Annotated in this window: 45 protein-coding genes, 3 tRNA genes and 2 riboswitches (2 of these 50 only partly in view); of the genes, 32 read left to right on the top strand and 16 right to left on the bottom strand. The window is 74.1% G+C overall.

Going from position 1 to position 57,671, the window contains the following annotated elements; translation table 11 throughout:
- The 5 genes from Q0840_RS08940 to Q0840_RS08920 all read left to right on the top strand — a co-directional run.
- Positions 1–89, top strand: partial view of a DUF3566 domain-containing protein gene (locus tag Q0840_RS08940; protein ID WP_298458917.1) — the final stretch only. Its footprint begins 859 nt before the window's first position; 89 of the gene's 948 nt are visible here — the last part of the coding sequence; the start codon falls outside the window, past its left edge; its stop codon occupies positions 87–89.
- An 83-nt stretch (positions 90–172) separates the two neighbouring features.
- Positions 173–246: transfer RNA gene (locus Q0840_RS08935), tRNA-Ile, on the top strand.
- 28 nt (positions 247–274) lie between these two features.
- On the top strand, positions 275–394 hold the full coding sequence (locus Q0840_RS08930) for a DLW-39 family protein (protein WP_298458914.1): 120 nt from the start codon (positions 275–277) through the stop codon (positions 392–394).
- A gap of 56 nt (positions 395–450) precedes the next feature.
- Positions 451–526 (top strand) — tRNA-Ala (locus Q0840_RS08925).
- An 84-nt stretch (positions 527–610) separates the two neighbouring features.
- Positions 611–1,279: a methyltransferase gene (locus Q0840_RS08920; RefSeq protein ID WP_298458912.1), complete on the top strand. Its 669-nt coding sequence runs from the start codon at positions 611–613 to the stop codon at positions 1,277–1,279.
- A 74-nt stretch (positions 1,280–1,353) separates the two neighbouring features.
- On the opposite strand, the gene Q0840_RS08915 is transcribed toward Q0840_RS08920, so the two are convergent.
- Positions 1,354–2,436, bottom strand: a complete 1,083-nt coding sequence (locus tag Q0840_RS08915; RefSeq protein WP_298458911.1) for a hypothetical protein — start codon at positions 2,434–2,436, stop codon at positions 1,354–1,356.
- 194 nt (positions 2,437–2,630) lie between these two features.
- Here Q0840_RS08915 and Q0840_RS08910 point away from each other — a divergent pair, with 194 nt between their 5' ends.
- From Q0840_RS08910 to Q0840_RS08900, 3 genes are all read left to right on the top strand, one after another.
- Positions 2,631–3,170, top strand: coding sequence for a peptidylprolyl isomerase (locus Q0840_RS08910; protein ID WP_298458910.1), 540 nt, complete (start codon positions 2,631–2,633; stop codon positions 3,168–3,170).
- Between the two features lie 222 nt (positions 3,171–3,392).
- Positions 3,393–4,064 (top strand): rhomboid family intramembrane serine protease, encoded by a 672-nt coding sequence (locus tag Q0840_RS08905; protein WP_367183092.1) that lies wholly within the window; start codon positions 3,393–3,395, stop codon positions 4,062–4,064.
- Positions 4,065–4,406: 342 nt separating this feature from the next.
- Positions 4,407–7,208: a family 43 glycosylhydrolase gene (locus tag Q0840_RS08900; RefSeq protein ID WP_298458906.1), complete on the top strand. Its 2,802-nt coding sequence runs from the start codon at positions 4,407–4,409 to the stop codon at positions 7,206–7,208.
- Between the two features lie 197 nt (positions 7,209–7,405).
- Here the strand turns inward: Q0840_RS08900 and Q0840_RS08895 are convergent, their stop codons facing one another.
- Positions 7,406–7,654, bottom strand: a complete 249-nt coding sequence (locus Q0840_RS08895) for a cell division protein CrgA (protein WP_298458903.1) — start codon at positions 7,652–7,654, stop codon at positions 7,406–7,408.
- Positions 7,655–7,746: 92 nt separating this feature from the next.
- On the opposite strand from Q0840_RS08895, the gene Q0840_RS08890 reads away from it, so the two are divergent.
- From Q0840_RS08890 to Q0840_RS08875, 4 genes are read left to right on the top strand one after another with little or no spacing between them, the layout of a single operon-like run.
- A complete protein-coding gene (locus tag Q0840_RS08890; RefSeq protein WP_298458900.1) occupies positions 7,747–8,661 on the top strand; it encodes a DUF881 domain-containing protein in 915 nt (304 codons plus the stop codon).
- A complete protein-coding gene (locus tag Q0840_RS08885; protein WP_298458898.1) occupies positions 8,658–9,470 on the top strand; it encodes a class E sortase in 813 nt (270 codons plus the stop codon). The genes Q0840_RS08890 and Q0840_RS08885 overlap by 4 nt, the downstream gene beginning before the upstream one ends.
- Positions 9,467–9,634, top strand: coding sequence for a hypothetical protein (locus Q0840_RS08880; protein WP_298459096.1), 168 nt, complete (start codon positions 9,467–9,469; stop codon positions 9,632–9,634). Before Q0840_RS08885 ends, Q0840_RS08880 begins: the two co-directional genes overlap by 4 nt.
- Positions 9,631–10,257, top strand: a complete 627-nt coding sequence (locus Q0840_RS08875; RefSeq protein ID WP_298458897.1) for an aminodeoxychorismate/anthranilate synthase component II — start codon at positions 9,631–9,633, stop codon at positions 10,255–10,257. The genes Q0840_RS08880 and Q0840_RS08875 overlap by 4 nt, the downstream gene beginning before the upstream one ends.
- Positions 10,258–10,350: 93 nt before the next feature.
- Here the strand turns inward: Q0840_RS08875 and pknB are convergent, their stop codons facing one another.
- The 7 genes from pknB to Q0840_RS08840 are packed head-to-tail and all read right to left on the bottom strand — an operon-like array spanning position 10,351 to position 19,692.
- The gene (gene pknB, locus Q0840_RS08870) at positions 10,351–12,483 is read right to left on the bottom strand and encodes a Stk1 family PASTA domain-containing Ser/Thr kinase (protein ID WP_298458896.1); all 2,133 of its coding nucleotides are present in this window, start codon (positions 12,481–12,483) and stop codon (positions 10,351–10,353) included.
- A complete protein-coding gene (locus Q0840_RS08865) occupies positions 12,483–14,207 on the bottom strand; it encodes a serine/threonine-protein kinase (protein ID WP_298458894.1) in 1,725 nt (574 codons plus the stop codon). Before Q0840_RS08865 ends, pknB begins: the two co-directional genes overlap by 1 nt.
- Complete coding sequence (locus Q0840_RS08860) at positions 14,204–15,655, bottom strand: penicillin-binding protein 2 (protein WP_298458892.1); 1,452 nt, start codon at positions 15,653–15,655, stop codon at positions 14,204–14,206. Before Q0840_RS08860 ends, Q0840_RS08865 begins: the two co-directional genes overlap by 4 nt.
- A complete protein-coding gene (locus Q0840_RS08855; protein WP_298458889.1) occupies positions 15,652–17,142 on the bottom strand; it encodes an FtsW/RodA/SpoVE family cell cycle protein in 1,491 nt (496 codons plus the stop codon). The genes Q0840_RS08860 and Q0840_RS08855 overlap by 4 nt, the downstream gene beginning before the upstream one ends.
- Complete coding sequence (locus Q0840_RS08850; RefSeq protein WP_298458887.1) at positions 17,142–18,479, bottom strand: PP2C family serine/threonine-protein phosphatase; 1,338 nt, start codon at positions 18,477–18,479, stop codon at positions 17,142–17,144. The genes Q0840_RS08855 and Q0840_RS08850 overlap by 1 nt, the downstream gene beginning before the upstream one ends.
- A 13-nt stretch (positions 18,480–18,492) precedes the next feature.
- On the bottom strand, positions 18,493–18,972 hold the full coding sequence (locus Q0840_RS08845) for an FHA domain-containing protein (RefSeq protein ID WP_298458884.1): 480 nt from the start codon (positions 18,970–18,972) through the stop codon (positions 18,493–18,495).
- A 9-nt stretch (positions 18,973–18,981) separates the two neighbouring features.
- Entirely contained in the window at positions 18,982–19,692 is a 711-nt protein-coding gene (locus Q0840_RS08840) for a DUF3662 and FHA domain-containing protein (protein ID WP_298458882.1), read from the bottom strand.
- 284 nt (positions 19,693–19,976) lie between these two features.
- Here Q0840_RS08840 and Q0840_RS08835 point away from each other — a divergent pair.
- Positions 19,977–20,059 (top strand) — tRNA-Leu (locus tag Q0840_RS08835).
- A 161-nt stretch (positions 20,060–20,220) separates the two neighbouring features.
- A complete protein-coding gene (locus Q0840_RS08830; RefSeq protein WP_298458880.1) occupies positions 20,221–20,577 on the top strand; it encodes a hypothetical protein in 357 nt (118 codons plus the stop codon).
- 79 nt (positions 20,578–20,656) lie between these two features.
- On the opposite strand, the gene Q0840_RS08825 is transcribed toward Q0840_RS08830, so the two are convergent.
- The gene (locus Q0840_RS08825; protein ID WP_298458877.1) at positions 20,657–21,319 is read right to left on the bottom strand and encodes an NADPH-dependent F420 reductase; all 663 of its coding nucleotides are present in this window, start codon (positions 21,317–21,319) and stop codon (positions 20,657–20,659) included.
- A 166-nt stretch (positions 21,320–21,485) separates the two neighbouring features.
- Here Q0840_RS08825 and Q0840_RS08820 point away from each other — a divergent pair, with 166 nt between their 5' ends.
- Positions 21,486–22,088 (top strand): flavodoxin family protein, encoded by a 603-nt coding sequence (locus Q0840_RS08820; protein WP_298458875.1) that lies wholly within the window; start codon positions 21,486–21,488, stop codon positions 22,086–22,088.
- Between the two features lie 76 nt (positions 22,089–22,164).
- On the opposite strand, the gene Q0840_RS08815 is transcribed toward Q0840_RS08820, so the two are convergent.
- A complete protein-coding gene (locus Q0840_RS08815; protein WP_298458873.1) occupies positions 22,165–23,298 on the bottom strand; it encodes a ScyD/ScyE family protein in 1,134 nt (377 codons plus the stop codon).
- A 580-nt stretch (positions 23,299–23,878) separates the two neighbouring features.
- On the opposite strand from Q0840_RS08815, the gene map reads away from it, so the two are divergent.
- Both map and Q0840_RS08805 read left to right on the top strand, forming a co-directional pair.
- A complete protein-coding gene (map, locus tag Q0840_RS08810; RefSeq protein WP_298458869.1) occupies positions 23,879–24,733 on the top strand; it encodes a type I methionyl aminopeptidase in 855 nt (284 codons plus the stop codon).
- A 65-nt stretch (positions 24,734–24,798) separates the two neighbouring features.
- Positions 24,799–25,311 (top strand): low molecular weight protein-tyrosine-phosphatase, encoded by a 513-nt coding sequence (locus tag Q0840_RS08805; RefSeq protein WP_298459080.1) that lies wholly within the window; start codon positions 24,799–24,801, stop codon positions 25,309–25,311.
- A 43-nt stretch (positions 25,312–25,354) separates the two neighbouring features.
- On the opposite strand, the gene corA is transcribed toward Q0840_RS08805, so the two are convergent.
- Positions 25,355–26,347 carry a magnesium/cobalt transporter CorA gene (gene corA / locus Q0840_RS08800; RefSeq protein WP_298458867.1) on the bottom strand — a complete coding sequence of 331 codons (993 nt, stop codon included), beginning with the start codon at positions 26,345–26,347 and terminating at the stop codon, positions 25,355–25,357.
- Between the two features lie 75 nt (positions 26,348–26,422).
- Here corA and Q0840_RS08795 point away from each other — a divergent pair, with 75 nt between their 5' ends.
- From Q0840_RS08795 to Q0840_RS08765, 7 genes are all read left to right on the top strand, one after another.
- Complete coding sequence (locus Q0840_RS08795; protein ID WP_298458864.1) at positions 26,423–27,586, top strand: pyridoxal phosphate-dependent aminotransferase; 1,164 nt, start codon at positions 26,423–26,425, stop codon at positions 27,584–27,586.
- A 109-nt stretch (positions 27,587–27,695) separates the two neighbouring features.
- Entirely contained in the window at positions 27,696–29,570 is a 1,875-nt protein-coding gene (locus tag Q0840_RS08790) for a bifunctional 2-polyprenyl-6-hydroxyphenol methylase/3-demethylubiquinol 3-O-methyltransferase UbiG (protein ID WP_298458861.1), read from the top strand.
- A gap of 52 nt (positions 29,571–29,622) precedes the next feature.
- Positions 29,623–29,733, top strand: a riboswitch (glycine riboswitch).
- A gap of 199 nt (positions 29,734–29,932) precedes the next feature.
- Positions 29,933–32,872 carry an aminomethyl-transferring glycine dehydrogenase gene (gene gcvP, locus Q0840_RS08785; protein ID WP_298458859.1) on the top strand — a complete coding sequence of 980 codons (2,940 nt, stop codon included), beginning with the start codon at positions 29,933–29,935 and terminating at the stop codon, positions 32,870–32,872.
- A complete protein-coding gene (gcvT, locus tag Q0840_RS08780; RefSeq protein WP_298458856.1) occupies positions 32,869–34,128 on the top strand; it encodes a glycine cleavage system aminomethyltransferase GcvT in 1,260 nt (419 codons plus the stop codon). The genes gcvP and gcvT overlap by 4 nt, the downstream gene beginning before the upstream one ends.
- On the top strand, positions 34,125–34,499 hold the full coding sequence (gcvH, locus tag Q0840_RS08775; protein WP_298458853.1) for a glycine cleavage system protein GcvH: 375 nt from the start codon (positions 34,125–34,127) through the stop codon (positions 34,497–34,499). The genes gcvT and gcvH overlap by 4 nt, the downstream gene beginning before the upstream one ends.
- A gap of 259 nt (positions 34,500–34,758) precedes the next feature.
- Positions 34,759–35,001, top strand: a complete 243-nt coding sequence (locus tag Q0840_RS08770) for a LuxR C-terminal-related transcriptional regulator (RefSeq protein ID WP_298458851.1) — start codon at positions 34,759–34,761, stop codon at positions 34,999–35,001.
- Positions 35,002–35,339: 338 nt separating this feature from the next.
- Positions 35,340–36,284 carry a YeiH family protein gene (locus Q0840_RS08765; RefSeq protein ID WP_298458849.1) on the top strand — a complete coding sequence of 315 codons (945 nt, stop codon included), beginning with the start codon at positions 35,340–35,342 and terminating at the stop codon, positions 36,282–36,284.
- Between the two features lie 131 nt (positions 36,285–36,415).
- On the opposite strand, the gene Q0840_RS08760 is transcribed toward Q0840_RS08765, so the two are convergent.
- On the bottom strand, positions 36,416–37,297 hold the full coding sequence (locus Q0840_RS08760) for a hypothetical protein (protein ID WP_298458846.1): 882 nt from the start codon (positions 37,295–37,297) through the stop codon (positions 36,416–36,418).
- 453 nt (positions 37,298–37,750) lie between these two features.
- On the opposite strand from Q0840_RS08760, the gene Q0840_RS08755 reads away from it, so the two are divergent.
- Together Q0840_RS08755 and Q0840_RS08750 are read left to right on the top strand one after the other, a co-directional pair.
- Positions 37,751–38,200: a (deoxy)nucleoside triphosphate pyrophosphohydrolase gene (locus Q0840_RS08755; RefSeq protein ID WP_298458845.1), complete on the top strand. Its 450-nt coding sequence runs from the start codon at positions 37,751–37,753 to the stop codon at positions 38,198–38,200.
- Between the two features lie 169 nt (positions 38,201–38,369).
- On the top strand, positions 38,370–38,864 hold the full coding sequence (locus Q0840_RS08750; protein WP_298458844.1) for an Hsp20/alpha crystallin family protein: 495 nt from the start codon (positions 38,370–38,372) through the stop codon (positions 38,862–38,864).
- 138 nt (positions 38,865–39,002) lie between these two features.
- Here the strand turns inward: Q0840_RS08750 and metE are convergent, their stop codons facing one another.
- Both metE and Q0840_RS08740 read right to left on the bottom strand, forming a co-directional pair.
- Positions 39,003–41,375: a 5-methyltetrahydropteroyltriglutamate--homocysteine S-methyltransferase gene (gene metE / locus Q0840_RS08745; RefSeq protein ID WP_298459078.1), complete on the bottom strand. Its 2,373-nt coding sequence runs from the start codon at positions 41,373–41,375 to the stop codon at positions 39,003–39,005.
- Positions 41,376–41,377: 2 nt separating this feature from the next.
- The gene (locus tag Q0840_RS08740) at positions 41,378–42,403 is read right to left on the bottom strand and encodes a methylenetetrahydrofolate reductase (RefSeq protein WP_298458843.1); all 1,026 of its coding nucleotides are present in this window, start codon (positions 42,401–42,403) and stop codon (positions 41,378–41,380) included.
- Positions 42,404–42,407: 4 nt separating this feature from the next.
- Positions 42,408–42,502: riboswitch (SAM riboswitch) on the bottom strand.
- A gap of 147 nt (positions 42,503–42,649) precedes the next feature.
- On the opposite strand from Q0840_RS08740, the gene Q0840_RS08735 reads away from it, so the two are divergent.
- Positions 42,650–48,034, top strand: coding sequence for an OmpL47-type beta-barrel domain-containing protein (locus Q0840_RS08735; protein ID WP_298458840.1), 5,385 nt, complete (start codon positions 42,650–42,652; stop codon positions 48,032–48,034).
- A 109-nt stretch (positions 48,035–48,143) separates the two neighbouring features.
- Complete coding sequence (locus tag Q0840_RS08730) at positions 48,144–52,037, top strand: family 43 glycosylhydrolase (protein ID WP_298458837.1); 3,894 nt, start codon at positions 48,144–48,146, stop codon at positions 52,035–52,037.
- 141 nt (positions 52,038–52,178) lie between these two features.
- On the opposite strand, the gene Q0840_RS08725 is transcribed toward Q0840_RS08730, so the two are convergent.
- Positions 52,179–53,213 carry a LacI family DNA-binding transcriptional regulator gene (locus Q0840_RS08725; protein WP_298458835.1) on the bottom strand — a complete coding sequence of 345 codons (1,035 nt, stop codon included), beginning with the start codon at positions 53,211–53,213 and terminating at the stop codon, positions 52,179–52,181.
- A 326-nt stretch (positions 53,214–53,539) separates the two neighbouring features.
- Here Q0840_RS08725 and Q0840_RS08720 point away from each other — a divergent pair, with 326 nt between their 5' ends.
- From Q0840_RS08720 to Q0840_RS08705, 4 genes are all read left to right on the top strand, one after another.
- Positions 53,540–54,874, top strand: coding sequence for an ABC transporter substrate-binding protein (locus Q0840_RS08720; protein ID WP_298458832.1), 1,335 nt, complete (start codon positions 53,540–53,542; stop codon positions 54,872–54,874).
- Between the two features lie 78 nt (positions 54,875–54,952).
- On the top strand, positions 54,953–55,909 hold the full coding sequence (locus Q0840_RS08715; protein ID WP_298458830.1) for a carbohydrate ABC transporter permease: 957 nt from the start codon (positions 54,953–54,955) through the stop codon (positions 55,907–55,909).
- 100 nt (positions 55,910–56,009) lie between these two features.
- The gene (locus Q0840_RS08710) at positions 56,010–56,816 is read left to right on the top strand and encodes a carbohydrate ABC transporter permease (protein WP_298459077.1); all 807 of its coding nucleotides are present in this window, start codon (positions 56,010–56,012) and stop codon (positions 56,814–56,816) included.
- A 4-nt stretch (positions 56,817–56,820) separates the two neighbouring features.
- Positions 56,821–57,671 carry the start of a glycoside hydrolase family 127 protein gene (locus tag Q0840_RS08705; protein ID WP_298458827.1) on the top strand. The gene runs 1,189 nt beyond the window's last position, so the window shows 851 of its 2,040 coding nt (coding positions 1–851); it begins with the start codon at positions 56,821–56,823; the stop codon falls past the right edge of the window.

The following is a 57,671-nucleotide window of genomic DNA, read 5'->3' as shown; positions in this document are numbered from 1 at the left end:
TCACCGCGCTGTCCACGATCGGCGCCTTCCTCTACAACATCACCGCCGCGCTGGTCGGCGGGGTCAACGTCACGCTGACCGACGACTGACGGCGCCGGTGGCGCCGGATTGGGACCTGTGGCCACGCTGCGGTAGTCTCGTCCGGCGCCCGGGGTGACCGGGTGTCGAGTGCGGGCCTATAGCTCAGGCGGTTAGAGCGCTTCCCTGATAAGGAAGAGGTCACAGGTTCAAGTCCTGTTAGGCCCACTCCAGTGCGGACGAGCCCGGGGGACCGATGAAGAAGCTGCTGCTCCTCCTGCTCGTGACCGCCGCCGGGTACGGCATCTGGCGGCGCGTCGAGGAGGACCGCCAGGACCGCGACCTCTGGGCCGAGATCACCGACACGGTCGACTAGCACCCGACCCACAGCCGACCAGCACAGCAGCACCGACGCCGCCCGCGGCGTCACCCGGGGCCATGGCGCAATTGGTAGCGCACCTGCTTTGCAAGCAGGGGGTTAGGGGTTCGAGTCCCCTTGGCTCCACCACCGGGTCGCCGACCTCCGCCACCTGCGGGGGCGACCATGTCACCGGGTCCGTCCGCGGATCCCACCGCCGACGGGATGACGCGGATGTCGATCGAGACCATGGAGTTCGGACCGCTGGTCGTGGGCTTCACCGACGGCGTGCTGCGACCGCGTCCGTGGACGGTGCTGCAGGCCTCCTGGGCGGCCGAGCTGTCGGCCGGGCTGCCGCCGGGGCGCATCCTCGAGCTGTGCGCGGGGGCGGGCCACATCGGGCAGGCGGCGTCGTCCCTGACCGGGCGCGCACTCGTGCAGGTCGACGTGGATCCCCATGCCTGCGGCGTCGCGCGCCGGAACGCCGGCCGGAACGGTCTCGCGGCACGCGTGGACGTGCGGTGCGGCGACCTCGAGGTCGCCGTCGGCGGCGACGACCGGTTCGCCATGGTCCTGGCGGACCCGCCGTACCTGCCCCGCGACGAGGTCGGGGACTTCCCCGAGGACCCGGTCGGCGCCATCGACGGTGGTGCGGACGGGCTCGACCTGCTGCGACGGTGCCTCGTCGTCGCCGGCGCCCACGTGGCCGACGGCGGCGCGGTGCTGCTGCAGACCCGTGGCCGCGACCAGGTCCACGGCCTCCTCGCGGACCTCGACGCCGCCGGGCTGAGGCTGGTGGACGTGCGGGCTCACGACGGTCGCCGCGCGGTCGCCCTGCTGCGTCCGCTGGTCCGGCGCGCTCCCGACGCCGCGGACCGTGCCCGCTCGGCGGACGAGGACTGAGACCCCGGTACGACGAAGGGCCCCGACCGTTCGGTCGGGGCCCTTCGCGTTCGTCGGTGGGGCGGTGCCCGTCGTCAGGACTCGGTGGTCTGCCCCGAGCCCCACTGGCCGGCGGAGTTCTTCGCGCCGTCGCTCGGCGGCTCCTCCTCGGTCTCCGACCGCACCGTCTCGGTGGACGCGCTGAGGGTGTCACCGGTGTCCGCGCCGAACTCCGGGGAGACGGTGACCGGCGTGCCCGTCTCGCTCGTGGACGAGTCGGACTCCGAGTCGCCACCCGCACGGCGACGCGAGGCGAGCTTCGTGGCCGCCTCCTTGGCCTCGTTGACCTTCTCGCCGAGCTCCGGCAGGGCCCCGGTGACCCGCTCGGTGGCCTTCTTGGTGGCCTCCCGCGTCCGGGACAGGGCCGCGTCGACGCCTCCCGACGTCGACTGCTGGTCGTTGCTGGAGCCGGGTGCGGCGGTCGCGGGCTCCCACGGGTCCGCCCACGGGTCGGTCGCCGCGCGGCTGCGTCGCCAGGCGGCGAGACCGGCCCCGGCGGCGGTGAGCAGCGTGAGCACCCAGAACACCCTGCGACCGCGGTGCTTGGGGCGGGCGGCTGCCGCCGCGGCTGCGGCTGCGGCTGCGGCCGCCTCGCGGGCCTTCGCAGCACCGGTGGCGCGGTCAGCCGCGTCGTTGACGAGGGCGACCACCCGCGGCAGGAACTCGTCCACGATCTTCTCGTGCGCGAGGTCGATGGCCGGCGACGCCTTGCCCGCGGCCTTCTCGACCTGCGGTGCGGCCGCGCGCACGCTCTCGCGCCACGCGGACTCCAGCCGCGGCGTCGCCCAGGCGACGGCCGACTCCACGTGCGGGGTCCCCCAGGTGCGGGCCTGGTCGGCGGCGGTGCGCGCGTGGCTGGCCGCCTCGTTCGCGGCGGCTCGAGCGGCGACTGCGGCCGCCCGGGCCTGCTCGGTCAGCTGGGCCGCGGAGAGCCCGGCCAGCCCGGTGGCCCCGGCGAGGGCGGCGCCGGCCTTGACGGCGTGCGACTTCAGGCTCGCGGCCTCGGCGGCCCCGACCGCGGCGGCCGAGGCCTCCTCGGCAGCGGCCGCGGCCGCGGCTGCCTCGGCAGCCTCCTTGACCGCGGACGAGCTGGCAGAACGACGGATGATGCGATGCATGTCCACTCCCTGGTTCGACGGCAGTGCAGTCGTGGGTGCCCACTCTGCCACCCAGCGCCGTGCCGTGCCGCTGGTCCCGCGGGTCGGGGCCGGGCCGGTGCGGGGCGTCCCCGGGTCGCCCTGGCGGGCCGGGAGCCGCTGGTCGGGTCGCCGTCGGGCAGGAGGTCCGGAGCGCCCCGTGGGAGACTGACGCCATGATCGCGACACTTCACACCTCCGCCGGCGACATCCGTCTCGAGCTCTTCCCGAACCACGCGCCGAAGACGGTCGCCAACTTCACCGGGCTCGCCACGGGCTCGAAGACCTGGACCGATCCGCGCACCGGCGCCGAGCGCAACGAGCCGCTGTACGACGGCGTGCTCTTCCACCGCGTCATCGACGGCTTCATGATCCAGACCGGTGACCCGCTGGGCACCGGCACGGGCGGCCCCGGCTACACCTTCGACGACGAGATCCACCCCGAGCTGGGCTTCACCGAGCCGTATTTGCTCGCGATGGCGAACGCCGGACAGCGCCGTGACCCGGTCACCGGCAAGCCCGGTGGCACCAACGGCTCCCAGTTCTTCATCTCCGTGGCACCCACGACGTGGCTGACCGGCAAGCACACGATCTTCGGCCGGGTCGCCGACGAGTCCAGCCGGGCCGTGGTCGACCAGATCGCGACCGCCCAGACGCGTCCCGGTGACCGTCCCGTCGAGGACATCACCATCACGTCGGTGACGATCGACGACTGACCCGCCCTCCGCGCGCCGCCGCCTCCGCCACCCATGACCGCTCCCCTGCCTGACGGCACCACGCCCGCCGACAGCCCCCCGGTCTGCCCCCGACACCCCGACCGGGTGTCGTACGTGCGGTGCCAGCGGTGCGGGCGGCCGGCCTGCCCCGAGTGCCAGCGGCCGGCCGCCGTCGGTGTCCAGTGCGTCGACTGCGTCCGGGAGGCCGCCCGCTCCGCCCCGGTGACCCGCAGCGCGCTGGGTGGCCGCGTACGCGACGGGCGCCCGGTGGTGACGCTGACGATCGTCGCGCTGTGCGTGGTCAGCTACGTGCTGCAGCGGGTGGACCCGTCGTGGACCGCACGGTGGATCTTCGCGCCGTACCTGGGGCTCGCCGAGCCGTGGCGCTTCGTGACCGCGGCGTTCCTGCACTCCCCGAGCTCGCTCCTGCACATCGCGTTCAACATGTACGCCCTGTGGATCGTCGGGCCCTACCTCGAGGCGACCCTGGGCCGGGCCAGGTTCGTCGCGCTGTACCTGCTGGCGGCGATCGGGGGTCAGGTCGGCGTCACGCTGCTCGCCGCCCCCGTGCCGGACGGCGGGTGGGTGACCGGGGTCGTCGGGGCGTCCGGTGCGGTGTTCGGCCTCTTCGGTGCCGTGCTGGTCGTGCTACGCCGGCTCGGCGGTGATGCCCGGCAGATCCTGGTGTTCCTCGCGATCAACGCCGTGCTCGGCTTCGTGCTGCCCGGCATCGCGTGGCAGGCGCACTTGGGCGGGCTGCTCACCGGGCTCGCGCTCGGCGCCGCCTTCGCGCACGCCCCGCGTGAGCGCCGCGCGGTGTGGGGCGTCGCCGCGACCGTCGGTGTGGCGGTGCTGCTCGTGGTGCTCACCGTCGCCAAGTACGCCTCGGTCTAGGCGCAGAGGCCTGGCCGGGGCCGTCGTCCCCAGGGTTGCTCACAGGTGTGGAATTACACCCGTGTGGTTATCCACAGCACCGTCCACGGGTGTGCATGGGCACGCCCAGTCGCCGGGGCGGCTGCGCGCGTCGACGACCGGCGCGGCACGGAGCCGGCCGACGCGCCGGGCCGGGCCGGGCCGGCCTCCCCAGCAGTCAGCGTGGCCACCGCGGGGTCATCACACGCTTGACACCGATCGGGGCATCGACCTACGGTTCCGGCGTACATCGTTGTACAGCCGAGGCGCCACAGGCGCCGGCCCGACAGTGCCGTCGAATGCCGTCGAACCCTGGGAGACCCCATGCCCCGCCCATCCCTGCCCGGTCGAGGTCTGGCCAGCCTGGCCGTCCTCGCCCTCGGGCTCACCCTCACGGGCAGCCCCGCCATGGCGGACACCGACCCGCTCCCCGTCGAGCCGGGTCAGCTCGCGCTGACCGGCGATCTCAGCGTCCACGACCCGACGATGGTCTACGACCCCACGTCGGGGCTCTACGTCGTGGCGTCGACGCACAACTCGATCCGCACGGCCCCGACCATGAACGGCCCGTGGACCGACGTCGGGAGCGTCGCGCGCGCGGACTGGACCACCAGCGTGCCGAACTCCACGACCCTGTGGGCGCCCGACCTGGAGCGCATCGGCGACACGTTCTACTACTACTACTCGCAGTCGAGCTTCGGGTCGCTGAACTCGGCGATCGGCGTGAAGACGACCACGACACCGGCCGACCCCAGCAGCTACGTCGACCTCGGCCGCCCGGTGGTGGGGTCCGGGATCCTCGGTCCGGACGACCCCGCCCTCGAGATCAACGCGATCGACCCCGAGCTCGTCCAGGACGCCGACGGCACGTGGTGGATGGCCTGGGGCTCGTTCCGGGACGGCATCGCCATCCAGCAGCTGGGTCCGGACCTGGTGAGCCTGGTCGGCGAGCCGACGCTGCTGGCGTCGCGGCTCGCCGACGACAACCCGATCGAGGGCGCCTCCGTCTTCCACCGCGACGGCTACTACTACCTCATCGCGAGCTGGGACCGGTGCTGCGCCGGGGCCGCGTCGACCTACAAGGTGGTGGTGGGCCGCTCCACGAGCGTCACCGGCCCCTACGTCGACCAGAACGGCGTCCGGATGGACGAAGGCGGCGGGACCGTCATCCTCGACACCCGTGAGTCCGGGCCCGGAGTGACCCCCGCCGGCCTCTACCGGGCCCCCGGTCATCCCGACGTCTACACCGAGGACGGCGTCGACTACCTCGTGTACCACGCCTACCTGCCGGCCAACACGCTCGGGATCCGGCCGATGGAGTGGCGGGACGGCTGGCCGTCGTTCACCGAGTCGGGTGAGGGCAGCTACGACCTGACCGACGGCAGCTACGTCCGCCTGCGGAGCGAGGCCAAGAGCTTCACACCGCCCGAGATCGAGCGGGTCGCCGGTCCCACGCCCGCCTTCGGCGGCGCGGTGCAGCTCAACGGAGGCAGCCCCGTCGCGTACGTCGACATGCCCGACGGCATCGTGAGCGAGATCGACGGCGACTTCACCATCTCGATGTGGGTCAAGCGCGGCACCACGCGCGGCAACGACTGGGCCCGGCTGTTCGACTTCGGCGACAGCACCGACAACTTCATGTTCCTGACGCCGGCCTCGGCGGCGACGCCGCGAGGGCTGCGCCTGGACATCGCCACCCCGACCCAGGGCGGCGCCACGGTCCCCGGCACGGGTGACAGCGTCCAGATCCCGACCGAGTGGACCCACGTCGCGGTGTCCGCGTCCGGGTCGACCGCCACCCTGTGGGTCGACGGCCGGCCCGTCGCCACGAACCCCGACGTCACCCTGCGCCCGGCCGACCTGGGGTTCACCCAGAACAACTGGATCGGCCGCTCGCAGTTCAGCGCCGACCCGGGGCTGGACGCGGCGGTGGACGACTTCAACATCTTCAGCCGGGCGCTGACCCCCACCGAGATGCTGGCGCTGACGACCGCCCCCGGCGGCGGGAGCGAGATCGGCGGCGGCGACGTCGCCTGGTACCGGTTCGACGAGGCGCAGGGCGGCACCCAGGTCACCGACTCCTCGCCCGCGGGCAACACCGCCACCGCCGTGGTGCCGGTGACCAGCGAGGACGAGCTGCAGAACCCGGTGCCGGGCGACCAGTGCCTGACCGCGGGGGCGGACGGCGTCGTGCAGACGACCTGCGTCGACGGCGAGGACTCCCAGACGTGGCGGCTGGACCACGCCGACGGTGGCCTGTACCGCCTGGTCGGCCAGGCGGCCGGGGGCGAGCAGTGCCTGGCGCTGGCCGACGACTCCGGTGACGTCGGCACCGCGGTGACGCTCGCGCCGTGCGGGTCCGACGTGCTCGCGGTGTGGTCGATCGAGGACACGGGCCACGGCTTCCTGCGGCTGTCCAACCCGGCGACGGACCTCGCCGTCGAGATCGCCAACGAGGACGGCGTGATCGGCAGCGACGTGGTGGGCGCCGTCCGCGCGATCCGTCCGATCGCCAACATGGACCCGCCCCAGCAGTGGCTGCTCGAGCACGTCGCGGCACCGGACCCGGTGGCGCCGCAGTTCGTCGACGTCCAGCCGGGCCACGTCTTCTACGACGACATCCGCTGGCTGGCGCAGACCGGCCTGAGCAACGGCACCGTGGTCGGCGGTCAGGTGTTCTACCACCCGACCACGGCCATGTCCCGGCAGGCGATGGCGGCCTTCATGTACCGGTACGCCGGGACGGACTGGACGCCGGAGCCGGGCACCCCGTCGTTCACCGACGTGGGCCCGGACCACCCCTTCTACGTCGAGATCGAGTGGATGAAGGCGCAGGGGCTCGCGGACGGCTACGAGGACGGGAGCTTCGGCGCGACCCGACCGGTGTCGCGCCAGGCGATGGCGGCGTTCCTGCACCGTGCCGCCGGGGAGCCCGCCGCCGACGGCGCACCGACGTTCACCGACGTGGGTCCGGGCCACCCGTTCGCCACGGCGATCGCGTGGCTCCAGGGCGCCGGGGTGTCCGAGGGCTACCGGGACGGCACCTTCGCGCCGGAGCGCTCGATCAGCCGGCAGGCGATGGCGGCGTTCCTGCACCGGTTCGACGCCCTGGACCTCGCCGGCTGAGCCGACGGGGAGGTGACGCGTGACCGGGAGGCGTGAGCCTCCCGGTCACGCGCGCGTCCGGCCTGCGGCAGGCGCGTCCGGCGGACTGCCGTCGCCGCCGGTCGTCGCGGCCGATCGGCGCGCCGAGCGGGGAACACGCGTCGAGGGCGCGGGGTTGAGTCGGTGACGCAGGGGCTGGGCGGGACCGGTGGCGGGCGTCAGTGCCAGCGGGTGGTGAGCGCGAAGCCGGCGATGATCAGGGCGAAGCCGATCGCGAGGTTCCACTGGCCGATCCCGGGGATCGGGTACTCGGCGCCCAGGAGGTAGGTGGCGACGATCCACAGCAGGCCCAGGACCATCAGGCCGAGCATCACGGGGACGAGCCACCGGGGGTTGACCTTGGGACCGTCGGCCTTGGCGGGCGGGGGCACGTACGCGGGCTTCTTCCGCGACCTCGACTCAGGCACGTCGGCTTGCTCCTTGTCCAGCGGGGTCGGGCGTCGTCATCGAGGCGCGCCTCGTCAACTAGCGTAGTGCCGACGACATCCAGGGGGAGCACGTGAAGCATCCGGACCACCGTGCGAGCGCGCACGCCCGGACGCACGCCGTCCGGGGCACGGCGTCGGTCGGCCTCGTGCTGGTGCTGGCGGGCCTGATGTTCACGGCGAACGCCCGCCTGGCCGCCTCCGAGGAGTCCCGCCACCCGCAGGACCTCGGCGAGCTCGCCGCGCAGGAGTCCGAGCGCGTGGAGTCGCTGGCCCAGCAGGTCGACGGGCTGCGCGCGGACGTCGAGCGGCTGACGGACGAGCAGACCCAGACGATCGCCACCGGTGACCCCGAGCACGCCGCGCTCGTCGCGATCGCGGCGGGCCGCACGCCGGTCACCGGTCCGGGTCTGACCGTGCAGCTCACCGATGCGCCGGCAGGCGCGTTGCGTGGGCCCGACACCTCCCCGGACGACCTCGTGGTGCACCAGCAGGACCTGCAGGCCGTCATCAACGCGCTGTGGGCGGGCGGCGCCGAGGCGATGGCCCTCGAGGACCAGCGGGTCACCGCCCTGACGGCGTTCCGCTGCGTCGGCAACGTGCTCTCGCTCGGCGGCCGGGTGTACTCCCCGCCCTACGAGGTGCACGCCGTGGGCGACCCGGACGCGTTGCGCCGGGCGCTCGCCGCCAGCCCGGAGATCCAGACCTACCTCGACTACGTCGCGCGCGACGGCCTCGGCTGGTCGGTGGCCACGCAGGAGTCCCTGACGCTCCCGGCGGCCGAGCTGGGCGGGCTGACCCACGCGACCGTGCCCGACGGCGTCGACGTCTTCCCCGAGGGTGACCGGGCCAGCACCTCCGCGACCGGCACGTCGACGACCGGGACGTCCGCGACCGGCACGTCCACGGCCGGCACGTCCACGACCGACGCGGCCACGACCGACGCGGCCGGGACCGACGGCCACCTCGGGGACGGCGGCAGCCGGTGACCGCCGTCGCGCAACGGTCCCGCGGGGCCACCGTCGCCGCGCCTCGCCGCGGCCGGGGGCGCCGCGTGCTGCTCGGCGTCGTCGGCGTCCTCGGCGAGCTCATGATCACCGCGGGCGTGCTGCTCGGCGGCTTCGTCGTCTGGCAGCTCTGGTGGACGGACGTCGAGGGCGACCGTGCCCAGGCCGAGCTCGTCGAGGAGCTGGACTGGGTCGAGCCGATCGCGCCCGTCGCGGCCGGCCCGGCCGAGCTCGCGGTCGCCGTCCCCGCCGGGGGCGAGCCGCCGGTCCCGGCCGAACCGGGCCACGGGTCCACGTTCGCGACCATGATCGTCCCGCGGTGGGACGGCGAGCCGGAGCGGCCGGTCAGCCAGGGCGTGGACCGCGCCACCGTGCTGGACCCGCTCGGCATCGGGCACTACCCCGGGACGGCGATGCCGGGGGCGGTCGGCAACTTCGCCGTCGCGGCGCACCGCACCACGTACGGCAAGCCCTTCCACCGGATCGCCGAGCTCGTCGTCGGCGACCCCGTCGTCGTGCGCACGGCCGACGCCTGGTACGTCTACCGCGTGACGGACCACGAGATCGTCACGCCGTCGAACGTGGACGTGATCGCGCCGGAGCCGGCCGACCCGACGGCCGACCCGACCCGGCGCCTGATCACACTCACCACGTGCCACCCGATGTTCTCGGCGCGGGAGCGCTACATCGTGCACGGCGAGCTGGACTACTGGGCGCCGGCGTCCGGGCCGGCGCCGGCCGAGCTGACGCAGGCGGACCCGACGGTGCCGGCCCAGGACGGGGGCGCATGATGTACGGATGGCTCTGGCGGCACCTGCCGGGCCCGACGTGGTTCCGGGCGGTCCTCGCTCTCGCCGCGGCGGTGGGCGTCGCGGTCCTGTGCTTCACGACGGTCTACCCGGCGATCGCGCCGCTCATGCCGTTCAACGACACCACCGTGGGGGAAGAGCAGTGACCCGCATCCTGGTCATCGACAACTACGACTCGTTCGTCTACACGATCGTCGGGTACCTGGGGCAGCTGGGGGCCGAGACCGTCGTGGTGCGCAACGACGCGGTGCCGTCGGCCGCCGAGCGTGCCCGGTACGACGGCGTGCTCGTGTCGCCCGGTCCGGGCACCCCGGCCGACGCCGGCGCGAGCATGGACGTCATCCGGGACTGCGCCGAGCAGGGCACGCCGATGCTCGGGGTGTGCCTGGGCCACCAGGCGCTCGGCGAGGTGTTCGGCGGCACGGTCACCCACGCGGCCGAGCTGATGCACGGCAAGACGAGCCTCGTGGAGCACCACGGTGAGGGTGTCCTCGCGGGGCTGCCGACGCCGTTCACGGCGACGCGCTACCACTCGCTCGCCGTGGTCGACGGCACGGTCGACGCCGACCTCGAGATCACCGCGAGCACTGCGAACGGCATCATCATGGGGTTGCAGCACCGCACGCTCCCGCTGCACGGCGTGCAGTTCCACCCCGAGTCGGTCCTCACCGAGGGCGGGCACCGCCTGCTCGCCAACTGGCTGGAGATCTGCGGCGACGAGGGCGCCGTCGACCGGTCGCAGGGCCTGCACCCGCTCGTGCGCGCGTGACGCGCACGCCCGCCTGACGGGGACGTCGCGCCCGGACGTCGGTGCCGGGACCCCCCGCGGGTGCCGGCGGTGGCGTCGCGGCCGACCGGCGTGTCAGCCGTTGCGGCCCCGGCCGTTCCCGTTGCCGCCCGCGTTCGAGCCGCCGTTGCCGTTGCCCTTCGCGTCGCCGTTGCCGTCACCGGCCGCGGCGCCCGGCCCGGCCGCGACCGGCTCGACCGCCGGCTCCTCGTCGGCGGCGCCCGCGTTGGTGTCCCCGCCGTCGCTCCCGGCCGACACGTTGAGGGTCACCTCCGAGCCCACCTGGACGGTGGTGGCGCGGTTGGGGTTGGTCGAGATGACCTGGCCGGCCGGCTCGTCGCTCTCCACGTCCTCCCGCACGGGCACCAGGCCCAGCTCGGTCAGGCGGGCGGCGGCGGCCTCGTACGTCTGGCCCACCAGGTCCGACGGGATGGTGGCGGTGGTCGGGGCGACGGCGATGGTCAGCGCGACGTTGGTCGCCTGCGGCACCTGACCCGGGCTGCGGCCCTGCGCGATGACCGAGTCCGGAGCCGCGTCGCTCTCCTCCTCGGTGATGGTCGAGCTCAGCCCGAGCTCGTCGAGCGTCGCCAGCGCGTCGGCGCGCGACATGCCGACCAGGTCGGGCAGGTCGACCTGGCCCGAGGCGACGAAGAGCTTGACCGGGGTATTCGGCGCGAGCATCGTGCCGGCCGCCGGATCGGTCTCGGTCACCTCGTTGCGGTCCACCCGTGCGGCGTTGACGAACTCCACGCTGCCGACCTCGAAGCCCGCGTCGCGCAGCTCGGCCGAGGCCTGCTCCTGGGTGAGGCCGGCGACGTCGGGCACGGCGACCGCGTCGGGCTCGGCGGCGACGGTGACGCGCACGGCGGAGCCGACGTCGACCTGCTCCCCGGCGCCCGGGTCTGTGCTCAGGACGATGCCCGGGTCGACCTCCTCGCTGGGTTCCTCGACCCGTTCCATCACCAGCCCGAGCTCGGTGAGCTGCTGCTGGGCGGCCTCCTGCGTCGCGTCGACGAGGTCCGGCACCGCGACGGTGTCGACGCCCGTCTCGCGCTCGTTGAGCACCGCGAGGGCGATGATCGCCGCGATCGCCGCGACGCCGATCAGCACGAGGGCCCAGATCAGTCCCCGCCGGCGCGGCGGGTCCTGGCGGGTGGCGGCCGGTGCGGAGGACGACGTGGCGGGCACGGCGGCCACCGGGGTGGCGGCGGTGGGCGGCCAGCCGCCGCCGGCCGGCATGACCTGCGTCGTGGGTCCGAGCGGGGACAGGATCTCGGTGGCCGGCGCCGCCGCGGCCTCGGCGGCCGCCGTCGCGGCGAGGACCCCGAGTGCGGGCGCCGCGACCTGGCCGCCGCGGGCGGCGGACTCCAGGTCCGACCGGAACTCCGCCGCGGTGCTGTAGCGCGAGTCGCGCTCCTTGGCCAGCGCCTTGAGCGTGATCCGGTCCAGCGACTCCGGGACGTCGGACGCGAGGGTGCTCGGGGCCGGGGCGGGTTCGCGGACGTGCTGGTACGCGACCGCGACCGGTGAGTCGCCGGTGAACGGCGGGCGTCCGGTGAGCAGCTCGAAGAGCAGGCACCCGGTCGAGTACAGGTCGCTGCGCGCGTCCACGCTCTCCCCGCGGGCCTGCTCGGGGGACAGGTACTGCGCGGTGCCGATGACGGCCTGCGTCTGCGTCATCGTCGCCGCGGAGTCCGCCAGGGCCCGGGCGATGCCGAAGTCCATCACCTTGACGGCGCCGGTCGGGGTCAGCATGACGTTGGCGGGCTTAATGTCGCGGTGCACGATGCCCGCGTGGTGGGAGTACTCCAGCGCCGACAGCACGCCGGCGGTGATCTCGACGGCCTCCTCGATGGGCACCGCCTGGCCGTCGCGCAGGATGTCGCGGACGGTGTGCCCCTCGACGTACTCCATGACGATGAACGGCACGTGCGCGACCGCGCCCGTCGGCGCGGTGATGACGTCCTCGCCGGTGTCGTAGACGGCGACGATCGCGGGGTGGTTCAGGGAAGCGGCGGCCTGCGCCTCGCGCCGGAAGCGCGCCTGGAACGACGGGTCGCGGGCGAGGTCGGACCGCAGGATCTTGATCGCAACGGTGCGCCCGAGCCGGGTGTCATGGCCGATGTGGACCTCGGCCATGCCACCACGGCCGATGAGCTCACCGACCTCGTACCGGTTGGCGAGGATCCGGGGTGCGTCGTCGACCACTACGCGTCCTTGTCTGTCGAGAGGGTGCGCGGCGCCTGGTCCCCCGGGCGCGCGCCTGCGTCGATCATCCCATCGCCACCGCGGGAGCCCGGTGCGGGCACCTCCGCGAGCGTGTGCGCGGGCCCGGCGGCGCCCGCGCCGTCGGGGCCGGAGCCGCCCACGGTATCGGCCAGGGCCGCGCCGAGCAGCGCGACCAGGAGGACGAGCAAGCCGATCAGCGGCCAGCTCCACCGGCCGAACCTGCCGAACCGGCGGCCCGTGGTGGTGGAGGTGCGGGTCGGCGTCGCCATCGTGTCGGTCCGGCTGCCGGCCCGGGGGCGCGTCGCACCGTGGTCCTCGGGGCGCGGGTCGCCGGTCGAGGAGCCGGTCCGCGGCCGGGCGCCCGTCGCCGTCGGGCGCGTCGAGGACCGGGTCGACCGGCCGGTGCCGGGGGGGCCGGCCGCCGGCACGCCGGGGGCTGGCGTGGGCGGACGCCCCGGCGGGCGGCCGGCCGGTACCCGCCCCGACGGCGCTCGTCCGCCGGTGGCACGGTCGGTCGCCGACGCCGACCCCACAGCATGGCGGGCGTCCGTGCGCCCGTCCGGCGCAGCGGCCTGCCCGGTCCCGGTCGCCCCGGTGCGCGGGTCGCGCAGGGCGCGGCGCGGCGGGTAGGACGGCGGCGGCGCGCCCGGGGTGTGCCTGGACGTGCCGGACGAGGGGTCCGACGGCGAGCCGGTCGAGGCGCCGGTCGACGCACCCACCCGGGCGCCGGACGACCGGCCCACCGGGGACGCCCCCGCGCCACCGGACCCGGGGGAGGCGGACCACGCAGCGGGCGGCACCGGCGCGACCGACGCGGACCGGTCCGACGCCCCGGTGCCCGACGGTGCCGGCTCGCCGTCGGCCAGCCGGACGCCGTCCGGCGGGGTGTGACCCACCATGCCGTCCAGCGTGCGCGCCAGCGCGGCGGCCGACGGGGGCCGGTCGGACGGCTCCTTCGCCAGCAGCCGCATCACGACGTCGGCCACGGGGCGGCTCACGTGCGGGGGCAGCGGGGGGACGGGGTCGTTGACGTGCGCGACGGCGATGTCGACCGCCGTGGGACCGGTGAACGGGCGCTTGCCGGCCAGCGCCTCGTACGCCACGATCCCCAGCGAGTACAGGTCGGACAGCGCCGTCGCCGGGCGACCGACCGCCTGCTCGGGGGAGAGGTACTGCGCGGTGCCCATGACCATCCCGGTCGCGGTCATCGGCGCCTGGTCCGGTGCGGTGGAGACCCCGAAGTCGGTGATCTTCACGCGGCCGCCCGGCCCGAGCAGGATGTTGCCCGGCTTGACGTCCCGGTGCACGACGCCGGCCGCGTGGGCGGCGTCGAGCGCCCGGGCGGTCTGCGCGAGCACGGGCAGCAGCCGCGCCTCGGGCAGCACCGGCTGGCGCTCCAGCAGGTCGCTCAACGGCTCGCCGTCGACCAGCTCCATGACGAGGTAGCTCGAGCCGGACTGCTCGCCGTAGTCGTACGTCGCCGCGATGTTGGGGTGCGTCAGGGAGGCGGCGTTGCGCGCCTCGGTGCGGAACCGCTCGAGGAATCCCGGGTCGCCGGCGAACTCGTCGCGCAGCACCTTGACCGCGACCGACCGGCGCAGCGACAGGTCGTGCGCGACCCACACCTCCCCCATCCCGCCGACGGCGATCTGCCGGTCCAGGCGGTAGCGGCCGCCGAGAGCGGTCCCCTCGGCCGGCCTCACCGGGCGAGCACCGCCTCGAACACGGCGCGGGCGATGGGCGCGGCGACCCGGCCACCGGTGGCCTCGTTGCCCGCGTCACCGCCGTTCTCGACGATGACGGCGACGGCGACCTGCGGGTCGTCGGCGGGAGCGAACCCGGTGAACCAGGCGTGCGGAGCGGCGTCGTCGGTGGTCTGGGCGGTCCCGGTCTTGCCGGCGACCCGCACGCCGGGGACCTGGGCGGCGGTGCCGGTGCCGCTCTCCACGACGCCGACCATCATCTCCGCCAGCGCCTGCGCGGTGGCCTGCGACATCGATGTGCGCAGCACGTCCGGCGAGGCCTCCTCGACGACCTCGAGGTCCGCGCTGCGCACGGTGCTGATCAGGTACGGCTCCATCTGCTCGCCGCCGTTGGCGATCGCGGCCGAGACCATCGCCATCTGCAGCGGCGTGGCCCGTACGTCGTACTGACCGATGGCCGACAGCGCGGTCTGCGGGGCGTCCGGGTCCTCGGGGAACCGGCTCGGCACCACGGTCAGCGGGATGGACAGCGGCGCACCGAACCCGAACCGCTGCGCCTGCTCACGCAGCGCGTCGGCGCCGAGGTCGAGCCCGAGCTGGGCGAAGGCGGTGTTGCACGACGTGCGCAGCGCCTCGCGCATCGTCACGGTGCCGCCCGGACCGCAGGACGCCCCGCCGAAGTTGCCGATGGTCGCGCTCGAGCCGGGCAGCGGCAGGACGTCGGGGGCCGCCAGCTCGCTGTCCGGCGTGAGCCCGGCCTCGAGCGCCGCGGCGGCGTCGACCAGCTTGAACGTCGAGCCGGGCGGATAGGTGTCGCCGGCGATCGCGCGGTTGACGAGCGGCTCGGCGGGGTCGGCGTCCAGGGCCCGGTACGCCTCGTTGACGGCCGTGGTGTCGTGCCCGGCCAGCACGTTCGGGTCGTACGTCGGCGAGGACACCATCGCCAGCACCGCGCCGGTCCGCGGGTCCAGCGCGACCACGGCGCCCCGCTGCGAGCCGAGCGCAGCGGCCGCGGCCTGCTGCACGGCCGGGTCGATGGTCAGCTCCACCGAGGACCCCTGCGGCTGGCGCCCGGTGACGAGGTCCTCGATGCGGGACCAGAACAGCGAGTCCGCACTTCCGGTGAGCAGCTCGTTCGCGGCCCGCTCGATGCCCGTGCGGCCGAACACGACGGAGTAGAACCCGGTGGCGTGCGCGTAGAGCGGCCCCTGGGCGTAGCTGCGCTGGAACCCGAACGGGTCGTCCACCGGGGTCGAGGACGCGACCGGCTCCCCGCCGACGACGACGGGGCCGCGGAAGTTGTCGTACTCGCGGTACAGCGTGCGCACGTTGCGCGGGTCGGCGTTGAGCTGGGCCGCCTGCACGTACTGGACCCAGGTCGCGGCGCCCATCAGCGCGAGGAACATCGCGATGACGACGACGGCGATGCGGCGCACGGGGGTGTTCATCCGCGCGCCTCCTTCAGCCCGGTGAGGATCTCGGTGTCCTGGTGGTCGGTGCCCGGGTGGCCGGGGTCGCGACCGTAGCCGTCGCCGGGACCGGGACCGGGACCGTGGCCGGGGTCCGGCCGGTCGCTGCCCGGGCGCCCCGGTGCGGCGGGCGCGGGGCGGCGCGCGCTGTCGGAGATCCGCAGGATGAGCGCGACGATGACCCAGTTCGCGAGCAGCGAGGAGCCGCCGTACGCGAGGAACGGCATGGTCAGGCCGGTCAGCGGGATGAGCCGGGTGACCCCGCCGACGACGACGAAGCACTGGAACGCCACCACGAAGGCGACGCCGCCCGCCAGCAGCTTGCCGAACCCGTCCCGGACGCCGATCGCGGTCCGCATGCCGCGCTCGGCGAGCACGAGGTAGGTGACCAGCAGCGCGAGCAGCCCGGTCAGGCCGAGCTCCTCACCCAGCGACGCGACGATGAAGTCGGACTCCGCGAACGGCACCAGGTCGGGCCGTCCCTGACCCCAGCCGGTGCCGAAGAGGCCGCCGTTGGCCATCCCGTACAGGCCGCGGACGAGCTGCCCGGACCCGCCGGGGGACTGGTTGAACACGTCGTCGTCGAACGCGTGCAGCCACGCGTCGAACCGCGCGTCGACGTGCGGGAACACCTGGGCGGCCAGCAGCGCACCACCGCCGAACAGCAGCATGCCGAGCGCGATCCAGCTCGTGCGCTCGGTGGCCAGGTACAGCATCGCGACGAACAGGCCGAAGAACAGCAGCGAGGTGCCCAGGTCCCGCTCGAACACCAGCACCGCGAGCGAGCACGCCCAGACCACGAGGATCGGCCCCAGGTCACGCACGCGCGGCAGGTGCAGGCCGCCGATCCGCGGCCCGGCCAGGGTCAGCGTCTCCCGGTGGGTCACGAGGTACCCGGCGAAGAACACCGCCAGGGCGATCTTGGCGAACTCGGCCGGCTGCAGCGACATCCCGCCCAGCCGCACCCAGATCCGCGCCCCGTTGATGGTGGTGCCCAGCCCCGGCACGAGCGGCAGCACCACCAGCACCAGCCCGACCACCATCGCGGTGTAGGTGTAGCGCCGCAGCGTGCGGTGGTCGCGCAGGACGACGAGCACGACCGAGGCGAGCAGGACGCCGAGCGCGGTCCACGCCAGCTGGCGGGTCGCGAACGCGGTGACGTTGTCCCGCGCGGCGTAGGCGAGGTCGATGCGGTAGATCATCGCCAGGCCGATGCCGTTGAGCGCGATGGTCGCCGGCAGGATGACGGGGTCGGCGTAGGGCGCCCGCAGCCGCAGCACGACGTGCAGGACGAGCCCGAGCACTGCCATGCCGGCGCCGTACCCGGCGATGTTCCCCGGCAGCTCGCCGGTCACGTTCAGGCCGACCAGCGCGTAGGCGCCGACCGCCAGCGCGAGGGCGAGGACGAGCAGCCCGAGCTCGACCCCGCGGCGGGGGCGGACGCGGTGGGGGGCGACCGTCACCATCAGGGACCGGCCGTGGGGGTCGGGTCCGGCGTGACCAGCGGCGTGGGTGCCGTGGTCGCCCCGGGCAGCGGACCGTCGCCGTCGTCGGCCTCCACCGTGTCGAGCCCGGCGACCAGGTCGCGGGCGCCGTCCAGGGAGGTGGTCCGGATGGTCTGCTCCAGGCGTGTGCGGACGTAGGCGGGCAGGTCGTCGACCGTCAGGTCGCCGCGCTCCACCACCGCCGAGAGCGTGACCGGGCCCAGCGTCTGGGGGATGCCGCGGTAGATCGCGACGTCGTCGTCGGCGAGGCCGACGTAGTACTGGTCCTGCGTCCACCGGTAGCCGAGCGCGCCCGCCACGCCGACCGCCGCGAGCACGACCACCACCACGAGGGCGGTCACGACCCGCCGGCGCCCGCGTCCCGGGCGGTCGTCGAGGTCGTCGGCGTCGTCGGGGTCACCGGCCCGACCGGCTGCCGGGGTGGTCGCCGTGGCGCCCGCCGCCCCGGCGCCGAGCCCGGCCGCACGCGCCGCGGGACCGTCGGCAGCCGCCGTCGGTCGGGAGCGGGAGATGGCCGCGGAGCCGACGACGTCCGCGGCGGTGACCGGTGCGGCGCCGTCGGGCAGCGTGTCCAGGTCGACGACGTCGGCCACGATCACCGTGACGTTGTCCGGCCCGCCGCCCCGCAGCGCGAGCTGCACGAGGCGGTCGGCGCACGCGCCGACGTCCGGCACGGCCCGCAGCGTCTCGGCGAGCGTGTCCGCGCTGACCACGCCGGACAGGCCGTCCGAGCACAGCAGCCAGCGGTCGCCGGCGCGGGCCTCGCGGACCGACAGGTCCGGGACGATCTCCATGTCGAAGTCGCCGAGCACCCGCATGACCACCGAGCGCTGCGGGTGGGTCTCGGCCTCCTCGGCGGTGATCTTGCCGGTGCTCACCAGGTGCTGGACGAAGGTGTGGTCCGTGGTGACCTGGGTCAGCTCGCCGTCGCGCAGCAGGTACGCCCGGGAGTCGCCGATGTGCGCCATCGCGAGCTTGCTGCCGGACCGCAGCAGCGCGGTCACGGTCGTCCCCAGCCCCGCGAGCTGCGGGTCGGCGTCGGCGCAGGCGAGCAGCTCGTCCTGGGCGGCGTGCAGCGCCCGGTCGAGCTCGGCCAGCGCGTCGTCCGGCCCGTGCGCCTCGTCGTCCAGCGGCGCGAGGGTGGCGACCGCGACCGACGACGCGACGTCACCGCCCGCGTGCCCACCCATGCCGTCGGCGACGACGAGCAGGTGCGGGCCGGCGTACGCGGAGTCCTGGTTGTTGGCGCGCACCAGCCCCACGTCGGACCGGGCGGCGTAGCTCAGGGCGATGGTCACGTCGGTGCCGTCCTCATCTCTGCAGCTCGAGGACGCTCTTGCCGACCCGGACCGAGGCGCCCGGCGCGACGGGCGTGGGCCGGTCCACCCGGGCCTGGCCGAGGAACGTGCCGTTCGTCGAGCCGAGGTCCTCGACGAACCACTGGCCGCCCTCGGGGTAGAGCCGGGCGTGGCGGGAGGAGGAGTAGTCGTCGTCCAGCACGAGCGTGCACGACGGCGCCCGCCCGATCAGGATGGCCGACGACGTCAGCGGCAGCGTGGTGCCGGTCAGCGGCCCCTCGGTCACGACCAGCCGGCTGGGGGCGGCGTCGCGCCGGGTGTCCCCGGCCGGCGCACCCGCCCGGGTCGCGTCGCCCCCGCGGGCACCGCGCCGGCGCGGGACGATCCGGGTGCCGTAGAGGTCCCGGCGCAGCACCCCGATCGCGGACAGGACGAACACCCACAGCAGCACGAGGTAGCCCAGGCGCAGCAGCGTGATGGCGAGCTCGCTCACGACGCGCGCTCACTCATCGTGGGCGGCGTCCGCTTCGCCGGTCCAGAACATGATGCGCGTGCGCCCGATGGTCAGCGTGTTGCCGTCCAGCAGGGTCGCCGCCGGGACCTGGTGCCCCTCGACGAACAGCCCGTTGGTCGACCCGAGGTCGGTGGCGATGACGCCGTCGCGGGTCACCCGGATCTCCAGGTGGCGCCGGGACACCCCGGGGTCGTCCACGATGATGTCGGCCTCGGAGCCGCGCCCGATCACGGTGACCGGACCGGTCAGCAGGTACCGCTGCCCGTCGATGTCCACCAGGGGGTGTCGTGCGCTCGGCGCGGCGGTCGTGGCCGGGGCGACGGCCCCGCGGGCCGTGGCGCTGCGCACCCGGAACCGGCCGGTCTCCAGGTCGTCGTGCTCGTCGAAGGTCACGGTGACCGGCCCGACGAACGCGTACCGCTGGCTGCCGGCGTGGTCGGTGACGTTCGCCGCGAGCTCGTCGGCGAGGGTCTCCGCTCCCCAGTCGACGACCTGCTGGTAGTCGGTCGGGGACAGCTCGATGGTGAAGTCGTTCGGCACGACCGTCCGGTCGCGGTCCACCACGGCGGCGCGGTCGTCGACCTCACGACGCAGCGCGCTCGCGAGCTCCACGGGCTTGACCTCGCTGCGGAACGCCTTGGCGAAGGCCGTGTTGACGACCCGCTCGACGCCCTGCTCGAACCTGTCGAGGATGCCCATGACCACCTCCTTGCGCCGTCGTCCAGTTGCCCACGCAGGACCCGCGCAGTGCGTGACCTGGGCAGGCGGGCACCGGACGGCGGGCCCCCGTCCTCCCCGATGGTAACGATCCGGCGTCGCTGCGGCGCCACTGTGCCGGGTGAGACGGTCGCGAGTCGGCCCCGGGGCTCCGCGTGCGGCCGGCCGGTCGGCCGCCTCCTGGTGCCCCGGGCGCCGGATCGCCCCGGGGCACCTCGGAGGCGATGCGGGACCCACCCGGACACCGTGCTAATGTGCTCCGGCGCGCGCGAGTGGCGGAATGGCAGACGCGCTGGCTTCAGGTGCCAGTGTCCGAAAGGGCGTGGGGGTTCAAGTCCCCCCTCGCGCACACAGAACGGCCAACCCCCGGTCGGACCTCGGTCCGGCCGGGGGTTCGTCGTTGGTGGCTGGGCGGTCGGTGGGGTGCCGGCGGCTGCGTGGAGGAAGGGAGCCGGTGTCGTGCTGGAGCGGTGCCCGCTGACGCCCGTCGCGACGAGCGTGCGACCTGCCGTGCGCCCCGCCGACGGCGTGCCGGCGCTGACCGCGTGCCGCCTGTGCGCGGGGGAGAGCCTCGGGGAGCCGGGGGACGTCCCCGGCGGTCAGCTGGACCGGCTGCGCGCCATCGAGTCCCGCGGTGCCGCCCGGCTCGCGCTCGTCGAGTGCCTGGACGAGTGCGACCGCGGTGACGTCGTCGTCGTTCGGCCCAGCCCCGCGGGCCGCCGCGCCGACGGCCGCCCGGTGTGGTTCGAGCGGCTCGCCGGCGACGGGCCGACCGCCGAGCTCGCGGGCTGGCTCGACCGGGGCGGTCCCGGCCACGCCCCGGTACCGACCGTGTTGACCGACCGCGTCATCCGCCGTCGGGACTGACGCGGCACACCCCGGGTCGGGGCGGTGTGCGGGGCGGCTGCCCGCTCTCGTGCCGCCTCGTCGCGTGCCGGGGCCCGGGTCAGGCGGTCGCGGACCCGTCGCCCGGGCCGGGCCGGGCGTCGGCCAGGGCCTGCTCCAGAGCGGCCCGGTCGAGCCTGGGCAGGTAGGCGGGGGTGCCCGGCGCGTGCCGCCAACCACCGGCCAGCGGTCCGGCGTCGACCACGTCGAAGCCCAGACGGTCGATGATCGACGCGACCACGGCCTTCGCCTCGGCGTCGTCCCCGGAGATCGCCAGGGCGCGGCGGCCGTCGGTGCCGGCCGGCAGTCCCTGGCTGCCGAGGTCGGCGGCGGTGATGTGGTTGAACGCCTTCACGACCCAAGCCCCGGGCAGGTGCGCCGCGAGGAGCTCGGACGACGAGGTCTCGCCGGAGTCGAGCTCCGGGCGGTGGCCGTCCCGCTGGGAGTAGTAGTTGGTGGTGTCGAGGACGACCTTGCCGGCCAGCGGCTCGACCGGGACCTTGTCGATCGCGTGCAGCGGGACCGTCACCACGACGACGTCGCCCTCGGTCGCGGCCTCCACGGCGGTGCCGGCGCGGGCGGCGTCACCCAGGTCGGCGACCAGGTCGACCAGCGTCTGCGGTCCGCGCGAGTTGCTGATGATCACCCCGAGACCGGCCCCGACCGCCAGCCGCGCCAGGGTGCTGCCGATGTGCCCTGCTCCGATGAGTCCGATCGTCGTCATGCCCGCCGCAACCTCGCCGGCACCCACGGTGTTCCCCACCGTGGCGGGGACGCGGGGCGGTGCCGCACACCGGCCGGAGCGGCGGGGGCCGAGATGCCGGACCGCCGCCCGCAGCGGACGATCGAGGTCCCGGCGCGGACCTGGCGCCGACGAGCAGAGGAGCACCATGAGCGTCAAGGTCGCGATCGTCTACTACTCGGCCACCGGCACGTTGCAGGGGATGGCCGAACGGCTGGAGCAGGCCTGCGTCGCGGCCGGCGCGGAGGTCCGGCGCCGGCACGCAGCGGAGATCGCCCCCCAGCAGGCCATCGCGTCCAACCCCGCCTGGGCCGCGCACGTCGAGGCGATGAAGGACGAGCCGACCGCCAGCGCGGACGACCTCGTGTGGGCCGACGTCGTGCTCCTCGGCTCGCCGACCCGGTACGGCAACGTGGCCAGCCAGTTCCAGCAGCTGCTCGACACCACCGGACCGGCGTGGTCCCAGGGCCAGCTCGCCGACAAGGTCTACGCCGGCTTCACCGCCTCCCAGACGGCGCACGGCGGTCAGGAGTCGACGCTGCTGGCGCTCTACCACCAGGTGGCGCACTGGGGCGGGATCCTGGTCACACCCGGCTACACCGACCCGGTGAAGTTCGTGGACGGCAATCCCTACGGCGTCTCGCACGCGACCGGCGCCGACAACGACATCCCGCTGGGCCAGCCCCAGCTCGACGCGCTCGACCACCTGGCCCGGCGCACGATCACGATCGCGCGGCGCCTGCAGGACTGACGGGGCCGGCCAGACCCGGCGACGGCGGCGGAGCCTGCGCCCCGCCGCCGTCGTTCCGTGCCCTCGCGGACGCCGGTCAGTACTGCAGGGCCACCTTGAGGATCTTGCCGCTCGGCGGGGCGCCGTCGCCGGGCAGCGCCTCGGTGGTGACGTAGAGCGACTTGCCGTCCACCTCGACCGCGGCCGGCAGGGCCGCCTCGAGGAAGGTCTGCGGCGTGGACGAGCCGCGCGGGATCACCGACACCTTGCCGCCGAAGAGCTCGGTCACGAAGATCTCACCCTTCGGTCCGACGGCCAGGTTGGTCGCACCGGAGAAGGCGCGCGCGACCAGCTCGACGGCGCCGGACCTCGGGTGCACCCGGTACACCGCGCCCAGCGGCAGACCCGGTCCCTCCGGCCCGCCGGGCAGTGACGTGGCGTACAGCCATCCGTCCGTGCCGACCTCCACGTCGGTGGGCACCGACTCGAGCAGGTAGGTCGAGCCCACCGCGCACTCGGGCAGTCCGAGGCCCCCGGCGACGTCGGCGGTGACCTCCAGCGGCGTGGGCGGGAGCACCGCGACGGTGCTGACGTCACCGTGCCGGTCGACGGAGAGGATGTCGTTGCCGCCCGCGTCCGCGACCAGCACCTTGCCGTGCCACAGCTCCGTGGCGTACGGGTGGGAGTCCAGGGCACCGGGGTAGCTGACCGGGATGCCCTCGGGGATCTCGCAGCCGTCGGCCAGCCCGACGAAGCCGTACGTGATCTCACCGTCGGGGTTGTGGTCGCGCTCGTGCTGACCCAGGTCCGCGAGGACCTGCTCCTCACCGCGCGGGGTGCGGGTCACGAGGTGCGCGTCGAAGTCGGGCGTCCCCGCCCCGATGGAGGTCGTGTAGTACAGGCGGCTGCCCTGCGACGACACCGAGCCGAGCTCGACGTCCGGGGACGGCGACGTCACGACCGGGGTGACCGCACCCTTCCGGACGGCGTCGATGGTGCCCGCGAAGTTCTGGCTGACGTAGACGGTGCGGTGGGTGCCGACGTCCAGGCTCAGCGGGCCGACGAGACCGTCGGCGAGCACCTCGGGGGTGCCCGCGGTCGGTACCGGCCAGCGGCCGTGGCCGTGGTCGTCGCGCGCCTGCGCGGCGCCGCCGGTGGCGACCAGCGCACCGCACAGGACGGTGGAGGTGAGAGCTGCGCGCAACGTCCGCGGCAGGGTGGAACCAGGCATGGGTGCTCCCGTGAGAAGGAGAGGACGACGTGAGGTAGGGCGTCGCGAGGACGTCCCGACCGGTCGGCGCTGCGGCTCCGTCGAGCCAGGGCGCGGACCTTCGCGTGCGCCGGCACACGGCCGGGCGCGTGCGCCGTCGCGCACGGGAGAAGTGCAGCGCACCACGCGGTACCGGGGCAAGAGGGTAGGGAACGGACATTTCGGGCGGTGTCGCGGCGGCCCGGTGGCCGCCGGTGGCACAAAGCGGTGGCGCGGTCCGCCGCGTCGGACGTACGGTCGTGCCATCGAGGAAGGAGGTGGTCCAGAAGTGAATTTTCTTCGGACGCGAGAGGTGACTGTCCACTAGTCGCCCGATCCATCGGACGGCACTGTCCGGGCTCGACGGCCATGAGCGGCTGGTGAGTCCCAGGCAGTCACCGCAGCCCGTGGGAGCCGCGCACTCGTCCGGCGCGGCAGGACCGCAAGGTCCGGCCCACGGGCTGTTCCATGCCCGCACCGGCCCGCACCGGCCCGCACCGGCCCGCTGCCCCGGGGCTCGCCCGCTGCGCCGGTGGCTGCCGCAGGTGAGAAGGTGTCGCCCATGGTCGAGCTCAAGAGCGCAGCCGAGATCGACGCCATCGGGGTCGCCGGCCGCTTCGTCGCCGGGGTCCTCGCATCGGTCCGGCAGCGCGCCACCGTCGGCACCACGCTGCGCCAGCTCGACGCGCACGCCCACAAGATGATCGACGCGGCCGGTGCGCGGTCGGTGTACCTGGGATACCACCCCTCGTTCGGCGCGATGCCGTACCCGGGTGTGCTGTGCACCTCCGTCAACGACGCGGCGCTGCACGGCCTGCCGTCGGACGCCGTGCTGGCCGACGGCGACCTGCTGAGCATCGACTTCGCGGCCGAGGTCGGCGGCTGGGTCGCGGACTCGGCGGTGTCGTTCGTCGTCGGGACGCCCGACCCGGAGTCGCTCCGGCTGATCGAGACGACCGAGCGCGCCCTGCGGGCCGGGATCGCGGCCGCGCGTCCGGGCGCCCGGATGGGCGACATCTCGGCCGCCATCGGCGAGGTGGGCCGCCGCGCCGGGCTCGGCATCAACGCGGACTTCGGCGGTCACGGCGTCGGACGCACGATGCACGAGGAGCCGCACGTGCCGAACCTCGGCTCCGCGGGCCGGGGGATGAAGCTGCGCACCGGCCTGGTGATCGCGATCGAGCCGTGGTTCATGGCCGGCGGCGACGGCTACCTGATCGACGACGACGGGTGGACCATCCGGTCCGCCGACGGCTCGCGCGCCGCGCACGCCGAGCACACCGTGGCGATCACCGCGCGCGGTCCGGTGGTCCTGACCGCCCCGCCGGGCGGGACCGCCGCGGCTGCCGCGCCCGCGTCGTCGCGGGTGCCGGTACCCGGACCGGGGACCGAACCGACCGACGGGGCGCCGGCGTGAGCCGCACGGGCACGGGCACGGATACGGGCACGGGCGCCGGCGAGCGTGCGCGGCGGTACCGGGTGATGACCGTGTGCACCGGGAACATCTGCCGGTCACCCATGGCCGAGGTCGTGCTGCGCCGCCGGCTCGAGGACGCCGGGCTCGGGGACGTGGTCGAGGTCAGCTCGACCGGCATCAGCGACGAGGAGCACGGCAACCCGATCGACGCGCGGGCGCAGGACGTGCTGCGTGCCCACGGGTACGACGTCCCGCGCCGCGCGGCGCGTCAGGTGCGGGCGACCGACCTGACCGGCCACGACCTCGTGCTCGCGATGACGTCCACCCACGCCCGGGCGCTGCGCCGGTTGGCGAAGACCCCGGACGTCAGCGACCGGGTGGTCATGTACCGGTCCTTCGACCCGGCCGCGCCGGTGACCGACGCCGCCGACGCCGAGCACCTGCTCGACATCGCCGACCCCTGGTACGGCGGTCCGGCCGACTTCGTCGAGTGCCTGGAGCAGGTCGAGGCGGCCGCCGACGCGATCGTCGACCGCGTCCGCGCCGACCTGTCGGCGCGCGAGGTCGCGCCGGGCTGACCGGCCGCCGTCGGGCGACCCCGGGCTCCCCGCAGGGCGGCGCCTACAGCCAGTCGTTGCGCCGGAACAGGGCGTGCAGGCCCACGCACGCGGCCACGATGACCGCGAGCACGACGAAGTACCCGTACCGGGTCTCGAGCTCGGGCATGTGCTCGAAGTTCATCCCGTAGATGCCGGCGATCGCCGTCGGGACCAGCGCGATCGCGGCCCATGCGGAGATCTTGCGCATGTCCTCGTTCTGCCGGACCGACACGCGGTTCTGCTCCACGGTCACCTGGGCGAGCTCGGCCTGGAGCACGTTGCTCAGCAGGTCGTCGTACCCCTCGATCGCGTCGGCGGCGCGCAGCAGGTGGTCGTGCACGTCGCGGAAGTACGCCTGCGCGTCCGGGCCCACGCCGGGCACCGTGCCCTCGACGAGCTGCAGCACCGGCGTCACCAGCGGGACGACCGCACGTCGGAACTCGAGCACCTCGCGCTTGAGCTTGTAGATGCGCTCGGCGTGCTCGCCCGGCACACCACCGAAGACCTGGTCCTCGATCTGGTCGACGTCCACCCCGATGGAGTCGACGATCGACAGGTACTCGTCCACCACGAGGTCCAGGCACCGGTAGAGCACCGCGGCGGGGCCGTGCGCGAGCAGCTCGGGGTCGGCCTCCAGGTCGCGGCGCACCTGGGCGGGGACCTCGGTGTCGCCGTGCCGCACCGTGAGGATGAAGTCGCGGCCCAGGAAGATGGCCAGCTCGCCGATCTTCACGACCTCGTCGTGGTCGACGTACCGCGCCGGCTTCACGACGGCGAACGTCAGGTCGTCGTAGCGCTCCAGCTTGGGCCGCTGGTGCGCCTTGACCGCGTCCTCCACCGCGAGCTGCGGCAGGCGCAGCTGGCGCTGCAGCGCGTCGAACTCCTCGGCGGTCGGCTGGGACAGGCCGATCCAGACGAAGCCCCGCTCGGCGACCGCCACCTCGACGGCACGGCGCACGTCCGCCTCCCCGGGCCGGCGCAGGCCGCCCGCGTACACGCCGCAGTCCACGATCACCCGGCGAGGCTACTCCGCCGGTCCGGCACCCCGGCCGCCGGTGCGCGACGACGCCGTCCGCGACAGGATGGCGGGATGAAGGCGTCGAGCCGGTCGTCCGTCCCCCCGTTCGCCGTGATGGAGATCCTCGCCGCCGCCAACGCGCGCCGCGCCGCGGGGGAGTCGGTGCTCAACCTCTGCGCGGGTGAGCCCGCCACCGGCGCGTCCGACGTCGTCCGGCAGCGGGCCGTCGAGCTGCTGCAGTCCGGCGACCTGGGGTACACCGAGGCGATGGGCGCGCCGCCGCTGCGCGCCGCGATCGCCGAGCACTACGGGCGCTGGTACGGCGTCGACGTCGACCCGGCACGGGTCGCGGTGACCACCGGCTCCTCCGGCGGGTTCATGCTGGCGTTCCTGGCGGCGTTCGACGTCGGCGCCCGCGTCGCCCTCGCCCGCCCGGGCTACCCGGCCTACAAGAACATCCTGGCGGCGCTCGGGTGCGAGGTGGTCGAGCTCGACTGCGGCCCGGGGACCCGGTACCAGCCGACGGTCGACCAGCTCCGGGCGCTCGACCGCCCGGTCGACGGGCTCGTGATCGCCAGCCCGGCCAACCCGACCGGGACGATGATCGGCCCCGAGGACCTCGCCGCGCTCGCGACCTGGTGCGGCGAGCACGGGGTGCGGCTGGTCAGCGACGAGATCTACCACGGCATCACCTACGGCGGCCCGGCACCGTCGACGGCGGCGCGGTACCTGGACCGCGGCGCCGTCGTCGTCAACTCGTTCTCCAAGTACTGGGCGATGACCGGCTGGCGGCTGGGCTGGATGCTGCTCCCGGACGACCTCGTCCGGGCGGTGGACGCGCTGGCCGGGAACGTCGCGCTGTGCCCGCCGGCGCTCGCCCAGCACGCCGGGGTCGCGGCGCTCAGCCCGGAGGGGTACGCCGCGGCGCAGGCCAACGTCGAGCGGTACGCCGCCTGCCGTGACCTGCTGCTCGAGCGGCTGCCCGAGCTCGGGTGGAGCCGCGTCGCACCGGCCGACGGCGCCTTCTACCTGTACGCGGACGTCTCCGCGTCGGGGCTGGACTCGGTGACGTGGTGCGCCCGGCTGCTCGCCGAGGCCGGGGTCGCGCTGACCCCCGGCACCGACTTCGACGGCGTCGACGGCGACGCGTACGTGCGGCTGTCGTTCGCCTCGTCGCTGGAGGTGGTGCGCGAGGCGGTCGACCGCATCGTGGCCTGGCAGCGGACCCTCGCCTGACCGCGGCGACGACGTCTGGGCGCTGACGACTGCTCGCGGACCGACGGGCGCCGGGGGTGCAGCGGTGACCGGCGTTGCTACAGTCGCGGGTCGCTCGAAGGGGGCACCCATGACCGATCACGCCACACCCGTGCGCCGCCTGGTGACCGGGTCCACGCCGTCGGACGGCGTGCACCTGCTGGGTGAGTCCCAGGTGCAGTACGTCGAGCCGGCCGAGCTGACCGTCATGGAGCTGCTCGCCGCCGCCGAGGACATCAGCGCCGACAGCCCCGAGCTGGACCGCGTCGACGCGGGCTCCGCGGTGACGTACCACGTCAACAGCCGGCGCTCGAACGTCGTGCGGTTCCTCGACCTGCCCGCCACCGCGCACGTGCTCGAGATCGGTGCGGGCTGCGGGGCGGTCACCCGGTACCTCGGCGAGACGTGCGCCGTCGTCGACGCCGTGGAGCCGATGCACCGGCGCGCCCAGGTGGCGCGCCAGCGCTGCCGGGACCTGCCGAACGTCGAGGTCTTCGCCGGCGAGGTCGCGGACGTGCCGGCCGAGCCGGTGTACGACGTCGCCCTGGTCAACGGCGTGCTGGAGTACGTCGGCAACGGCACCGCAGACCATGCGCCGTACGAGGCGTTCCTGCGGGACGTCGCGGCGCGCCTGCGGCCCGGTGGCGTGCTGGTGCTCGCGATCGAGAACGCGCTCGGCGTGAAGTACGTCGTCGGCTCACCGGAGGACCACACCGACCGCGAGTACGACTCGCTCGAGGGCTACCCGCGGCCGAACCACGCGCGCGTCTTCAGCCGCGCCGAGCTGACCGGGATGCTCGAACGGTCCGGGCTCGGGGTGGCGCAGGTGCTCGGCGCCTTCCCGGACTACAAGCGCACGGCGGTGCTGCTCGGGGAGTCGCTCGACGGCGTCGACCCGTCGCTCGCGCACCGGATCCCGCCGTTCCCGAGCCCCGACCGGCGCGGCTTCCGGCACCGGGTGGCCGACGAGCACGCGGTCTGGCGCACGCTCGTCCGGTCCGGCCTGACGTGGCAGTTCCCGAACTCCTTCGTCGTGCTGGCGCACACGCCGGGGCCGCAGCCCGCGCTGTGGCCCGACGGGCGGCACGCCGTCTTCGCGCGCAACGTGCGCCGCCGGGAGTTCAGCGTGCGGACCGTGCTCGAGGACGGCCCCGACGGCCCGGTGTTCCGGCGCGAGCGGCACGCGCTGGCCGGGACGGAGGTGGACGGCGTGCGCTGCGTCGCCCAGACCTCGCCGTACCAGCCCGGCGACGAGCTGCTGGACGTCCTGGCGGCCGCGGACGAGAGCCGCATCGCGGCCCTGCTCGGCCAGTGGGCCGACGTCGTGCGCGACGCCGACTGGAGCCAGGGTGCCCCGTTGGACCTGCTGCCGCACAACATGATCGTCGCGCCCGACGGGCGGCTGGTGCTGATCGACGACGAGTACCGCGCCCGGGACTGGAGCCGCGAGGACGTGCTCGCCCGCGGCGCGCTCACGCTGGGGCTGAAGCTGCCCGGGGTGACCGCCGCGCACCGCTGGGCGCAGCGGACGGTCGAGGACCTCGTGCTGCACCTGGGTGCGATGGTCGGCCTCGGGGACGGCTGGCTCGCGGAGGCGGTGCGTCGCGAGGCGACCCTGCGCCGGACCGTGCGCCCGGCCGGACCGGCCGGCACCGGGTTCGGCGGCACGGTGGGACCGTCGGACGAGGAGGCGGCGCTGTGGGCGGGCCTGCGCACGGCGCTGGCCGACGGGCCGCTGGACCTGCAGGCCATCCGGCGGGTCGAGCGTCTCGAGCGACACGTCGCCGAGCTGGAGGCGCAACGCGCGGGCGTCACCGACGGCCAGGGATCCGCCGACGGGGTGCCGGCGGACCGGGACCGGCTCGCCGCCGAGCTGGCCGAGATCCGCGGCAGCCGGGCGTACCGCGCGGTGGAGGCGTACCGGTCGGTGGTCGAGCGGGTGCGCGCGGCGCGCCGCACCCGCTGAGCACACCGGCGTATCGTGGCCGCGGACGACAACTTCATGGCACGACGCTGCTCGAACCGCAGCGGGAGAGTCCTCCCGTCCCGGCCACCCGGCCGGGCCTGAGGCGCCGAAGGAGCAAGTCCCTCCCCGGGAATCTCTCAGGCCCCCGGACCGCCGCGGCCAGGCAACTCTGGAAAGTGGTCGCACCGCGTGCGGCCCACCGACGGTGCACACCGGCACGCCGGCCCCCGAGGGGGCGGGGCCCGCGAGGGCCCGGGCGGACCGGCCAAACTCTCAGGTCGGCGACCCGGTCGCCGGATGACAGAGCGGGGAGGTCACCACCCGTTCCCGGCGTGCGCCGGGCCGATTCTCGGAGCCGCCCCGTGACCCAGCCCGAGCACGCACCGGTCCACCGCACCGACGCGGCCGCCGGCTTCGCCGACCGCCACATCGGACCCCGGACGGACGACCTGGCGACCATGCTGGCGGCCGTCGGCCACACGTCGCTGGACGGGTTCGTCGACGCGGCGGTGCCGGCCACCATCCGCACCGACCGACCGCTGGACCTGCCCGCCCCGCGCGGCGAGGAGGAGGTCCTCGACGCGCTGCGCGCCGTCGCCGCGAGGAACACCGTGATGACGCAGATGATCGGGCTCGGGTACGCCCCGACCGTCACGCCCGCGGTCATCCGACGCAACGTGCTCGAGTCGCCCGCCTGGTACACCGCGTACACGCCGTACCAGCCGGAGATCTCCCAGGGTCGGCTCGAGGCGCTGCTGAACTTCCAGACCGTCGTGGCCGACCTCACCGCGCTGCCCGTCGCCAACGCCTCGCTGCTGGACGAGGCCACGGCCGTCGCCGAGGCCGTCCTGCTCATGCGACGCGCGGTCAAGGGACGACCCGACGGCGTCGTCGTGCTCGACGCCGACTGCCTGCCGCAGACGCTCGAGGTGGCCCGCGGGCGCGCCGAGGCGACGGGCCTGCCGCTGGTGGTCGCCGACCTCAGGCACGGGTGGCCCGACGGGCTCGGCGGCGAGGACGGCGTGATCGGCGTCGTCCTGCAGCAGCCCGGCGCCTCCGGTGCGGTGCGCGACCTGCGTCCGCTCGTCGCCGCGGCGAAGAGCGCGGGCGCGCTCGTCACCGTCGCCGCCGACCTGCTCTCCCTGACCCTGCTGACGCCGCCCGGCGAGCTGGGCGCCGACGTCGCGGTCGGCAGCGCCCAACGGTTCGGCGTCCCGCTGTTCTTCGGCGGGCCGCACGCCGCGTTCATGGCGGTGCGCACCGGGCTGGAGCGGATGCTGCCCGGGCGGCTGGTGGGCGTCTCGGTCGACGCCGACGGCGACCGCGCGTACCGCCTCGCGCTGCAGACCCGCGAGCAGCACATCCGCCGGGAACGGGCGACCAGCAACATCTGCACCGCGCAGGCGCTGCTCGCGATCGTCGCCTCGATGTACGCCGTGCACCACGGCCCCGACGGCCTCCGGGCGATCGCCGAGCGCGTGCACGGGCACGCGGTCGCGCTGGCCGCCGGGCTGCGGTCGGGCGGTGTGGCGGTGCAGCACGAGGCGGTCTTCGACACCGTGCGCGCGGTCGTGCCCGGACGGTCGGGCGCCGTCCTCGCCGCGGCCGCGCGGCGCGGCGTGAACGTGCACGCCCCGGACGCCGACCACGTCCAGGTCGCCTGCGACGAGACGACCACCGACGCCGACGTCGCCACCGTCCTGGCCGCCTTCGCCGACGCCGGCGCCAGTCCCGGTGACGCGGCGGCGTCCCGGAGCCGGCCGGACGCGGCGGTCGCGCCGGGGGCACGGGCGGACGGCCCGGCGTCGGGCGGCACCGGACTGCCGCCGGAGCTGCGCCGGACGAGCCCCTACCTGACCCACCCGGTGTTCCACCTGTACCGCTCGGAGACGGCCATGCTCCGGTACCTGCGGCGGCTGGCGGACCGCGACCTCGCGCTGGACCGGACGATGATCCCGCTCGGGTCGTGCACCATGAAGCTCAACGCGACCGTCGAGATGGAGCCGATCGGCTGGCCGGGCTTCGCGTCCATCCACCCGTACGCGCCGCGTGAGCAGACCGCCGGCTACACCGAGCTGGTCGAGCAGCTCGAGGGCTGGCTGGCCGAGATCACCGGGTACGCCGCGGTGTCGGTGCAGCCCAACGCCGGGTCGCAGGGCGAGCTCGCCGGGCTGCTCGCCATCCGCGGCTACCTGCGCGACCAGGCCGGCCCGGACGACGCCCGGCGCGACGTCTGCCTCATCCCCGCGTCGGCGCACGGCACCAACGCGGCGTCCGCGGTGCTCGCCGGCATGCGCGTCGTGGTCGTGGCCACCGCCGACGACGGCTCGGTGCGGCAGGACGACCTGCGCGCGAAGCTCGCCGAGCACGGCCCGCGCGTCGCGGCGATCATGATCACCTACCCCTCGACCCACGGCGTGTACGAGCCCGACGTGCGCACGGTGTGCGACCTCGTGCACGCGGCCGGCGGGCAGGTGTACGTCGACGGCGCCAACCTCAACGCCCTGGTGGGCCTGGGCCGGCCGGCGGAGCTCGGTGGGGACGTGTCGCACCTGAACCTGCACAAGACGTTCTGCATCCCGCACGGCGGCGGAGGGCCCGGCGTCGGCCCGGTCGCGGTGGCCGCGCATCTCGCGCCGTACCTGCCGGGGCGGGGACGGGTCGCGCCGGTGTCCGCGGCCCCGTACGGGTCGGCGGGCATCCTGCCGATCTCGTGGGCCTACGTGGCGCTGATGGGCGGTGAGGGGCTCCGCCGCGCGACCGAGACCGCGGTGCTCGCCGCGAACTACCTGGCCGCGCGGCTGGGCGACCACTTCCCGGTGCTCTACACCGGGCCCACGGGCCTGGTCGCGCACGAGTGCATCCTGGACCTGCGCGCGATCACCAAGGGGACGGGCGTCACCGCCGAGGACGTCGCCAAGCGGCTCATGGACTACGGGTTCCACGCGCCGACGCTGTCGTTCCCCGTGCCGGGCACGCTCATGGTCGAGCCGACCGAGAGCGAGGACCTCGCCGAGCTGGACCGGTTCGTCGACGCCCTGGTCGCGATCCGCGGCGAGATCGATGCGGTCGCCGCCGGGCGGTGGGAGGTCGCCGACTCGCCGTTGCGCGGGGCCCCGCACACCGCCGCCGCCGTCACCGCCGACACCTGGGACCGGCCCTACCCGCGCGAGCTCGCCGCGTACCCGGTCGCGTCCCTGCGCGCGGACAAGTACTGGCCCCCCGTGCGGCGGGTGGAGGGCGCGTACGGGGACCGCAACCTGGTGTGCTCGTGCCCGCCGATCGAGGCGTACGAGCGATGAGCACCGGCAGCGGGACGGGCGGCGCCGGCAGCACCGACGACGACGGCGCCGCCGGTCCGGCGGGTACCGCGGCGGACGGCGCGCTGCGGCGCAGCCCGCTGCACGACGAGCACGCCGCCCTCGGCGCGACCCTCACCCCCTTCGCCGGGTGGTCGATGCCCCTGCGGTACGCCGGGGACCGCGCCGAGCACCTCGCCGTGCGGACCGCCGCGGGGCTGTTCGACCTGTCCCACATGGCCGAGATCGAGGTGGCCGGCCCGGGCGCCGCGGCCGCGCTGGACCACGCCCTCGTCGGGCACCTGTCCGCGGTGGCGGTGGGCCGGGCCCGGTACACGATGATCTGCGCCCCCGACGGCGGCGTCCTGGACGACCTGGTCGTGTACCGGACCGGGACGGACTCCTTCCTCGTGGTGGCGAACGCGGCCAACGCCGGCGTCGTGCTGTCCGAGCTGACGCAGCGCGCGCAGGGTTCCGGTGCCCGGGTCACCGATGCGTCGGCCGCGACCGCGCTGATCGCGGTGCAGGGGCCGCGCGCGGCCGCCGTCGTGACCTCGCTCGCCGCGGCCGGGGACGTCGAGGCTGTCACGAGCCTGCGCTCCTCCGCGGGTCTGCCCGCGACTGTGGCGGGCGTGCCGGCGCTGGTCGCGCGCACCGGGTACACCGGCGAGGACGGCTTCGAGCTGTTCGTGCCCGCCGCGTCGGCCGCCGCCCTGTGGCGCGGGCTGCTCGCCGCCGGTGCGCCGCACGGCCTGGTCCCGGCCGGGCTCGCGGCGCGGGACACCCTGCGTCTGGAGGCGGGCATGCCGCTGTACGGCCACGAGCTCGACCGCACGACGACGCCGTACGACGCCGGCCTGGGCCGGGTCGTCCGGCTGGGCACGATCGGGCCGGACGGTGCGCCCCGGGCGTTCGTCGGGCGGGACGCGCTGGCGGCGCGCTCCGCGGCGGTGCCGGACCGGGTGCTGGTCGGTCTGCAGGGCCTGGGCCGGCGGGCCGCTCGTGCCGGGCACCGGGTCGTCCGAGCCCCCGACGCCCTGGACGACGTCGTCGGTCGCGTGACGTCCGGGGCGCCGTCGCCCACGCTGGGGTACCCGGTCGCGATGGCCTACGTGGTCCCGGACGCCGCCGCCCCGGGCACCGACCTCGCGGTCGACGTGCGCGGACGCGCCGAACCCGTGCGCGTGGTGCCCCTGCCCTTCTACCGTCGTCCCGAGTCCGTCCCGCCGAGCAGCCTGCGTCCCCAGGAGACACCGTGACCAGCAGCTTCCCCGACCACCTGCGCTACACCGTCGAGCACGAGTGGCTCGCAGCGGGATCGCCGGCGACCGTCGGCATCACCGCGACGGCCGCCGAGGCGCTCGGCGAGCTGGTGTACGTCGAGCTGCCCGCGGTCGGCGACGCCGTCACGGCGGGCCAGGTGTGCGGCGAGGTGGAGTCCACCAAGTCGGTCTCCGAGCTGTACTCCCCGGTGACCGGCACCGTGGTCGAGGTGAACACCGCGGCGGTCGACGACCCGGCCGTGGTCGGGTCCGACCCGTACGGCGCGGGCTGGCTGCTGCGGGTGGAGGTGAGCGGCACGGGACCGCTGCTCAGCGCCGCGGAGTACCGGGCGCACGTGGGGAGCTGACCGGCACGGCGTCCGGAGCCGTGGACCGGACGGGTGACCCGCCGGTTCCTGGCAGGCGCCCCGCCGCGGCGCCGGTGATCCGCCCCTGACCTGCACGGATGCCCGATATCAGGCCGCTCGTGCGCGCGCCAGCGAGCCGGCCGGAAACTTCGGGTGAAAACCGCGTCATAGGTGCGGGTGTGAGGCGTCTCTCCTTGTGTCAGAAGGCACAGGCGGGCGCCCGACCGGGCAGCACGCCGCAGGAACACCGGAGGTCACCGTGAGCACTCTCGAGCTGGTCAGGCCCGGCGCGTACACCGCGCCCGTCGCCGAGCCCCTGACCCGGCGTGAGCTCGTGGTCCTCGGCCACCTCTCCGAGGACGTCACCCTGGAGGAGATCGCCACCACGCTGTTCGTCACCCGCAACACCGTCAAGTCCCAGGTGCGCAGCCTGTACCGCAAGCTCGGCGTCTCGACCCGCGCCGACGCGGTCGCCTGGGCGCACGCCGCCGGTCTGCGCTGAGCCGTCGGCGTCCCGGCCGGCGTGCCGCCGGCCGAGCGTGACGGCTCCCGCTCGGTGACCGTGCGGCCCGGTGCGGCCCGGTGCGGCCCGGTGCGGCCCGGTGCGGCAGGGTGGGGCACGTGCCCGCACCCTCAGCCGACGCCGAGCCCGGCCGTGAGACCGACACCCGACCCGGCAGCGTGACCGGAGCAGGTCCCGACGGACACGGTCCGGCGCCGGGCCCGCGGACGGCGCAGCCGCCGCGCTCCGCACCGGCTGCGGCAGGACCTCGCCGCGACCCACCGGCGGCCTCGACGCGCGGGCGCACCCTCGCCCGACGCCTCCCCGGCGCGCTGGCGGTGCTGGCCGTCGCGATCGCCTGCCTGCTGGCCGCGTCCCGCGTCCCCGCCGTCTCGGCGCTCCTGCTGGCCATCGCCGTCGGCGTCCTGGCACGCAACCTCCACGTCGTGCCGGCCGTCCTCGAGCCGGGCCTGGCCTGGTCCTCTCGCCCGTTGCTGCGCACGGGGGTCGTCCTGCTCGGGCTGCAGCTCGCCGTGGCCGACGTGCTCCGGCTGGGCCTGGGTGAGCTCGCCGTGCTCCTGGTGACCGTCGCGGCGACATTCGCCGTGACCGTCCTCGTCGGCCGCCGGATGGGCGTGCGCCGGCCGGTGCGGCTGCTCGTCGCGACCGGCTTCGCGATCTGCGGTGCCGCGGCCGTCGCCGCGATGGCGCCGGTCGCCGACGCCGACGACGAGGACGTCGCAACCGCCATCGCCCTGGTCACCCTGTACGGCAGCGCCACCATCGTGCTGGTCCCCGTGCTGGCCGGCCTGCTCGGCCTCGCCGACCGCACCGCCGGGCTCTGGGCAGGGCTGGCGGTCCACGAGGTCGCACAGGTCGTCGCGGCGGCCGGCGCGGTGTCCGGTGTCGCGCTCGCCGCCGCCGTCGTCGCCAAGCTGGCGCGCGTGGTGCTGCTCGCCCCGCTCGTCGCGGGCGTGAGCGTCGCGGTCCGCCGGGGCACGGCGCCGGTCGCGGGCCGCCGCCGCCCGCCCCTGCTGCCCCTGTTCGTCGTCGGCTTCCTCGTCGCGGTCGCCGTACGCAGCACCGGGCTGCTGCCCGACCGGGTCCTGACGCACGCGTCGGTGCTCACCACGGTGCTCCTCGCCGCGGCGATGGTCGGCCTCGGCGCACAGGTCGACCTGCGCCGGCTGGTGCGGACCGGCGGACGCGCCCTGGGTCTGGGTGCGGTGTCCACCGTCACCGCGCTCGCGGTCAGCCTCGGCGGGCTGCTCCTGGTCGGCTAGGCAGGGGTGCCGGGTCCCGGGCCCAGGATCCGGCGACCGCGTGCACGGGGCGGCCGACGTCGTCCCGCCGGCTCAGACCGTCGGCACCGCTGCACCGCGTGACGTCTCACCGTGCCGGGACCCGGCCCGCGTCATCTCGTGATGCGCGGAAGTGAGAACTCGAAGCCTGCCGGGTTGTGCAGGCCTCCCGCGGCGCACCGGTGGTTCGCGCGGTCAGGGCCGTTGAAGAACATGCCGTGGCACGTCGTGCAGAACCGCCAGTTGGTCTGGAGAGCGCCGTTCGGCGGGAGGTCATGCGGAAGGGCGAAGGCAAGCCCGACGGATGCGTCGTGCAGACCTCCCGCCGGGCACCGGTGGTTGCTCGTGTCCCCCCCGGAGAAGAACATGCCGTGACACCGCGGGCAGAATCGCCAGCCGGCCTGGAGGCGCGGTCCCTCCGGGACGGAGTGCACGGCGATGAACTCGTCCCCCAGCGGGAGATGCACCTCCCCGCTCGGGCACCGGTGGTTGACCTGGTCGGGACCGTTCCAGAACAGCCCGTGGCACCGTGCGCAGAAGCGCCAGTCGTCCTGCACGGGATGAGTCAGCACATAGCGGAAATGGGCTCCGGTGTTCCCGCCCCCGGCCGACCGGCTGACCTGGAACTCCGGCGCCCGAGCTCCCGAGACCTGGACCTCTGCGTGGTTGCCGCCCACGAAGGGATTGCTGAAGCGGATCGTCAGCGACACGTCGCGCCCGACGAAGGACGCCGTACCGACGGCGCCCTGAGCGAAGTCGGTGCTGTGGGACGACATCATGCCGGGAGTGAAGGGATCGATCCGTGCGGGTGCTTGCCCGAAGGCGCCCGACTCGTGCGAGTGGCCGGTGGGCTGCAAGCTCTCCGGCGTCATGTTGTCGACCTCGATGATGCACGAGCGGTCGAACGCCTGAAGCACGCTGTTCATCGCGTTGATCACCTCGGGCGCTGCCTTGACGACGCTGACAGCGATGGCGATGGACTCGGCAAGTGCCATGGTGTCCTCCTCTTTGACGCGGGCGTCACGACGACGGCAGCGCACTCTCGTCGTCGTGGAACCACGACGCGGTGCGGTCGCGAGTGGCGTCGGGAAATCGCGGGAGTGACGTCGGGCACCCCGTCGGCGCCGGCGTCAGAGTGGTCGTCCGGGTCCGCAGGCCCAGGTCCCCGATCGCGCAGAAGTCATTCAGGCACGTCGACCGGTCCGCGCGCGGATGGAGCCCCGCGGCCTCTCGGTCCCGGGCTCGCTGTCGACTGCAGATCCCGTTATAGACCGCTTGCCGGACGCGGTCCACGAGATTGATGCCCGTCCGTCCGTCCGCGCCCGGCGGTCCGGGAACCCGACCAGGGAACGGGACGGAGGGCGTGGGCCGACCGTGCCATCGATCGCAGGGGCCTCGTCACCCTGCGCGGCCGGGAGAGCCTCGCAGACTAGGAGAGACTGCGCGCCATGACCCCTGCCGACACCCCTCCCGGCGCCCCGGCTCCCGTGCTCGTCGTGGCCGCGGCGATCCTGGACGACCTCGTCGCGCCGACGCGGCTGCTCGCCGCGCGGCGGGCTCGGCCGGTCAGCCTGGCCGGCCGCTGGGAGTTCCCGGGCGGCAAGGTGGAGCCCGGGGAGGACCCGGTGGCCGCCGTGCACCGCGAGCTGCGCGAAGAGCTCGGCGTCGGGGTGCGACTCGGCCAGGAGCTCGTCGCGCCCGGCCGGACCGGCTGGCGGCTGTCGGAGCGGTACGTGATGCGGCTGTGGACGGCGCAGGTCGGCGACGGTGTCGCGGAGCCGCTCGTCGAGCACGACGAGCTGCGGTGGCTCGGGGTCGGCGACTGGCTGTCCGTACCGTGGCTGGACGCCGACGTGCCCATCGTCGAGGCCCTCGCCGACCACGTCGCGGGGCGCTGACCTGCACGCCCCGACGTGCCGACCCGATCGCTCAGGGCGAACGACGGGATCTGGCACTCACCATGCCCGAGTGCTAGAACAGGGGCGTAGCCACCCGGGTCGGCAGGGGCCGGACCGGGAGCACCGGGCCCCGGAGGCCGGGGCCTCTTGTGACGAGGAGGTGAGGGGTGTGGCTACCCGATTCGACCCGTTCCAGGAGATGGACCGCCTGCTGGGTCAGGTCTTCGGTGCCGCGCAGGCGGCCGGCACCATGCCGATGGATCTGTTCCGGTCCGGCGACCACTTCGTCCTCAACGTGGACCTACCCGGAGCGGACCCCGGCACCATCGACGTCAACGTCGAGGACCGGACCCTGACGATCCGCGCGGAGCGCACCGCCCGGACCGAGCAGGACGTCCAGTGGCTCGTCAACGAGCGCCCGAGCGGCACCTACGCGCGCCAGCTGACCGTGGGCCGCGGCCTCGCGCTGGACAAGATGAGCGCCACCTACGCCGACGGTGTCCTCTCGCTGACGATCCCGGTGGCCGAGGAGTCCAAGCCGCGCCGCGTCGAGGTCCAGCACCTGGCCACCGGCGGGCAGTCCGCGATCGGCGGCGGCGAGGCGCGGTCCGTCGACGCGCAGTCCATCGACGCCGAGCCGTCGTCCTCGGCGCACACCGGCTGAGGACACGGACGCCGGCGCGGGCCGCGGGCTCGTCCCGCGGCCCCGCCGGGCGTCATCCCCTCCGTCCGGTGCGGGCTGCGCTCGTCGCGTGCCGGCGGTCGCGGCCCGGCACGCCGGGCCCACCGCGATGCTGACAGGTCATACCTGTGCGGCGAGCGCGGCCCGCACCGAACGGGCGGCGGCCACCATGTTCCGCAGCGCCGGCTCCACCTCGTCGTACCGGCGCGTCTTGAGCCCGCAGTCCGGGTTGACCCACAGCAGCGCCGGGTCGACGGACCGGACGGCCTCGTGGAGCAGCGCGGCGACGCCCTGGGTGTCCGGGACCCGCGGGGAGTGGATGTCGTAGACGCCGGGACCGACGCCGCGGGTGTACCCGGCCGCCGCGAGGTCGCCGAGGACCTCCATCCGGGACCGGGCCGCCTCGATGCTCGTGACGTCGGCGTCCAGGGCGTCGATCGCGCCGATGACCTCGCCGAACTCCGAGTAGCACAGGTGCGTGTGCACCTGCGTGTCGTCACGGACGCCCGACGTCGCCAGCCGGAACGCCCCGACGGACCAGTCCAGGTACGCCGGGCGGTCCGCGGCGCGCAGCGGCAGCAGCTCGCGCAGCGCCGGCTCGTCGACCTGCACGACCGCGATCCCGGCCGCCTCGAGGTCGGCGATCTCCTCGCGCAGCGCGAGCGCGACCTGCCGTGCGGTGTCGGCCAGCGGCTGGTCGTCGCGCACGAACGACCACGCCAGGATGGTGACCGGGCCCGTCAGCATGCCCTTGACCGGCCGGTCGGTGAGCGACGCGGTGTAGGTCGACCACTCGACGGTGATGGGTGCGGGCCGGGTCACGTCCCCCCACAGGATCGGCGGGCGCACGCAGCGCGACCCGTAGGACTGCACCCAGGCGTGGGTCGTGGAGACGAAGCCGGTCAGGTGCTCGGCGAAGTACTGCACCATGTCGTTGCGCTCGGGCTCACCGTGCACGAGCACGTCCAGGCCGAGGTCCTCCTGGAGCGCGACGACCCGGCGGATCTCGGCGCGCATGGCGTCCGCGTAGTCCTCGGCGCTCAGCGTGCCCCGGGCCAGGCCGGCCCGTGCGGTCCGGATCTCACCGGTCTGCGGGAACGAGCCGATCGTCGTGGTGGGCAGCGGCGGCAGACCCAGGCGGGCCTCCTGGGCCGCCCGGCGCACCGCCGGGTCCGGCCGGTGCAGGGCGTCCGGGCCGAGCGCGGCGAGCCGGTCGCGCAGGTCCGGACGGACGACGCCGTCGGCGGTGGCGCGGGTGCCGCGCGCGACGGCGGCCGCCCGGACCGCGTCGTCGACCGCGTGCGGACCGTCGGTCAGGCCGGTGGCCAGGGTGACCACCTCGCGCACCTTCTGGTCGGCGAACGCGAGCCAGCTGCGCAGGGTGGGGTCCAGGTCCGGCTCGTCGTCGACGTCGTGCGGCACGTGCAGCAGGGACGCCGAGGTGCCGGCCGTGACGGAGACGTCGGGGCCGAGCGCCGCGCGCAGTGCCGCGAGGGTGTCCAGGGCACCGCCGAGGTCGCTGCGCCACACGTTGCGACCGTCCACGACCCCGCCGACCACGGTCAGGGCGTGCCCGTCCGCCGGGCGGGGCAGCGGACCGGTCGGCGCGGCGCCACGCACGAGGTCGAGCGCGACCCCCTCGACCCCGGCCGCGGTGAGGGCCCCGAGCGCGTCGCCCGGGTCGCCGTGCGGGGTCGCGACCAGCAGCGCCGGCCGGTCGGGGACGACGGCGTCGCCGGTCAGGGCCGTGTACGCCCGCCGGACCGCGTCCAGCACCCGGGCACGGTCCACGCCGGTCAGGTCCGCCACGAGGGCCGGCTCGTCGAGCTGGACCCAGGTGGCGCCCGCAGCGGCCAGCGCGCGCAGCACCTGGGCGTAGACGGCGACGACGTCGTCGAGCCGGTCCAGCGGCGAGAAGCCGGCGGGGGCGTCGTCGGTCGCCTTGGCGAGCAGCAGGACGGTGACCGGACCGACCAGGACCGGCCGGGTCAGCACGCCGTCGGCCAGCGCCTCGGTGAGCTCGCGGACCGGCCGGTCGTCGGCCATCCGCAGGATCGTGCCCGGACCGATCTCGGGCACGAGGTAGTGGTAGTTCGTGTCGAACCACTTGGTCATCTCCAGCGGTGGTGCGTCCGGCAGCCCGCGAGCCAGCGCGGACAGCGTGTCGAGCCCCACCGCCCGGCCCGGGCCGGGCGCGACGGCGGCGAACCGGCCCGGCACGGCGCCCAGCATGAGCGCGGCGTCGAGGACGTGGTCGTAGAAGGAGAACGCGGAGGGGATCGCCGGGACGTCGGTCGCCAGGCCCAGGTCGGCGAGCCGCCGACGGGTGCGCGAGCGCAGGTCCGCCGCCACCCGCTCGACGTCGTCGGCGGTGGCGGACCCGGCCCAGTACGCCTCGAGGGCACGCTTGAGCTCGCGGCGCGGCCCGATGCGCGGGTAGCCCAGGACGCTCGCGGCGGGGAACGGCGGGACGGCGGGCGGGGTGGACGGCATGGTCATGGTGCCCCCTGGGGCTCGAGGTCGTGCGGGCGGGCGATCGGGTCGGACGGGCCGTCGGGTGCGGCGTCGCACAGGCCCGTGCCCTCGACGAGGGCGAGCGCGTCGCGATGTCGGTTGAAGGTGTAGACGTGCAGACCCGGCGCGCCGGCGTCCAGCACGGCGTTGGCCACGTCGATGCTCGCGCGCAGGCCGACGCGGCGGCGTTCGTCCTCGTCGTCGGCGGCGAGCAGGCGGGCCAGCAGGTCGGCCGGGACCGGCACGCCGGTGAGCTCCTCGACCCGCAGCAGCCGCCCGGGGTCCGTGGTGGGGATGACCCCGGCGAGGATCGGGATCGTGATGCCCAGCGCCCGCGCGTCGCGGAGCAGGTCGGTGTAGGTGGCCGGGTCGAAGAAGACCTGGGTGATCGCGAAGTCGGCGCCGGCCCGCTGCTTGGCGAGCAGCGCCTGCAGGTCCCGGCCCCGCCGCTCGGCCGGGCTGCCGGGACCGGGGTGGCCGGTGGGGAACGCCGCCACGGCGACGCTGAGCTTGTGGGCCGCCCCGCGCAGCGCCTGGCTCGCGGACGAGCCGCAGCGCGCGGCCTCCACCTCGCGGAGCAGCTCGACGAGCTCGCTGGCCCGGCTCAGGCCGCCCGGGTGCGGGCGCCAGTCCGCGGCCCCGACCGGTGGGTCACCGCGCAGCGCCAGGAACGTCCGCACGCCCTCGTCGAGGAACTCCTCGATCACGGTGACCAGCTCGCTGCGGGTCGCGCCGACGCACGTCAGGTGGGCGATGGGCAGCACCGACGTCTCGGCGAGCAGGCGCCGGACCAGCTCGCGGGTGGTGGCCCTGGTGGATCCCGACGCCCCGTAGGTCACCGAGATGAAGTCCGGGCGCACGGCCGCCAGCCGCTGCACCGTCGTCCACAGCTGCGCGGTCGCCTCGGGGGTCCGGGGCGGGAACAGCTCGAACGACACGGTCGGCCGGTCGATGGCCGCCGGCCCGTGCGTCAGTCCGGGACGGCGGGCGGGGACGGCTGGCGGCATCGGCTCTCCATCGCTCCCGGCGGAAGCACCCACACCCTGGTCGTCGGGGGGTTGCTGCGGCGTCGTCGAACCGGGTCTCTCGGCCGCTCTGGATGGTGCGGCGAGCATAGGTCGGCCGCGCCGACGGGGGCAACGACCGGTTCGGCAGCCCCGATTACCGAAAAGACCGAAAAGCATTGCGGCCGCTCCGGCGGCCGTGGTTCGCTGGCCGGGCCAATCCATGCTCTCAATGACGAGGAGCGCGTTGTGACTGACAGATCTCGGTGGGGGCGCCGGCGCGGGCGCGGCCTGATGGCCGGCTCGCTCGGCGCGACGATGGCGGCCACGCTGCTCGTGGCGCCGTCGGCGTACGCGGCAGACGAGGACCGGTTGAACTCCGGTGTGGGCTTCCCGGTATGGGCGGGTTCGGCCGACCCGGTCCCGGAGCTGCCGACCGACTTCACGGTCGGCAACCAGATGCGAGCCGTCTTCGAGGCCGACCTGGCCGCCGGTGCCGGCCAGAGCCCGGACTCCGACTTCTGGATCGACAGCATGCTGGCCCGGTACGGGACGGCCGGCGGCTACGGCGACACGAACAACTGGCTGTTCAGCCGCGGACGCGCTGCGTACATGTACACGCACCAGCCGAGTGTCATCGGTTTCGGTGGACGGGCCGCCTACTGGCACGAGCTCGGGGTCGACTCGCTCTACGGCGTCACGGTCCGCGTCGGCGGCCAGGACGTGGTCATGACCGAGGACACCGAGGCCCGCAAGCAGACGCCGAGCTACTGGCACAGCGTCTTCACCAACGCGGAGGCCGGCCTGCGGCTGGTCCAGACGAAGTACGTCACCCACGAGAACGTCGCCGTCACCCAGGTCGAGCTGACCAGCACCGACGGTGAGGCGAAGTCCGTCGAGCTGGTGGCGACCTCCCCACTCGCCGGCGTCGCCGCCGGCGAGGAGCTGACCGGCGTCCGGGTCACCCGCAACAACATCACGACGCTGTACCCGCGGTTCTCCGGCGACGGATTCGTGCCGCAGGGCCAGTCGCTGGTCCGCACGCTCGACGTGCCGGCGGACGGCTCGGCCGGCACCAAGCTTCAGCTCGGCCTGATCGCGGACGAGCTGCCCGGCTCGCGCGCGCAGTACGACGCGGTGCGCGCGGCGGCGCCGGGTGAGGCGTACACCACTCACGTGACCGCCTACAACGAGTGGTGGGCGGACAACATCCCCTACCTGGACACGCCCGAGGACAACATCGACAAGACGCTGTTCTATCGATGGTGGCTCATGCGGTTCAACTACCTCGATGCGAACGTCCCGGGCAACGACTACCAGTTCCCGACGTCGATCGAGGGCGTGACCGGCTACAACAACGCCATCGTCCTGACGACCGGCATGTTCATCGACGACCTGAAGTACTTCCGCGACCCGGTCTACTCCTACGGTCCGTGGGTGTCCGCCGGTGAGACGGCGCGCAGCGGCAAGATGGAGGACAACCCAGGGTCGCCGTCGAACTGGAGCAACAGCTACACCCAGTACATCAGCGAGGCGGCCTGGCGCTCCTACCAGCTGCACGGCGGGCCGGCGGCGATCGCCGAGAACCTGGCGGTCTACGGCGAGAACGACGTCAAGGGCCTGCTCGAGGACTTCGACAGCAACGGCAACAACCTCATCGAGTACGACTGGGGCGCGATGACCGGCAACGACGCCGATGCGGTGTCGTTCGACTGGGCCGCGGAGCACGGCGAGACCAACATGGACCGCGCCGAGAACGCCTACCTGTACTCCAACGCGATGGCCTCGGCCGAGGCCTACGCCGCCGCGGGCGACGAGGCCGAGGCACAGGAGATGCGCGACCTCGCCGCGAGCATCAAGTCGGCGGTGATGGACACGCTGTGGGACGCCGAGGACGACCTCATCAAGCACCGGCAGGCCGGTGGCGAGAACCTCCTGGTGGACTGGAAGGAGATCAACAACTACTACCCGTTCAGCGTGGGCCTGGTCCCGCAGCCCGGCGACGCGGACTACGACGACGACTACGTCGAGGCGCTGCGGCTGTGGCGCTACTACGACGAGTACCCGATCTTCCCGTTCTACACGGCCAACCAGGTCGACGCCGCCGAGCGTGGCGCGGGCGGCAGCAACAACTTCTCCATCATCAACTCCACGGTGACGTTCCGGATGCTGTCCAGCGTCCTGCGCAACTACCCGAACGAGTACGTCGGCTCGGACTACTACAAGAAGCTCCTGTACTGGAACGCGTGGGCGCACTACATCGACGGTGACAACCGGCTGCCGGACCAGAACGAGTTCTGGAACACCGGGTCGGCGAACACCGAGTGGGGCGACGAGCAGGACATCGGCTACCGGTCGTGGATCCACCACACGATCCTCGGCACCACCAACTTCACAATGATCGAGGACGCGATGGGCCTGCGTCCTCGCTCGGACGCGATGATCGAGCTCGACCCGATCGACATCGACTGGCCGTACTTCACCGCCAACAACATCGCCCTGCGGGACCGCGACCTGACCATCGTGTGGGACGAGCCCGGCGACGGGCAGCGCCCGTACGGCGAGGGCGTCCCCGAGGGCTACTCGGCCTTCCTCGACGGCGAGCTGGCCTTCACCACCGACTCCCTGGGCCGCGTGGTCTACGACCCGGCCACCGGGACCGTCGTGGAGAAGGACGACGACGTGACGGTCGTGACGGTCACCCAGCAGAGCCTGCAGGCGCCCAACGAGGTGCGATTCGCCGACGACGCCCGCGTGGTGGACCTGTTCGCCAAGGCCGGCGCGGACATCGCGACCGGCACCACCGGGACGCCCAACCTCGCCGAGGGCGCCCAGGTCACCGCGACCTTCACGGCCGACGACCCGTTCAGCAGCCCGCAGGCCGCGGTCAACGGCACCACCATCAACGAGCCGTTCTGGGGCACCGCCGGCTCACCGAACGCCGAGGACTCGCTCGAGATCGATCTCGGCTCGGCGCAGGCCCTCGACGAGGTGCGGGTGTACTTCTACCGCACGTCGTCGTCCGACTCGCCCCAGGGCGGTCGCCTGGCCGGGACGCGCCCGGGGTACGCCGCCCCGTCGATGTACACCGTCGAGTACCTCGACGGTGACACCTGGCGGCCGGTCCCGGGCCAGGCGAAGGACCCGGTCTACCCGCAGGGGAACCTCAACCGGGTGCTCTTCCCGGAGATCACGACGCAGCGGATCCGGCTCACCGTGACGCACGCCCCCGGCTTCCGGACGGGCGTCAAGGAGCTCCAGGTCCGCAGCACGGGCCTGGCGGCGCCGGCGGTCGACAACGCCGCACCGTCGGTGAGCGCGATCCAGGACGCCGTCTACTCCCAGGCCGGGTCCGCCCGGCTGATCGGCACCGTGCGCGACGACGGCCTGCCCGCGGGTGAGCTGTCCTCGCGGTGGAGCCTGGTGTCCGCACCCGAGGGCGCCACGGTGCTCTTCGACGACGACACCGCGGCGACCACGGTCGTCCGGTTCACCGCCGACGGCGAGTACCGGTTCCGGCTGACCGCCTCCGACGGCGCTGCCGAGGCCGGCACCGAGATCGTCGTCGTCGGGCAGGCACCGGCGGGCGGCACCACGAACGTCGCCCCGGCGGCGACGCCGACGGCGTCCTACACCGCGGGGTGGAACCGCGTGACCGCGGTCAACGACGGCGCCGGGCAGAACGCCGGCGGCGCGCAGGACGCGGTGTGGGGCACGTGGTCCGGCAGCCGGCCCGAGCAGCAGTGGCTGCAGTACACCTGGGACGGCCCGGTGCGGGTGAGCGGCTCGGAGATCATGTTCTGGACCGACGCGGAGGCCGGCAGCGGCCAGGGCGTGGCGGTGCCGGAGTCGTGGGTCATCCAGTACCGCGACGCCGCGGGTGCGTGGGTCGACGTGCCCGGCCCGAGCGGGTACGGCACCGAGCGCACCGGGACCAACGTGACCACGTTCGACGCGGTCACCACCGATGCGCTGCGGGCCACCTTCGACGCCGCGCCGAACGCGGACGCCACGTCGTACTCGGCGATCGGCGTCGCCGAGTGGGAGGTGTTCGCCGACTCGCCCGAGACCCTCGAGCCGCTGCACGTGCGCACCGCGGTGGGCGTGGTCCCCGACCTGCCCGACGAGGTCGTGGGCGTCTACGCCGACGGCAGCCGCAGCACCGTGGGCGTCGTCTGGCCGGAGATCACCGCCGACCAGGTCGCCGCGGACGGGCAGTTCACCCTGCAGGGCATCGCCGAGGGCACGCCGCTGACCCCGACGGTCACCGTCTGGGTCCGGTCCACGCCGCCGGGGCAGATCAACACGATCGACCCCGTGGCGGTCCGGACGGCCACGGGGGTCGCCCCGCAGCTGCCCGGGACGGTGGTCGTGCAGTACAACGACGGCTCGCGCGAGATGCTCCCGGTCACCTGGGAGGAGATCGACCCCGCCGACTACGCCGCGGACGGCACCTTCGAGGTGACCGGCACGGTCGAGGGCGCCGGGACGACCACGGCCGTCGCGACGGTCACCGTCGGGACCGGCGGCGGCTCGACCGATCCCGACACCACCGCCCCCGAGGTCTCGGTGGCCCTGGCGCCGACCCCCTCGGCCTCCGGCTGGGTCGCCGGTGACGTGACGGTCACGGTCACGGCGACCGACGACCGCCCCGGGGCGCCCACCGTCCAGATCCAGGTCGACGACGGCGCCTGGGCGGCTTACACCGCCCCGGTCGTGGTCACCGGCGAGGGGCAGCACCGCGTCGCCGTCCGGGCGACCGACGCAGCCGGCAACGTCTCGGCCGTGGTCGAGCGCACGGTGGGGATCGACCGCTCCGGTCCGCAGGTCGCGGCCGCGCTCGACGGCGACAGCCGCCGGGTCGTGGTCACGGCGACCGACGCCGGCTCCGGGGTGGCCTCGGTCCAGTACCGGCTGGGTGACGGCGAGTGGACGGCCTACACCGGGCCCGTCACCGTCGGTGACGACGCGGTGACCGTGCACGCGCGGGCCACCGACGCCGTCGGGAACGTGTCGACGGCGACGTCGGTCGACGTGCCCGCGGTGGACGACCCCGACCCGGTGGCGCCCGTGTTCGTCGACGTCTCCCCAGGTCACGTGTTCTACGACGAGATCCGATGGCTGGCCGAGTCGGGCCTGTCCACCGGCACGCAGGTCGGGGACCAGGTGTTCTTCTACCCGGCGTCCCCGATGAGCCGGCAGGCGATGGCGGCGTTCATGTACCGGTACGCGGGGGCGGACTGGGTGCCGGCGCAGGGGACGCAGTCGTTCTCCGACGTGCACCCGACGGATCCGTTCTATGTGCAGATCGAGTGGATGGCCGAGATGGACCTGGCCGGTGGGTACGCGGACGGGACGTTTGGTCCGACGCGTCCGGTGAGCCGGCAGGCGATGGCGGCGTTCCTGCACCGGGCGGCCGGTGAGCCGGTGCCGGGCTCGGCGGCGACGTTCACCGACGTGGCGCCGGGGCATCCGTTCGCGGAGGCGATCGGGTGGCTGGAGGAGGTCGAGATCGCCCGGGGGTATCCGGACGGCTCGTTCGGGACCGCCGTGCCGATCAGCCGGCAGGCTATGGCGGCGTTCCTCCACCGGTACGACGCCCTGCCGCAGACGGGCGACCTGGCCCAGCAGTGATGCACGCGGACGCGCCGGTGAGCATCCCGCTCACCGGCGCGTCCGGCCTCACCGACCCCCCCCGCGCGCACAGCGCGTCCTCCCGATGCAGCGCAGCCCAAGGAGCACCATGCCCGCGACCGACCGACGGCGACCGAGGGGGCCGGCGTTGCTGGCCGTGACCCTCGCTCTCGCCCTGGCAGCCCCGACCGTGGCCTCGGCCGTCGAGAACCCGATCCTCGGGGACGGCACCGTCTACTCGGCCGACCCCGCACCCCTCGTCGTCGACGACACCCTGTACATCTACGCGGGGCGCGACGAGGCGGGCCCGACGACCAACGACTTCGTCATGAACGAGTGGCAGGCGTTCTCGACCACCGACGTCGCGGCGGATCTCGACTCCGGGGCGTGGCAGCACCACCCGGCGCTGATGCGACCCGAGGAGGTGTTCGACTGGGCGACCCCGGGACGCGCCTACGCGGGTGAGGTCGTCGAGGGCACGGACGGCCGCTTCTACTGGTACGTCCCGGTGCACGAGGCGGGCAGCACCTCGCCCGACGCCTTCGGCATCGGCGTCGCGGTCGCCGACGACCCGCTCGGGCCGTGGACCGACCACGCCGGCGGCCCCATCGTGTCCCAGAGCATCCTCGGCAACACCATCCACAACATCGACCCGACGGTGCACATCACCGAGTCCGGCGAGGTGCACATGTGGTGGGGCAGCTTCGGGAACCTGCGCCGGATCGGCCTCGAGCCGGACATGAGGACCCTGCGCGGTGACGTGCAGACGGTGACCGGGCTGAGCGGGTTCTTCGAGGCGCCGTGGGTGTTCGAGCGCAACGGCACCTACTACCTCGCCTACGCGGGCAACAACGCCGGCCCCACCTCGCCGTGCACACCGGCCAACTACCACGCGTGCCTCGCCTATGGGACCGCGCCGGCGCCGGAGGGCCCGTGGACCTACCGCGGCACGATCCTGCCGCCGGTGTCCTCGACCACCAGCCACCCCGGCATCGTCGAGTTCAGGGGCCAGTGGTACCTGACGTACCACACCGCCGACGCGGTGGGCGGCAACCACTTCCGCCGGTCGGTCGCGATCGACGATCTCGAGTGGGACGACACGCAGACCCCGGCGCGGATCCTGCCGGTGCAGACCACCCCCGAGCGCGGGCCGGACCGCACCCCTCGCGCGAACATCGCGCACGCCGCGACCGTCACCGTGTCCAACGAGCCGGTGCCCACCCAGTATTGGGTCAAGTCGCTCAACGACGAGATCATCCGGCCGAACCCGCTCCCGCCGGACCTGTGGGGGACGTGGTCCAGCAACCGGCCCGCGCAGGTCTGGGCGCAGTACACCTGGGACCAGCCGATGCGGGTGAGCGGCTCGCGGATCCAGTTCTGGCGTGACCAGCCGCCCGGCGTGGGCACCGGCGTGTCCACCCCTGACGCCTGGGTCCTGCAGTACCGCGACCTCGCGAGCGGCGAGTGGCGGGACGTCCCGGACCCGAGCGGCTACCCGACCGAGCACGGCGTGCTCCACGAGGTCACCTTCGACCCGGTCACCACGACGCAGCTGCGCGCGGTCCTCGACGGGTCGCCGTCCGCCACCGACCCGGTCACCTACGCCGCGGTCGCGGTGCAGGAGTGGATGGTGCTGGCGGAGCAGGCCACGAGCATCGAGCCGGTCACCGCGACGACCTGGGTGGGTGCCGAGGGCGGCGCCTCCCTGCCGGCGACCGTCACCGCGGCCTACCCCGCAGGCGTCGAGCTCGAGCTGCCGGTCCGGTGGGACGACGTCGACCCCGCCGCGCTCGCGGAGGCGGGCACCGTCACCGTCCAGGGCTGGGTGCTCGGCCATGCGGCCGGGTACGTCGAGGCCTCGGTGACCGTCCTGCCGGACGCGCCGTGGCGCACCAACGTCGCCCCCGCGGCGACGCCGGACGCGTCCTTCACCGCCGGGCACAACAGGGTGACGGCGCTCAACGACGGGGTGCTGCCGACCGCCCCGGTCGATCAGACCCTGCTGTGGGGTACCTGGCCGCAGGTCGGTGAGCAGTGGGTCCGCTACACCTGGTCGGAGCCGGTCACCGTGGGGCGCTCGGAGATCCGGTTCTTCCAGGACGTGACCGACGACGCCGAGGAGGGCGTCAAGGTGCCGCAGTCGTGGCACCTGGAGTACTGGCACGCGGAGACGGCGTCGTGGGTCGAGGTCCCGGGCGCCAGCGGGTACGGCACCTCGGCGGACACGGCCGAGGTGACCACGTTCGACCCGGTGACGACGACGCAGCTGCGCGCCGTCCTGCAGTCGCAGGGCACCGCGGACCGCACCGGGTCCCTGGCGGTCGCCGAGTGGCGCGTGCTGACCGAGGAGCCGGACACCGCCGCCCCCACGGTGCAGGTCCAGGCGTCCGGGGTCGTGGGTGACGCCGGCTGGTACACCTCCGCGGTCACCGCACGGATCACCGCCGACGACGACCGCGACGGTGCGCTGGCGATCACCACGCAGGTCGACGACGGCGAGCCGGTCGTCGTGGCTAGCCGGGAGGCGACGGTCGAGCTCACCGGGCCCGGTGAGCAGGCTCTCGCCGTGACCGTCGAGGACGCCGGCGGCAACACCGCGGAGGCGACGCTCACCGTGTCGATCGACGTCGACGGTCCCGAGGTCGTGGCCGGCTTCCACGCCGGGGGCCGGACCGTGTCCGCCGAGGCGACCGACGCGGTGTCCGGGGTCGACTCGCTCGAGTACTCCGTCGACGGGCTCGGCGGCTGGACCGCGTACACCGGGCCGGTCGTGATGGACGGCCTGCCGCACGACGTGCACGTGCGGGCGACCGACGTCGCGGGCAACACCTCGGCCGTCACGACGGTCGAGGTCCCGCTCGACCCGGACGCCCCGCTGGTCGGCAACATCGCGCCGCTGGCGACCCCGACGGCGTCCTTCACCGCCGGGTGGAACGACGTCGACGCCGTCAACGACGGCCGGGGAGTCAACGCCGGTGGCGACCAGAGCGAGGTGTGGGGGACCTGGACCGGCGCCGAGCCGGAGACCCGGTGGCTGCAGTACGCCTGGGACCGGGAGGTGACCGTCGACCGGACCGAGGTCAGGTTCTGGAGCGACTCCCCTGCCGGGTCGGGCGTGGGCGTAGCGGTGCCGCAGTCCTGGGTGCTCGAGCACTGGGACGACGCCGCGCAGGCGTGGGTCCCCGTCACCGGCGCCAGCGGCTACGGGACGTCCCCGGAGGGCGTGAACGTCACGACGTTCGACCCCGTCACCACCACGCAGCTGCGGGCGACCTTCACCACCCACCCTGCCGACGACGGCGACTCGCGGTCCGCGGTGGCCGTCAGCGAGTGGGAGGTGTTCGCGGCGGACGTCGACCCCGGCCCGGACCCGGACCCCGATCCCGACCCGGACCCCGATCCCGACCCGGACCCGCAGCCCGAGCCGGGTGCGCCGGTGTTCGTCGACGTCTCCCCAGGTCACGTGTTCTACGACGAGATCCGGTGGATGGCCGAGCGCGGACTGGCCGAGGGCTCCCAGGCCGGTGACACGGTCCTCTTCCGTCCGGCGGCCGCGGTCAGCCGGCAGGCGATGGCGGCGTTCATGTACCGGTACGCGGGGGCGGACTGGGTGCCGGCGCAGGGGACGCAGTCGTTCTCCGACGTGCATCCGACGGATCCGTTCTTCGTGCAGATCGAGTGGATGGCCGAGATGGACCTGGCCGGTGGGTACGCGGACGGGACGTTCGGTCCGACGCGTCCGGTGAGCCGGCAGGCGATGGCGGCGTTCCTGCACCGGGCGGCCGGTGAGCCGGTGCCGGGCTCGGCGGCGACGTTCACCGACGTGGCGCCGGGGCATCCGTTCGCGGAGGCGATCGGGTGGCTGGAGGGGGCGGGGATCGCGAAGGGGTATCCGGACGGCTCGTTCGGGACCGCCGTGCCGATCAGCCGGCAGGCGATGGCGGCGTTCCTCCACCGGTACGACAGGTTCCTGACGACCGCTGCGGTGGTGACAGCGCCGTAGTGCGCACGGCAGGGATCGAGGGGCGTGCCGGACCCACCGGCACGCCCCTCGTCGCGCCGAGGTCGCCACGAGGCTGCGCCACGGTGCCGAGGCGCCCGCCGGCACGGTGTGCCGGGACCCACGACCGCCCACCGGCGGGGCTCAGTCCAGCGGCGTGGTGGACCCGCGCGCGACCACGCGGCACGGCAGCGACTCGGTCCCCGACCGGGTGCTGCCGTCGATCGCGGCGAACAGCCGCTGGGCGGCGACCCGGCCCAGGTGCTCGAGGTTGATGTCCACGCTGGTCAGCGGGGGACGGGCGTTCGTGGCGAGCACCTCCCAGTTGTCGAACCCGATCACCGCCACGTCCCCGGGGACGTCCCGGCCCGCCTCGTGCAGCGCGTCGAGCACGCCCCGGGCGATCTGGTCCGAGCCGGCGAAGATCGCGTCCACGTCGGGGTCGCGCTCGAGCAGCATCCGGGTCGCGCCGCGGCCCCACGCCTCGGACCAGCTGCCGTAGTACGCCCGCCCCCCGGCCAGCGCGAGTCCCGCCTCGCCGAGTGCCTCCAGGGCCCCGCGCTCGCGGTCGTGCGCCGCACCGTAGGTCGGGTCCCCACTGATGTGCGCGATCCGCTGCCGGCCGCACGCGACGAGGTGTTCGACCGCCATCCGGCCACCGCCGACGTTGTCGCTGACGATCGACACGTCGCCGGGGTCCTCGGACGGCGCGTAGGCGTACACCACCGGGATGGGGACCTCCGCGGCGAGCGGGGGGCGCGGGTCGGGCCGCGCGCCCACGACGATGAGGCCGTCGACCCGCCGGGAGAGCAGCGCGCGGACGTGGTGCTGCTCGCGGATGGCGTCGCCGCGGGCGTCGCACAGGAAGACCGAGGTCTGGCCCGAGCCGAAGGCGTCCTCCGCGCCCATGAGCACCGGGATCGAGAACCGGCCCTCCAGGTCGGACGTGATCAGCCCCACGGTCCCCGAGCGGCCCGCGAGCAGCCCGCGGGCCAGCGCGTTCGGTGAGAACTGCAGCCGCTCGGCGGCGTCGATGACCCGGGCGCGCGTCTCGGCCTTGACCTGTGCACGGCCGTTGAGCGCCTTGGACGCGGTCGCGATCGAGACCCCGGCGAGGCGGGCGACGTCGGTCAACGTGGTCGCCTTGGATGCTCCTGCCGGGCCTGCCTGTGACGCCACGCGCACCTCCTCGTCGACGCAGGTCGCGATCAGGTCTCGATCCGGCCTCGGGGCGACTGTAGCGCGAGGGGCCCTTGACGCTCATCCTCGTGCGCCATAGATTCAGAAAGCCTTTTCGGGTACGTGGCGAGGTCGGCACGTGGACGGCTCATCGTGGTGTTGTCCCAGCAAGGACGCACCGTCCGAGCCATCCGGTGCAGACGCCGGTGCGGTTACCGATCGAGGTGCAGAAACCAGCAGTAGGTGCGTTGCAGGGGCCCTGGTGGCCCTTGGTGCACGCCGGGGCAGATGCGTGCGGCGCTCAACGACGAGCTCGAGGAGATGAGATGAGGACCACCCGCTTGACGCGTGCGCGTCGCGCGCTGGCCGGCGTCGCCGGTGTCAGCCTGCTCGCCGTAGGCCTGACCGCCTGCGGTTCCGGCGACGGTGGTGACACCCCGCCCGCCGCCGGCGGCGACACCGGCGGCGACACCGAGGCGTGGGAGGGCGTCGACGACGGCACCACGCTGACGCTGTGGACGCGCGCCCCCATGGAGTTCCAGGCGAACCTGCTCGTGGACGCCTACAACGAGACCCACGAGAACCAGGTGGAGCTCACCATCACGCCGAACGACGACTACGTCGCCCGGGTCGGTGCGGCGGCCGGCAGCGGCGACCTGCCCGACCTGTTCGCGGCGGACATCGTCTACGTGCCGAACTGGACCGAGGCCGGTCTGTTCCAGGACATCAGCGAGCGCATCGAGTCGCTGCCGTTCGCCGACGACATCAACCAGGGCCACATCGAGGCCGGCACCTACGAGGATGCGCAGTACGTGCTGCCGTTCGTGCTGGACCTGTCGGTCATCTTCTACAACAAGGAGCTCTACGCCGAGGCCGGCCTGGACCCCGAGCAGGGACCGACCACCCTCGAGGAGTTCAAGGAGCACGCGCTGGCGATCCAGGCCCTGGGCAAGCCCGGCGTCTACGGCACCTACTTCGGTGGCAACTGCGGCGGCTGCGGCGTCTTCACCTGGTTCCCGATGATCTGGGCGTCGGGCGACGAGGTGATGAACGAGGACGGCACCGAGGCGATGCTCGCGTCCGACTCCGCGCAGGAGGTGTACTCCACCTGGCGCGAGCTGTGGGAGGCGGGCGCCGTCGCGCCGGCGTCGCAGGACGAGACCGGTGCCACCTGGGTCGGCGACTTCCAGCAGGGCAACGTCGGCGTCATGCCGTACCCGGCCACGCTGCTGGCGACCGCCGACGAGACGGTCGACGTCGGCGTGGCCCCCATCCCCGGGGTCGACGGCGGCGCCGCGACGTTCATCGGTGGCGACGGCATCGGCATCTCCAAGGACTCCGACGTCACCGACCAGGCGTGGAACTTCCTGGCCTGGATGATGTCCGAGGAGGCCCAGGTCGAGGTGCTCGCCGCGAACGGCAGCACCCCGGCGCGCACGGACCTCGCGGACAACGAGTACGCCGCCGCCGACCCGCGGCTGGTGACCATCAACGAGGTCGCGGGTGCACCGGAGAGCCGCACGCCGTACGCCCCGAACTTCCAGCAGGCCTACAACGCGGCCGGGTCGCCCTGGGTGACGCTGTTCCGCGACGCCGTGTTCGGTGACGGGGACAGCGTCGAGGAGGACAACGAGGCGATCACCGACGTGCTCAGCCAGTAGTCCACCCGTCCCCACGGGCCGGTGGTGCCGACGTCGTCGTCGGCGCCACCGGCCCGCCGGCCCCGCGAAGGAGACGCCGTGGCCAACCTCACCACCCCGACGGTCCCGGAGGCCGCCCGCGAGAAGTCGCGGTCCGGGGGCGTACCCCGCCCCCGCCGACTGCGGGGCTCCCGCTCGCTGTCCGGCATGCTCTACGCGGCCCCGACCGGCGTCATGGTCCTGGTGTTCTTCGTCCTGCCGGTGCTGCTCGTGCTGCAGATGTCGGTGTCCGACTGGGGTCTGTTCGCCGGCAACCGGGGGTTGAACCTGCCGGAGAACTACGTCGACGCCGCCGACAACCGCCTGCTGTGGCCGGCGATCGTGTTCACCGTGAAGTACACGGTGATCACCACGGTCCTGCTGCTGGCCGTCGCGCTGGGCCTGGCGATGGTCGTGCAGGAGGCGAGCCGGTGGCGCAGCGTCCTGCGCACCGCGATCCTCGTGCCGAGCGCACTCGGTCTGGCGTCCGCGTCGCTGCTGTTCTACGCGATCTACTCCCCGCAGAGCAGCCCGATCAACCCGGCCCTGATGGCGCTCGGAGTCGTCCAGGAGCCGATCTCGTTCCTGGGGACGCCGACCTCGGCGCTGTGGTCGACGGTGTTCCTCATCGTGTGGCGGTTCGCCGGGTTCTACATGCTGCTGCTGATGGTGGGGCTGCAGGGCATCCCCGGTGACGTGTACGAGGCCGCGCACATCGACGGCGCGAACCGCTGGCAGATCTTCAGCCGGATCACGCTGCCGCTGCTGCGGCCATCCCTGGCGCTGTGCACGATCCTGTGCGTCACCGGGTCCCTGCTCGCGTTCGACCAGTTCTACATCCTGACCAAGGGCGGACCGGACAACAGCACGATCACGATCGTCCAGCTCATCTACAACATGGCCTTCGCCGGCGGCAACGATCTGGGGCTGGCCGCCGCGCTGTCGGTCATGGTCCTGATCGCCCTGCTGGCCATCAACGCCCTGCAGTTCCGCGGGCTGCGCGGCAAGGAGAACTGACGTGACCGCAACCGACCACGCGCCGGGCCCCGCCGGCACGACGACCCGCCGTGCCCCGGGTCGCGGGGACCACCACCACGGCGACGACGGCCCGAACCCGCTGCTGCGCACCCCCTACTACGTCCTGACCGGCGGGCTCGCGCTGCTGTTCCTGGCGCCCCTGGTGTGGGCCGCGGTCGCGTCGGTGTCGCCGCAGGGCGGTACGGCGCAGACCGACGGCTGGGGGCTGGGCAACTACTCCACGCTCGCCGCGTACGGGGCCGGGCTGGGCCAGTACTTGCTGAACTCCACGATCGTCTCGCTGCTGACCGTGGTGTTCACGCTGTCCATCTCGCTGCTCGGTGGCTACGCGTTCGCCAGGTTCCGCTTCCCGGGCAAGAACCTGCTGTTCCTGGTGACCCTGGCCATCCTCATGGTCCCGTACGCGACGCTGCTGATCCCGCTGTACGTGCTGCTCAACGCGATCGGCCTGCAGAACTCCCTGGTCGGGCTGGCGCTCGTGCTGACCATGTTCCAGCTGCCGTTCGCCACCTTCATGATGCGGATCTCGTTCGAGGCCGTCCCCAAGGAGCTCGAGGAGGCGGCGCTGGTCGACGGCTGCGGCACGTTCTCGGCGCTGGTGCGGGTGCTCGTGCCGGCGGTCAAGCCCGGGCTGATCACGGTCGGGCTGTTCGCGTTCCTGGCCGCCTGGAACGACTTCATCGCCCCGCTGATCCTCATCAGCGACGCCACCAAGGTGCCGCTGCCGCTCGCGGTGGCGAACATGCGCCAGCAGGTGATGGGGATCATCGACTACGGCGCCACCGAGGCGGGTGTCGTCGTGCTGGCTCTTCCCTGCGTCGTGCTGTTCCTGGCCCTCCAGCGTCACTACGTACGCGGTTTCATGTCCGGCGCACTCAAAGGTTGAACCCATGACTTCCGACACCACGTCCCGCAGCTCCGCGCCGACGGCGACCACCGCTGCCACCGCGACCGGCGACGCCGTCCCGGTCCCGCCCGATGCCGAGGCCGGCGCAGCGCCCGGGCCCACGCCGTCCGGCGGCCGGGCCGGCACCATCGCCCCGGTCGTGCCGTCCCGCGCCGTGCTGCGTCCGCTGGGCCTGGACGAGGTCCGCATCACCGGCGGCTTCTGGGGCCGCCGCCAGCAGGTCAACGGCGCGGCCACCCTGGCGCACATCGAGCTGTGGCTCGAGCGCGAGGGGTGGCTGGGCAACTTCGACGCGGCGGTCGAGGGACGGCTGCCCGCGGACCGCCGCGGACGGGAGTTCTCCGACTCCGAGGTGTACAAGCTCCTGGAGGCCATGGCCTGGGAGATCGGGCGTACCCGGGACGAGGCCCTCGAGGCTCGCTTCGAGGCGATCGTGGCCCGCGTCGCCGCGGCGCAGGAGCCGGACGGCTACCTCAGCACCCGGTTCGGCCGGCCCGGCCAGGCCCCCCGGTACTCCGACCTGGAGTGGGGCCACGAGCTCTACTGCTTCGGGCACCTCGTCCAGGCGGCCGTCGCCCGGGCACGGACGCGTCCCGCCGACGGCGACGACGCACTGGTCACCGTGGCGCGGCGGGCCGCCGACCACGTGTGCGAGGTGTTCGGTGCGGGCGGCATCGAATCGGTGTGCGGGCACCCCGAGATCGAGCCGGCCCTCGTCGAGCTGTACCGGGTGACCGGCGAGGAGCGGTACCTGGAGCAGGCGCGCCTGTTCCTCGAGCGCCGCGGGCACGGGGTGCTCGAGGACGTCGAGTTCGGACGGGCGTACTTCCAGGA

It is taken from the genome of uncultured Cellulomonas sp. (assembly GCF_947494015.1).
Taxonomy (GTDB): domain Bacteria; phylum Actinomycetota; class Actinomycetes; order Actinomycetales; family Cellulomonadaceae; genus Pengzhenrongella.
The sequence above is the reverse complement of the archived record's forward strand: the minus strand, read 5'-3'. Positions and strand labels throughout refer to the sequence as shown.

Bases quoted from the DNA above. Each gene is read 5' to 3' on its own strand.
- Q0840_RS08930 (WP_298458914.1), top strand. From the start codon at position 275: ATGAAGAAGCTGCTGCTCCTCCTGCTCGTGACCGCCGCCGGGTACGGC.
- Q0840_RS08920 (WP_298458912.1), top strand. From the start codon at position 611: ATGTCGATCGAGACCATGGAGTTCGGACCGCTGGTCGTGGGCTTCACC.
- Q0840_RS08915 (WP_298458911.1), bottom strand. From the start codon at position 2,436: ATGCATCGCATCATCCGTCGTTCTGCCAGCTCGTCCGCGGTCAAGGAG.
- Q0840_RS08910 (WP_298458910.1), top strand. From the start codon at position 2,631: ATGATCGCGACACTTCACACCTCCGCCGGCGACATCCGTCTCGAGCTC.
- Q0840_RS08900 (WP_298458906.1), top strand. From the start codon at position 4,407: ATGCCCCGCCCATCCCTGCCCGGTCGAGGTCTGGCCAGCCTGGCCGTC.
- Q0840_RS08880 (WP_298459096.1), top strand. From the start codon at position 9,467: ATGATGTACGGATGGCTCTGGCGGCACCTGCCGGGCCCGACGTGGTTC.
- Q0840_RS08860 (WP_298458892.1), bottom strand. From the start codon at position 15,655: ATGAACACCCCCGTGCGCCGCATCGCCGTCGTCGTCATCGCGATGTTC.
- Q0840_RS08855 (WP_298458889.1), bottom strand. From the start codon at position 17,142: ATGGTGACGGTCGCCCCCCACCGCGTCCGCCCCCGCCGCGGGGTCGAG.
- Q0840_RS08840 (WP_298458882.1), bottom strand. From the start codon at position 19,692: ATGGGCATCCTCGACAGGTTCGAGCAGGGCGTCGAGCGGGTCGTCAAC.
- Q0840_RS08825 (WP_298458877.1), bottom strand. From the start codon at position 21,319: ATGACGACGATCGGACTCATCGGAGCAGGGCACATCGGCAGCACCCTG.
- Q0840_RS08820 (WP_298458875.1), top strand. From the start codon at position 21,486: ATGAGCGTCAAGGTCGCGATCGTCTACTACTCGGCCACCGGCACGTTG.
- Q0840_RS08815 (WP_298458873.1), bottom strand. From the start codon at position 23,298: ATGCCTGGTTCCACCCTGCCGCGGACGTTGCGCGCAGCTCTCACCTCC.
- map (WP_298458869.1), top strand. From the start codon at position 23,879: ATGGTCGAGCTCAAGAGCGCAGCCGAGATCGACGCCATCGGGGTCGCC.
- Q0840_RS08805 (WP_298459080.1), top strand. From the start codon at position 24,799: ATGACCGTGTGCACCGGGAACATCTGCCGGTCACCCATGGCCGAGGTC.
- Q0840_RS08795 (WP_298458864.1), top strand. From the start codon at position 26,423: ATGAAGGCGTCGAGCCGGTCGTCCGTCCCCCCGTTCGCCGTGATGGAG.
- Q0840_RS08790 (WP_298458861.1), top strand. From the start codon at position 27,696: ATGACCGATCACGCCACACCCGTGCGCCGCCTGGTGACCGGGTCCACG.
- gcvT (WP_298458856.1), top strand. From the start codon at position 32,869: ATGAGCACCGGCAGCGGGACGGGCGGCGCCGGCAGCACCGACGACGAC.
- Q0840_RS08760 (WP_298458846.1), bottom strand. From the start codon at position 37,297: ATGGCACTTGCCGAGTCCATCGCCATCGCTGTCAGCGTCGTCAAGGCA.
- Q0840_RS08755 (WP_298458845.1), top strand. From the start codon at position 37,751: ATGACCCCTGCCGACACCCCTCCCGGCGCCCCGGCTCCCGTGCTCGTC.
- metE (WP_298459078.1), bottom strand. From the start codon at position 41,375: ATGCCGTCCACCCCGCCCGCCGTCCCGCCGTTCCCCGCCGCGAGCGTC.
- Q0840_RS08740 (WP_298458843.1), bottom strand. From the start codon at position 42,403: ATGCCGCCAGCCGTCCCCGCCCGCCGTCCCGGACTGACGCACGGGCCG.
- Q0840_RS08730 (WP_298458837.1), top strand. From the start codon at position 48,144: ATGCCCGCGACCGACCGACGGCGACCGAGGGGGCCGGCGTTGCTGGCC.
- Q0840_RS08720 (WP_298458832.1), top strand. From the start codon at position 53,540: ATGAGGACCACCCGCTTGACGCGTGCGCGTCGCGCGCTGGCCGGCGTC.